Source organism: Enterobacter sp. 61D5, from assembly GCF_034107965.1.
Classification (GTDB): Bacteria; Pseudomonadota; Gammaproteobacteria; order Enterobacterales; family Enterobacteriaceae; genus Enterobacter; species Enterobacter cloacae_M.
On sequence record NZ_JAWNFK010000014.1, the window covers coordinates 316,910 to 374,580 of the forward strand.

Genomic DNA, 57,671 nt, shown 5'->3' on the forward strand with positions numbered 1-57,671 from the left:
GCTGGTGCGGCGCATGCGTCTGCTGGAGATGGGCGACGACAGCGCCTGCGCGCTGGGCGTGGGCGTCGAACGCTCTCGCCTGATGCTGATGCTGGTCGCCGTACTGCTGACCGCCGCCTCCACCGCGATTGCCGGGCCAATCTCGTTTATCGCCCTCGTGGCACCGCACATCGCCCGCCGTCTTAGCGGCACGGCGCGCTGGGGATTAACCCAGGCGGCGCTGTGCGGCGCGCTGCTGCTGCTGGCCGCCGATCTCTGCGCCCAGCGGCTGTTTATGCCTTATCAACTGCCGGTGGGCGTGGTGACCGTCAGCCTCGGGGGGATTTACCTCATCGTCTTGCTCGTTCAGGAGTCACGCAGGAAATGACAGACACAACCACCCGCTTGCGCGGCGAAAACCTCACCCTCGGCTACGGCAAAAAAATCATTGCCCGTGACTTATCCGTTGCCATTCCGGACGGCCACTTCACGGCCATTATCGGCCCGAACGGCTGCGGCAAATCGACCCTGCTGCGCACGCTGAGCCGCCTGATGACGCCGGCTGAAGGCAGCGTGTTCCTCGACGGGGAGCAGATCCAACGCTTCGCCAGCAAGGAGGTGGCCAGACGCATCGGTCTGCTGGCGCAAAACGCCACCACGCCGGGCGACATCACGGTGCAGGAGTTGGTCTCGCGCGGTCGCTACCCGCATCAGCCGCTGTTTACCCGCTGGCGCAAAGAGGATGACGAGGCGGTGAACCGCGCGATGCAGGCGACGGGTATTACCGAGCTCGCCCAGCAGAGCGTGGACACCCTCTCAGGCGGACAGCGCCAGCGCGCGTGGATCGCGATGGTGCTGGCGCAGGAAACGTCGATTATGCTGCTGGACGAGCCGACGACCTGGCTCGACATCAGCCATCAGATTGATCTGCTGGAGCTGCTGAGCGAGCTCAACCGCACGCAGGGGTATACCCTGGCGGCGGTGCTGCACGATTTAAACCAGGCGTGCCGCTACGCCACGCATCTGATTGCGCTTCGCGACGGTGAGATTGTGGCGCAGGGCGCGCCGAAAGAGATTGTGACGCCGGAGCTGATCGAGCGGATCTACGGCATGCGCTGCATGATTATTGACGATCCGGTAGCGGGTACGCCGCTGGTGGTGCCGCTGGGCAAGCGTGCGGTCTGATGCCCTCACCCCGGCCCTCTCCCACAGGGAGAGGGAGCAAACCATCCCCTCGCCCTTTGGGAGGCGCTTTTGACGTTATCCCAACATCTCCCTCAACACCGGCCCTATCTTCTCAAACGCCTGCGGTGAAATGATATCCACGTGGGCGCAGTCCTGGCTGTACACCTCAAGCTCCGCCACCCACGGCGCCCACGCGACCTGCGGATCCATCGTTCGCGTCCGCTCGGCGACGAACAGCGTCGCTTTGCCGTCAAAGCGTGCGCTGCGCGCCGTGGTGAGCAGCCGTACCGCGTCGGCATAGTTGCCCTCGATAGCGTTAAACAGCTCGCTGGAGCCCTGCCCCTGCTGGGCGGCGATAAACGCCTGACGCTCGCGCTCGATTTCCGCCAGCACCTCGGGGTCGAGGCCGTTGGCCTCTTTCTCCGACCAGTTCTGGGTTTCCGGCGGCCAGGTGTCCAGCAGGCCGAGGAAGCCCACCGCTTCACCCTGCTCGCGCAGACGGGCGGCAATACCCTGCGCCAGCGTGCCGCCGAGGGAATACCCGAACAGATAATACGGCCCCTGCGGCTGCTGCTTACGCAGCGTAGCCAGGTGATGCTCAATCACCCCATCCAGATCCGCACGCTGCTGCATCGGCCCATCCGGACGCGGCGACTGAATGCCGACGATGGACCAGCGCGGGCTGAGATAGCGCGCCAGCACGCTAAACTGCCAGGCAAAGCCGGACGCCGGGTGGAAGCAGAAAAGCGTCGGGCCGTCGCTTTCGCGCAGCGGCAGAAGCGTTTCATACCCCAGACGCTGCGCCTGCTCGTCGCTCATCTGCGAGTCCAGCAGCGCGCTGAGCTTGCTCACCGTCGAGGCGACCATAATCTGCCCCGGCGTCACCTTACGCTCGAACGCGCGGCTAAGCTGTGCCGCCAGGCGCATCGCCAGCAGCGAGTGGCCGCCGAGGGCAAAGAAGTCGGCCTCAATATCGTTGACCTCGCAGCCCAGCATGGCGGAAAACGCCTGCGCGACGGCGGCTTCGGTTTCCGTCTCCGGCGCACGGCCGGAGGATTTACTCGTCAGCTCCGGCAGCGGCAGCGCCTTGCGGTCAAGCTTGCCGTTCGCGCTGAGCGGCAGCGCGCTGATTTGCAGCAGCACCACCGGCACCATGTGCGGCGGCAGCTGGGCCTTGAGCGATTCCCGCAGCGCGTCGCGATCCAGCGGTAAGCCGGATTCGGAAACCACATACCCCACCAGCTGGCGGGCATCGCCGCCGGTGGCCGCCGCCTGGTTGAACACGCAGGCGTGGGCCACGGCCTGAGCCACGTCCGGCAGCGACAGCATCGCCCGGTCGATTTCGCCCAGCTCGATGCGCTGTCCGCGGATTTTTAACTGGTCATCGCTGCGGCCGAGATATTCCACCGCGCCGTTGTCCAGCCAGCGGGCAACGTCGCCGGTACGGTACATCCGCTCGCCGGGGGCAAACGGGTCGGCAATAAAGCGGCTGGCGGTGAGGTCCGGACGGCCCAGATACCCCTGCGCCAGCTGAATGCCGGTGAGATACAGATCGCCCGCCACGCCGAACGGCACCGGGCGCATCATCGCGTCCAGAATGCGCAGCCCCGTGTTCCAAACCGGGAAGCCGATCGGCACGCTGTTGCCTTCCACCGCCGCCAGCTCGGGCCCAAACGCCGGATACCAGCTCACGTCCACCGCCGCTTCGGTTGGGCCATAGAGGTTGTGCAGCGGCGCACGGGTGAGCTGCTCCCACTCGCGGCACAGTTCGGTCGGCAGCGCTTCGCCGCTGCAGAACACCTGCTTAAGCGTTCTGCAGCAGTCGACGTTTTCCGGCGTCAGCGAGGCGACAAACGCCGCCAGCATCGACGGCACGAAGTGGGTAGTAGTCACGCCGTACTGCGCGAAGAAGCTCTGCATCGCCTGCGGGTCGCGGTGCGCGTCCGGCTCTGCCATCACCAGCTTCGCCCCGGCGATAAACGGCCACCAGAACTCCCACACCGACACGTCAAAGCTGCACGGCGTTTTCTGCGCCACCACGTCCGTCGCGTCCAGCGGGTAGTGGTCCTGCATCCACTTCAGGCGGTTAACGATGGCGGTATGGCCGACCATCACCCCTTTCGGACGCCCCGTCGAACCGGAGGTAAAGATGATGTACGCCGTCTGCTCCGGCTTCGCCAGGCGCAGCGGTTCAGCACCCGCAGCCGGTAAAAGGGTGTTGTAACTAAATGCACTAATCGGCAGATCGCTAAAGCGCGGAAGCTGCTCGTCGGTGGTAATGAGCAGGGACGGCTTCGCGTCTTCCAGCATCATCCTCAGGCGGTCATCCGGGTAGCCGGTGTCGAGCGGCAGCCAGGCGGCGCCGGCCTCGACGATGCCGTGCAGCGCCAGCGTCAGGAACACCGAGCGCGGCAGGGCCACCGCCACGCTGTCGCCCGGCTTCACGCCGCGCTCGCGCAGCAGGTTTGCCAGCGCGACCACCTGCTCGCGCATCTGCCGATAGCTGAGCTCAATATGCGCGTCCGCCAGCGCGGGGGCGTCCGGCGTTTTGCTCGCCTGCTCTGCCACCAGATCCGCCAGCGTGGTGGCCGGCAGCGCCAGCCCGGTATCGTTGATGCGCGCCAGCTGCTGATATTCCTGCTCTGAAACGGTTTCCACTTCGCCGCAGCGCAGGTCCGGGTTGGCCGCAAACTGCATCAGCATCGCGTTCAGGCGCGCGACGTGACGGGAAAGCGTAGCCTCATCATAACGCTGCTTACTGGCGAGGATCTCAATGCTCAATCCGCCCTGCTCGTCCGGGAACAGCGCCAGCTCAAGGTCGTTCACCGGGCCGGTTGCGAGCGTGTGGGTGATGGCCTCCACGCCGTCAATATCCAGCTGATAATCAAACACCTTCACGTTCAGCACCGGGCCAAACAGGGCTTCGTCGCCTGCGGCACGCCCGCTGTCGCGCACGATCTGCTCGGCGTCGTAGCGCTGATGGCGGCGCATTTTTTTCAGCTGATTGGCCAGGCGCAGCGCCAGCTCCGGCAGGCTCTCCTGCGGGTTGATATTCACCGCCAGCGGCAAGACGTTGAGCACCGGCCCGGTCGCGGTCAGCGCGGCGGAGCCCATGCGTCGCATAAAGATAAACCCGGCGGCGTAGTCCAGCCTTCCGGTCAGGCGGCCCAGCCACAGCGCCACCAGCGCAAGGGCCAGATCGGTACGCTGCGCCTGTCCTGCCGCCTGCGCAAGCTGGCTAAAGGCGCGACCGTCGGCGGCGATTTTGAGGCGCAGAATATCGGTAGTAGCGGCGCGTCCCGGCAGCGGCGCGGAAGAGAGCGAGACCGGAGAAGGAAGCTGCCTGCGCTGCTCCGCCCAGAAGGCGCCGTCGCGCGCGTATGCCTCGCTGTCGCGATAGTGCTGATACTCTTCCACTACCTCGGCAAACGGCGTAAACGGAGATGCGGGCGTCGGTTCCCCCTTCTTACACGCGGCGTAAATCGCGGCGATCTGGCGGGTAATGGCCGGGAAGCTGAAGCCATCCACCACCAGATGGTGATAGCGCTGATACCAGTACCAGTGGCTTTCCCCCACCTGAATCAGCTGGTGAAACGCCAGCGGCTGACCGCTGTCGACGCGCAGGTTCTGGTTAAGATCGGCCTCCATCAGCGCCACGGCGTCGTCGTGAGAGGCAACGCGAACGATGGACGGCTCCGGCAGAATGAGGGTGTCATCCACCCACTGCCACACCTCGCCGTTATCCTCGGTAAAACGCATTCGCAGGGTATCGGCCTGCATCATGCCCTCAGCGATGGCTTTTGCCAGCAATGGCGCGTCGATATCGCCTTTCAGTTCGGTGTAGTGCGCCACGCTCCAGGCGTTTGGCAGGGAGGACAGCTGTTCCGCCATCCAGATACCCGGCTGGGCGGCGACGAGAGGAAGACGGTTCATGCGCTCCCCTCCGCAAAATGGGACGGTTCAAGCGTGCGCCAGTGCCCGGCCAGCCACTGCTGGCACGCCTCCTGAGACTGCGCTTCGCACACCACGCGCCACCCCGCCGGCAGTTCGCACTGCTGCGGCCACAGGCTGTACTGCCCACGGTCGTTTTGCAAAATGGCGAACTGTCCCTGCGGATTATCGAAAGGATTGCTGAATTCCATACAGACTCCGTTATTGAATGAGCGGCTGCCAGAGGGTCATCAGCCCCTGCGTCAGCCCACCGCGCCAGCAAAGCGCATCGTGTCCGCCGTCAACCTGACGCCAGGTAACCTGCTGCGCGGGTAGTTCGGCATAAATCGCCTGATTGGCATTGAAAATCAGCGGCTCGTTGCGCCCGGCCTCGAGGACGATACGCAGCCCGCTCGCGGCCAGCTCACCGGCTCTGAGCTGTTCGATGAGGTGCCCTTCCTGCTGCCCGCCGCGGTGCGGCCACCAGTACGAGCCGGACTGGCTCAGCACGCAGCCAAACCGCTGCGGCCAGTTGAGGCCAGCATAAAGCGCAGAGAGGCCGCCAAAGCTCTGGCCCGCCACCACGGTACGATCGGCGCGGTCGCTGAAGGGCGCGAGATGTTTTACAAGAGGGAGAAGCTCTTCCTGTACCGCCAGCCAGAAATCGGGATTACAGGGCAATTCGCGGCTGCGGTGTTCCATGTCGATCGCATCGATCAATACATATACCGCAGAGGGCAGTTTGCACCCGTTGGTGAGCGACGCCAGCGCAGGCCAGACGGGCATACTTTCGGCCCAGAACTGCCCGTCGAGCAGCACCGCCAGCGGGCGTTCGGGGCAGTCGTCCCCGGGGGTAAAAATCCACACGCGCCGACGGTTGTTGAGACGCTCGCTGTTCCACTCAATGCAGACCGGCTGTTGATACGGCGTATCGGGGCGGTCCCAGCCGGGCTGAACGGGCGCGTCCGGCATCTCCAGCGCCGAAACGGCATGACCGCGCCCGCCGCGCCAGCTCTGCGGATTCAGCGGGTCGGACACCGCGTGCGGCAGCAGCTTGCGCCAGCCTTCGCGCAGCGCCATGCGGTCCGGCAGTTCGCCTTCAAACACGGTATCGGCAAAATCGTTTTCATTTTCAGAAGGGATAAAACAGTAGCTCCCGCGCCACTCGGGGCTGAATTCGCCCTGCCACTGCCAGACGTTGGTATCCGGGATGCGCTCGAGGGACTGCGGGCGAGCATTTTGATGGTGATCGGTCACGCCGGTAACGTAGAGCCAGACGCGTTTGACCGATGAGGTTTTCTGCGTTCCTGCCGGATCCCGCCACCAGAAGGTGACGCGACACTTCTCCTTCTGACGTTCCCATTCAGGTCCGTTTTTCGACCGCCACCACGCTTCACTTCCGGTTGTTAACGTCGTCACCCTTATAACCCCATGTTTCACAGTCTTTTTTGTTTCAGAGCAAATTTTATTGATAATATTATTGATAACTATTTGCATTTGCAATAGCGTAATGCCCGCGCTGTGGGAAGCGCGCTCATTAAATAACCATAAAAGCGGGACGTACAATGAATAAGAAGATTCACTCTCTGGCCTTGCTGGTCAATTTAGGGATTTATGGTGTCGCGCTGCCCGCCGTGGCAGACGACAACACCGCCTCTGCGCAGCACGAAGACACCATGGTGATCACCGCCGCCGAGCAGAATTTACAGGCGCCGGGCGTGTCGACCATCACCGCCGACGAGATCCGCAAAAATCCGCCCGCGCGCGACGTGGCGGAAATCATCCGCACCATGCCCGGCGTTAACCTCACCGGGAACTCCACCAGCGGCCAGCGCGGAAACAACCGTCAGATTGACATTCGCGGGATGGGACCGGAAAACACGCTGATCCTGATCGACGGCAAGCCGGTCACCAGCCGCAACTCTATTCGTCTGGGCTGGCGCGGCGAGCGAGACACCCGCGGCGATACCGGCTGGGTGCCGCCGGAGATGATCGAGCGCATCGAAGTGATCCGTGGTCCGGCAGCCGCGCGCTACGGCAACGGTGCGGCTGGCGGCGTGGTGAACATCATCACCAAAAAATTCGACGACCAGTGGCACGGCTCCTGGAACACCTACCTGAACGCGCCAGAACATAAGGACGAAGGTTCCACCAGGCGCACCAACTTCAGCCTGAGCGGCCCCCTGGGCGGCGACTTCAGCTTCCGCATGTTCGGTAACCTCGATAAAACCCAGGCCGACGCGTGGGATATCAACCAGGGCCACCAGTCCGATCGTACCGGTGCCTACGCCAACACCTTGCCGGCTGGCCGTGAGGGCGTGGAAAACAAGGACATCAACGGCGTGGTGCGCTGGGACTTCGCGCCCATGCAGTCCCTGGAGTTTGAGGCGGGCTACAGCCGCCAGAACAACCTCTACGCGGGCGACACGCAGAACACCAACAACGACAGCGCGCTGGTGAAGAAGAATTACGGCAAAGAGACTAACCGTATCTACCGCCAGAACTTCGCGGTGACCTGGAACGGCGGCTGGGATAACGGCATCACCACCAGCAGCTGGGCACAGTACGAACACACCCGCAACTCCCGCCTGGGCGAAGGTCTGGCGGGCGGTACGGAAGGCTTGTTCAACAGCAATAAATTCACCGACACCGACCTGGCCGACGTGATGCTGCACAGCGAGATCAACCTGCCGATTGATTTCCTCGTTAACCAGAACCTGACGCTCGGCACCGAGTGGAACCAGCAGCGCATGAAGGACTCGACCTCCTTCACCCAAACCCAGCAGGGCGGCACCATTCCGGGCATGAGCAATGACCGCAGCCCGTACACGTCGGCAGAGATTTTCTCTCTGTTCGCCGAAAACAACATGGAGCTGACCGACAGCACCATGCTGACCCCTGCCCTGCGCTTCGACCACCACACCATCGTCGGCAACAACTGGAGCCCGTCACTTAACCTGTCGCAGGGTCTGGGGGATGACTTCACGCTGAAGATGGGGATCGCCCGCGCCTATAAAGCGCCGAGCCTGTACCAGACCAACCCGAACTACCTGCTCTACAGCAAAGGCCAGGGCTGCTACGCCAGCTCGGACGGCGTGGGCTGCTACATGATGGGCAACGACGATCTGAAAGCCGAAACCAGCATCAATAAAGAGATTGGTCTGGAGTGGAAACGTGACGGCTGGCTGGCTGGCGTGACCTGGTTCCGCAACGACTATCGCGACAAGATTGAAGCGGGCTACGCGCCGATTGGCCACACCTCTTCCGGTAAAGTGCAGACGGATATCTACCAGTGGGAAAACGTTCCGAAAGCGGTCGTCGAAGGGCTGGAAGGCTCCCTGAACGTGCCGGTCAGCGACACGATCAACTGGACCAACAACATCACCTACATGCTGCAGAGCAAGAACAAGGAGACCGGCGACCGTCTGTCAATTATTCCTGAGTACACGCTGAACTCGACCCTGAGCTGGCAGGTTCATCAGGACGTGTCGCTCCAGTCGACCTTTACCTGGTACGGCAAGCAGCAGCCGAAGAAGTACAACTACAAAGGTCAGCCGGTGACCGGGTCTGAGAAAGACGAAGTCAGCCCGTACAGCATCGTTGGCCTGAGCGCGACCTGGGACATGACCAAAAACGTTAGTCTGACCGGCGGCGTGGACAACGTCTTCGACAAACGCCAGTGGCGCGCGGGGAATGCCCAGACGACCGGAAATTCCACCACCGGTGCATATATGTACGGTGCGGGAGCGTATACGTATAATGAGCCGGGCCGTACCTGGTACATGAGCGTGAATACGCGCTTCTGATAAAGGCAACAACGCCTCCCTCTCCCTGTGGGAGAGGGCTGGGGTGAGGGCATCAGGCCGCACAATTCAAGAGGGGAAAACCATGCACACCACCCACAGCACATTTTCTCTCGCTAACCACACCGTTCACCACGTCACCTTCGACCCAAACACCTTCACCGACGCCGATCTCCTCTGGCTCCCCCACCACGCCGAGCTTTCAAACGCCGGGCGCAAACGCAAAGCCGAGCATCTGGCAGGCCGCATCGCCGCCGCACATGCGCTCGGTGCGATAAATGAACGCGCGATCCCCGGCATAGGCCCCAGCGGCGAACCGCTCTGGCCGGAAGGCGTCTCAGGGAGCATCACCCACAGCGGCACGCAGGCGATGGCGGTTGTCGTCCGTCACCTAGATGCGCTCGTAGGTATTGATTGCGAAGCCATTCTTCCAGACCACGAAGCCCGCGAAATCCAGGACGGCATTATTGATGCGCAGGAGGCGATGTGCCTGACGCACTCGGGCTATCCTTTCGCGCTGGCGCTGACGCTGGCTTTTAGTGCCAAAGAGAGTTTGTTTAAAGCCCTCTTTCCGAAGGTAAAAATTTACATGGGGTTTGAGTGTGCGAGAGTCACAGAGTTAACGGAAAAAACAATCACGCTGGCGCTTTCGCACCCGGCTGGAGACTATCCTGAGGATAAACGCTTCACCCTCGTCTGGCAGAATAATGATGGGAACGTGTTTACGTTGCTAAAAGCCTGATGGCGCTGCGCTTATCAGGTCTACGGTAAACCGGTTTTGTAGACCGGGTAAGGTATCGCCGCCACCCGGCTTGAGGGCGACGGCGATACCTTTATAGGTTATTCAGCGCAAATCTCAAACATCCGGGAACATCACGCTATTCCCCGGCGCTTCCCTGTGCAGATGGATAAAGTTCAGGTGCCGTTCATACTGGTCCAGAATGTCCGTAATCACCTGCTCCTTGCTGTAGTCCATCAAATCATTCCCCTGGCTCCCTTCCAGCAGGAAGGTCTCAAGCCGGTAGTAGGTTGATTTCCCGCTGCGCGCCCGGTAGGTAAACCCGGGTACCGAATACTGCTGCGGCCAGATCTGATAAACAAAGTTCTGCTCGTCGCCCATGTGCACCAGCAGATCCAGGTGCCCCAGGTTCTCGCCCTCCTCCGGCGGCAGGTTTTTCAGCTCCACGTAAGCCCCACGCAGCTTCAGCTCCTGCGCGACCTCTTCCATCGCCGGGAAGCAGACCGTCTCCATCATCTGTTTGGTGTAGCGCGTGCCCGGGTAGTTCATTAGGCGCGAGAGGCGTTTCTTCCAGCTCAGCCTGTCCTGCGCGCCCATCGGACGCGGCGCGGTGTCGCGGCTGGCGCTGACGCGGCGGTAGTCTTCCACCTTGAGGGATTTATACAGCCCGGCCATCACGAAGAAGATGACGAAGCTGAACGGCAGGCCCATGATCACCGTGGTGTTCTGCAGCGCCGAAATGCCGTTGGTCATCAGCATGCCGAGCGTCAGCAGGCCGATGGCGACTGACCAGAAGATGCGCAGCCAGTTCGGCGCATCGCTGTTGATATCTTTGAGCTTCGAGGTGAAGTTACCCAGCACCAGCGCGCCGGAATCCGCCGAGGTGACGTAGAACAGCAGGCCGGTGATGGTCGCCACGGAGGCGCTAAAGGTAAACGCCGGGTACTGCGCCAGCAGGCTGTAGAAGCCGCGCTCCGGGTGCGCCATCGCTTCCTGCGCGAAGGTTGCATTGCCGTGGATGATCTCGTGCAGCGCGCTGTTGCCGAAAATCGACAGCCACAGCAGGGTAAAGGTGAACGGGATAATCAGCGTGCCCATCACAAACTGGCGGATGGTGCGGCCACGCGAAATACGCGCCAGGAACAGGCCGACAAACGGCGACCACGCGACCCACCACGCCCAGAAGAACAGCGTCCAGTTGTTCATCCACTCCACCGGACGGTCAAAGGCGAAGCTGTTCAGCGTCATGCCCATAAAGCGGTTCACGTAGTCGCCTACGTTGAGCACTAAGGCATTGAGCAGGAACGAGGTATCGCCCATAAACAGCACGAACAGGATCAGGCCCAGCGCCAGCGCCACGTTCAGCTCGGAGAGCACGCGGATGCCTTTATCGACGCCCGACGTCACCGAGATGGTGGCGATAATGACGGAGAGCGCAATCAGCGCCGCTTTGGCCGCCATCGAATCCGGGATATCAAACAGCACGCTCAGCCCGTAGTTGAGCTGCACCACGCCAATCCCGAGCGTCGTCGCGATACCAAAGATGGTGCCGATCACCGCCGCAATGTCGACGCTGTGGCCAATCGGGCCGTTAATCTTTTTACCGAAGATCGGGTACAGCGCGGAGCGGATGGTGAGAGGTAAATTATAACGATAGCTAAAGTATCCGAGCGCCATGCCCATCAGGGCGTACATCGACCAGCCCGTCAGGCCGTAGTGGAACAGCGTCCAGACCATCGCCTGGCGCGCGGCCTCCATCGTCTGCCCTGCCCCTTCCGGCGGCTGCATATACTGCGTAACCGGTTCCGCCACGGAGAAGAACATCAGGTCGATGCCGATGCCCGCGGCAAACAGCATCGCGGCCCAGCTCAGCAGGCTGAACTCGGGCTTCGACTGCTCAGGCCCGAGCTTCACCGAGCCGAAGCGCGAGCAGGCAATGCAGACCACGAAGACGATATAGAGCGTCGCGGCCAGCAGATAGTACCAGCCGAAGGTCTTCGACACCCAGTTCAGGGTGCGCCCAATCCACTCGGCAGAAAAATCACGAAAGAAGATGGTCGTCAGGGAAAACAACAAAATCAGCCCGGCGGAAGTATAAAAAACGACCGGGTTGATTTTGTCTTTTTCTCTGTCTTGTGAAAGGTCTGTCATCCAGTATCCCCACTGTTTTTGTAACTATTGAAATCCAAATCCGCAACAATTAAGACACATTTTATATTGAACGTCCAATCAAAAACCGCTTTAATGTATTACCAACGCTGATGAATGGAGTGGCAAAAATGCCCAAAGTGGGGATGCAGCCGATCCGGCGCAGGCAGCTTATCGACGCCACGCTGGAAGCAATAAATGAAGTGGGAATGCATGACGCGACGATCGCGCAGATCGCCCGTCGGGCGGGCGTTTCCACGGGGATCATCAGTCACTACTTCAAAGACAAAAACGGTCTGCTGGAAGCGACCATGCGCGACATCACCGGCCAGCTGCGCGACGCGGTTTTGAGCCGCTTACGCGCCCTGCCGGACGGCAGCGCGGAGCAGCGCCTGCAGGCAATTGTCGGCGGCAATTTTGATGAAACCCAGACCAGCGGAGCGGCAATGAAGGCCTGGCTGGCCTTCTGGGCGAGCAGCATGCACCAGCCGATGCTCTACCGTCTGCAGCAGGTGAGCAGCCGTCGCCTGCTGTCAAACCTGGTGTACGAGTTCCGCCGTGAGCTGCCGCGCGAACAGGCCGAAGAGGCGGGCTACGGCCTGGCGGCGCTGATCGACGGGCTGTGGCTGCGCGCCGCGCTGAGCGGCAAGCCGCTGGATAAAACCCTGGCGCAGTCGCTCACCAGCCACTTCATCAGCCAGCATTTACCGACCGAATAACCGAGGAGAATTTATGTCCCGAATGGCAGAACAGCAGCTTTATATCAATGGTGGTTATACCTCCGCCACCAGCGGTCGCACCTTCGAGACCATCAACCCGGCCAACGGTGAAGTTCTGGCGAGCGTACAGGCCGCCGGACGCCAAGACGTGGACCGCGCCGTCGAAAGCGCAAAACGCGGACAAAAAATATGGGCGGCGATGGCCGCCATGGAGCGCTCGCGCGTTCTGCGTCGCGCCGTCGATATCCTGCGCGAGCGCAATGATGAGCTGGCGAAGCTGGAAACCCTCGATACCGGTAAAGCGTTTTCTGAAACCTCAACCGTCGATATCGTCACCGGCGCGGACGTGCTGGAGTACTACTCGGGGCTGATCCCGGCGCTGGAAGGCAGCCAGATCCCGCTGCGTGAGACCTCGTTCGTCTACACCCGCCGCGAGCCGCTGGGCGTAGTGGCGGGTATCGGCGCGTGGAACTACCCGATCCAGATCGCCCTGTGGAAATCCGCCCCGGCGCTGGCGGCGGGCAACGCAATGATCTTCAAGCCGAGCGAAGTGACGCCGCTCACCGCCCTGAAGCTCGCAGAAATCTACACCGAAGCGGGCCTGCCGGACGGCGTGTTTAACGTCCTGCCGGGCGTGGGCGCGGAGACCGGCCAGTACCTGACCGAGCATCCGGGCATCGCGAAAGTCTCCTTCACCGGCGGCGTCGCCAGCGGCAAAAAGGTGATGGCCAACTCGGCGGCCTCGTCCCTGAAAGAGGTGACGATGGAGCTGGGCGGTAAATCCCCGCTGATTATTTTCGACGACGCCGATCTGGATCTCGCGGCAGACATAGCCATGATGGCGAACTTCTTCAGCTCCGGCCAGGTGTGCACCAACGGCACCCGCGTGTTTGTACCCGCGAAATTCAAGGCCGCGTTTGAGCAGAAAATTGCCGAGCGCGTGGGCCGCATCCGCGCGGGCGATCTGTTCGACGAACGCACCAACTTCGGCCCGATGGTCAGCTTCCCGCACCGCGACAGCGTGCTGCGCTACATCGCCAAAGGCAAAGAGGAAGGCGCGCGCGTGCTGTGCGGCGGCGACGCGCTGAAGGGCGAAGGCTTCGACAACGGCGCGTGGGTTGCCCCGACCGTGTTCACCGACTGCACCGACGAGATGACCATCGTGCGCGAAGAGATCTTCGGCCCGGTGATGTCCATCCTCACCTATGAAAGCGAAGAAGAAGCGATCCGCCGCGCCAACGACACCGACTACGGTCTGGCGGCGGGCATCGTCACTGCCGACCTGAACCGCGCGCACGGCGCCATTCATCAGCTCGAAGCGGGCATCTGCTGGATCAACACCTGGGGTGAATCCGCCGCAGAAATGCCGGTCGGCGGCTACAAACACTCCGGCATTGGCCGCGAGAACGGCGTGATGACGCTACAGAGCTACACCCAGGTGAAGTCCATCCAGGTTGAGATGGGTAAATTCCAGTCCATATTTTAACCGGGAGGTTTATTTGCAATTTGACTACATCATTATCGGGGCCGGCTCTGCCGGCAACGTACTGGCAACGCGACTGACTGAAGATCCGAATACCACCGTCCTGCTGCTTGAAGCGGGCGGGCCGGACTACCGCTTTGACTTCCGCACCCAGATGCCCGCCGCGCTGGCGTTTCCGCTGCAGGGCAAGCGCTACAACTGGGCGTATGAAACCGAGCCAGAGCCTTACATGAACAACCGCCGCATGGAGTGCGGACGCGGCAAAGGGCTGGGCGGCTCGTCGCTGATCAACGGCATGTGCTACATCCGCGGTAACGCGATGGATCTCGACAACTGGGCCAAAGAATCTGGCCTTGAGCACTGGAGCTACCTCAACTGCCTGCCCTACTACCGCAAGGCGGAGACGCGCGACGTGGGGCCGAACGACTATCACGGCGGCGACGGTCCGGTGAGCGTCACCACCTCGAAACCGGGCGTGAACCCGCTGTTTGAGGCGATGGTGGAGGCGGGCGTGCAGGCGGGCTACCCGCGCACCGACGATCTCAACGGCTATCAGCAGGAAGGCTTCGGCCCGATGGACCGCACGGTCACGCCGCAGGGCCGACGCGCCAGCACCGCGCGCGGCTATCTGGACCAGGCTAAAAAGCGCCCGAACCTGACCATCCGCACCCACGCCATGACCGATCATATTATTTTTGACGGCAAGCGCGCGGCGGGCGTCGAGTGGCTGGAGGGCGAAAGCACCATCCCGTCCAGAGCGACGGCGAATAAAGAGGTACTGCTGTGTGCAGGCGCGATTGCCTCCCCGCAGATCCTGCAGCGCTCCGGCGTGGGCAGCGCGGAGCTGCTGAAGCAGTTCGATATCCCGCTGGTGCACGACCTGCCCGGCGTGGGCGAAAACCTGCAGGATCACCTGGAGATGTACCTCCAGTACGAATGCAAAGAGCCGGTCTCCCTCTACCCTGCCCTGCAGTGGTGGAACCAGCCGAAGATTGGCGCCGAGTGGCTGTTTGGCGGCACCGGCGTGGGCGCGAGCAACCACTTCGAAGCGGGCGGTTTTATCCGCAGCCGTGAAGAGTTCGAATGGCCGAACATTCAGTACCACTTCCTGCCGGTAGCGATTAACTACAACGGCTCGAACGCGGTTAAAGAGCACGGCTTCCAGTGCCACGTTGGCTCCATGCGCTCCCCGAGCCGCGGCCACGTGCGCATCAAGTCCCGCGATCCGCATCAGCATCCGGCGATCCTGTTCAACTATATGTCTCACGAGCAGGACTGGCAGGAGTTCCGCGACGCTATCCGCATCACCCGCGAGATCATGCACCAGCCCGCGCTGGACAAATATCGCGGTCGCGAAATCAGCCCGGGTATCGAATGCCAGACCGACGAACAGCTCGACGAGTTCGTGCGTAACCACGCCGAAACCGCCTTCCACCCGTGCGGCACCTGTAAGATGGGCTATGACGAGATGGCGGTGGTCGACGGCGAAGGCCGCGTTCACGGGCTGGAAGGGCTGCGCGTGGTGGATGCGTCAATCATGCCGCAGATCATCACCGGCAACCTGAACGCCACCACTATTATGATTGGCGAAAAAATTGCCGACGCGATCCGCGGGCGCGAGCCGCTGGCGAAGAGCACGGCGGCGTATTATGTGGCGAACGGGGCGCCGGTAAGACGCTAAGCCATTTCCCCTCTCCCCGCCGGGGAGAGGGAATTCACTCCCCCGCCCAAAATTTATTTTCATTTGCCTGCATCCAGTTTCTCCCCTGCCCTCGTATGTGAGTATGTGAGCAACGCCTTTGCTCCTTAATCCGAGGATAAATGATGAAAAAGCTACTCAGTGTTGCATTCGTATCCAGCGCTTTACTCTTCTGTGCAGGCGCATCAGCGGCCATGACGTCTGGCTCCGTGATGGTGGGCGGAGCGGAAATGTTCCCGAGCAAAAACATTGTTGAAAACGCCGTGAACTCAAAAGATCACACCACGCTGGTGGCGGCGGTTAAAGCGGCCGGGCTGGTGGATACGCTACAGAGTAAAGGGCCCTTCACCGTCTTTGCGCCCACCGATGCGGCGTTTGCGAAATTGCCTGCCGGCACGGTCGAGAACCTGGTCAAACCCGAAAACAAAGCCACGCTCACCAGCATCCTGACCTATCACGTGGTCGCCGGTAATTACGATATGAAAGCGCTGGAGCAGAAAATTAAACAGGGCGGCGGCCACGCGGAGCTGAAAACCGTTAACGGTCAACCGCTGTGGATCATGAGTAACGGCCCGCACAATATTCAGCTCAAGGATGGTAAAGGTAACGTGGCGAACATCAGCACCTATGACGTCCATCAGAAAAATGGCGTGATCGATGTGATTGATACCGTCCTGATGCCTAAGTAGTTGTCTATACTTCGGAAGTGTGACGTTGCCTTCCGGGAAAAACATGGATAACGCGCTGGCTCAACAGCAGTTGAAATTAATGCAGGCGATCGCTAACGGCGATCGCCGCGCATTTGAACAACTTTACCGACTCACATCGCCTCACCTGTTTGCCGTCGCGCTGCGCATGCTTCATCATCGCGCCTGGGCAGAAGAGATCCTTCACGACTGTTTTGTCACCGTCTGGAGTAAAGCCGAAACCTATAACGCCGCCCTGAGCTCTCCGATGACCTGGCTTACGCATATTGTTCGCAACCGCTGTATTGACTGGCTGCGCAGCGGGCAAACCCGGGCTGCCGCCCGCGAGGAGTCGTATTCGGAAGATATTCTGCTGAGCGAAAGCGATGAGCAAAACAACTGGCACGACGACGCGCAGGCAGCACGGCTCAGGCATTGTCTGGATCATCTGAGTCACGAACAGCGTCAGAGCATTACGCTCGCCTACTATCAGGGCATGTCCCACAGCGAAATTGCCGACTGGCTTCAGCAGCCCGTGGGCTCGGTAAAAAGCTGGATCCGCCGCGCGATGGATCATCTTCGGGAGTGCGTGGGCCTATGAACGACAGCGAAAAACGCGATGACATGCTGGCTGCGGAGTATGCCCTCGGTACCCTGCGCGGAGGGGCGCGGCTTCAGTTCCAGAAAAGACTTGCCGCTGAGCCCGGTCTGGCCGCCCGCGTGGCGTACTGGCAGGAGACGTTCAGCACGCTCGACAGTCATCTCGCGCCCGTGAACCCATCCGAGACGGTGTGGAAGAGGATCATCCTCGATCTGCCGCCGAAAAAGCCTTTGCGCCAAAGCCGGTCCTATCTCGGCTGGATGGTCGCGGCCGGCCTCGCCGCCGTTACCGTCGTGACCTGGTATTCCACCCGAACGCCGGAACTCGCACCGCTGATGGTGCTCAACGATGTCCAACAGCACGGGCAATGGATCGTCAGTGCGGACAGCCGCCGCCAGTATCTGAGCATCACCCCTCTCAGACCGAACGCTGTCGCGGCGCAAAACAGCCTGCAGCTTTGGCTTATTCCTGCCGGTAAGGCCCCGATATCCCTTGGGCTGCTGCAAAATGATATACCGACTGATGTTGCCCTCAGGAACAACACCCTTACCCCTGACGCGATGATAGCCATAAGCCTTGAACCTAAAGGGGGATCACCCACCGGTCAACCCACCGGCCCCGTGCTGTACAGCGGCAAGATTTAATCCTCCGGCCTTGTTCGCAGGGCCGCGAGCATCTTAATCTGCCTTCCCCGGATTTACGCCCGCGTGATAAGAAAAGAGAGATTTTTCAATACTCAATCCTGTACATAATATTGGCTGTTACATATAAGAATTAAATATTAGCACCGCAATGAATTTTATTATTTGAAACTTTATTGACACTCTCCCTGTAACTCCATTAAGTTTAAATCGAATGCTATTTAATTCGATATATACAATATATTTCTAAAAAGGGGTAAAGAATTCGTCATCATTCTTTAATCCTTCTCTGCATTTTATTTTTTTTGAATCACACAACAGTGAGATAAGATTATGAATAATAGTGCAAACAAAGTTGTTGTTATCACCGGTGCCAGCAGCGGTATTGGTGAGGCCATTGCCCTTCATCTGGCAAATAAACCTTTTTCTCTGGTGCTGGTTGCCCGTCGTCTGGAGAGAATTAACGCCCTGGTGGATCGCATTATTCAGCAGGGCGGCCAGGCGATTGCCGTGAAGGCGGACGTGACCCGACAGGAGGAGGTTCAGCGCGCGATTGACGCTGCCGTTGCCGCATACCAGCGCGTCGACGTGCTGATCAACAACGCGGGCTTTATGGCGATTGCCCCCCTCAGCGAGCTGAAAACCGACGAGTGGGACCGGATGATTGATACCAATATCAAAGGCGTGCTGTACGGGATCGCAGCGGCATTCCCGGTATTCCAGCGTCAGGGGAGCGGACACTTTATTAACGTGGCCTCCGTGGCGGGTATCAAGGTCCTTGCCCCCGGCGGCGTGGTGTACAGCGCCACGAAATTCGCCGTCCGCGCCCTGAGTGAAGGCTTACGTCAGGAAGCGGGGAAAACCGTTCGGACTACCCTTATTTCACCCGGCGCCGTTGAAAGCGAGCTGCAGTTTGGCAGCTCTGATGCCCCGAGCAAACAGTTCCTGCATGAATTTTATAAGCAGGCTATTCCGGCAGAGTCGATTGCCAGAGCCGTCTTATTTGCTATCGAACAGCCTGGCGACGTTGATGTAAATGAAATAATTGTCCGTCCTACGCAGGAAGAATTTTAGCATGAGTTAAATAACGCTGAATGAGGTGTCATTATGATTAAATCATTAACGTCCATATCAGATTTAAATATGCGATCGGGTGCCGATATTCTCCTTGATGTGCTGGAGAGTGAAGGTGTGGAATATATTTTTGGCAACCCCGGCACCACCGAACTCCCGCTCATTGATGCCCTTCTTCGCCATGAAAATATTCACTATATTCTGGCACTCCAGGAGAGCAGCGTGGTCGCCATTGCCGACGGCTACGCGAAAGCCTCCGGCAAGACCGGTTTTATCAATTTGCATACCGCCAGCGGTCTTGGGCACGGCATGGGGAATCTCATTAATTCGCGGATCATGAAAACGCCGCTGGTTGTCACCGTCGGGCAGCAGGATACCCGGCACTATGTGCGCGACCCGCTTCTGTACGATGACATTGTCTCCATTGGATCGCCGGTGGTGAAATGGGCGCAGGAGGTCACCAGCGCAGATCAGCTCCCGGTTCTTGTGCGCCGGGCCTTTCATGCCGCCAGCTATCCTCCCGCGGGTCCGGTGCTGCTATCCCTGCCAATGAACGTGATGGAAGAGCTGAGCGACGCCGGGATACAAACGGCCTCTAAAGTGAACTACCACACCGTGGCGGGTTCGCTGGACGAACTGGCGCAGGCGCTAAGCATAGTCACCCCCGGCAGGATCATGATTGTGGCGGGCGATGAGGTGCACTCCAGCGGCTCGACGCAGGAGATTGTCCAGCTGGCGGAAGCGCTCGGCGCCCACGTCTACGGCTCCTCCTGGCCGCTGAATTTGCCTTTTCCCACCCAGCACGCGCTCTGGCGGGGCAATATGCCCACCACCGCCAGCGAAATCGCCAGCATCATCAACGCCTACGATGCCGTATTTATCATCGGCGGCAGAAGCCTGATTACCATTTTGTACAGCGAAGGCGAGGCCATTCCGGAAACCTGTGCGGTGTATCAGCTCTCGGCGGATATGAACGAACTTGGCCGCACGTATGCCACCCGCCTCTCGGTGATGGGGGATATAAAACTCTCCCTGAAGGAACTGTTGCCGAAGCTTGAGCAGCGCCGGGTGGCAAGCAAATTGACGCATCAGCGGCTGCTCAAAGCGGCACGCGCTGAACGTGAAAAAGAGTGGCAACTGCAGGAAGAGCGTCTGGCAGCCGAGCGGCTGCGCCCGGCGATTTCGCCGATGGTCGCGGCCTACGAGGTGATAAAGTCCGTTCCGCCTGGCACCACGATTGTCGACGAAGCGATTGCAACGGCCAGACACGTTCGCCGGTTTATCTCCGACCAGCAGCACCCGCGCTACTACTTTATGCGCGGCGGTGGTCTGGGCTGGGGAATGCCTGCAGCAGTAGGTCACTCGCTGGGGCTGGGGCGCGAGCCGGTTGTGTGTCTGGTTGGCGACGGCGCCTCCCTGTACTCGCCGCAGGCGCTCTGGACGGCGGCACACGAAAATCTGCCCGTCACCTTTATCGTGATGAATAACCTGGAGTACAACATCCTGAAAAACTTCATGAAAGGACAGCCGGGCTACAGTTCGACAAAGCTGGGTCGCTTTATCGGGATGGATCTGATTAACCCGCAAATTGATTTCCAGTCGCTGGGCACCGCGATGGGTATCCGCTGCTGTCGGGTGACCCAGGCCGCGGATATCGCCTCGGCGGTGACGCAGGGGCTACAGTCCGGAAAAACGAATTTGATCGAAATTGCCATTTCCGCAGATTGATCGACCGTTTCAGATGTACCCTACATAAAACACTTATAACCGAAACGCCTCAAGCCGCTTAATCTGCCGCCCTTCCCCGTCAAAATTCTCCGCCGCCAGCCAGGCGCGCAGCTCGGCGTCTCTTTGCGGCCACTCGCCGTCAATAATAGAAAGCATATCGCTGTCGCGGTTGCGCCCTTTGCGCACCAGCTTCTGGCGCAGGCGACCTTCCCAGACAAACCCCAGCCGCTCCGCCGCGCTGCGTGACGCAATGTTCATGGAATCGCACTTCCACTCGACGCGCCGGTAGCCGTGCTCAAACGCGTTTTTCAGCAGCAGCCATACCGTTTCGGTTCCCATCCTGGTTCCTTTCATCCTGCGAGACCATGTTACATGCCCAATCTCCACCGACCCCAGCAGCCGCTCGTTAGCCATATAGCTCACCAGCCCCACCGCGCGTTCGGTGCGTAAATCAATGACGGCAAACGGCACCAGCTCATCGTCCATCACCTTAGCCACGATCCAGTGGGCGGTAGCTTCAACGCTAGCTGGCTGCGTGCTGGCAAGCCACGTCCAGTCGCTGTCGTCGCCCAGCGCGTAGGCCTCATAGAGATCGGCCGCGTGGAGATCGGCATCCAGCGGCTCCAGGCGGCAATACTGGCCGAACAGCGGCGTGCGGGTTAATACGCGCGCGCCTCTCCAGTCTGGAACGATATCGTTAACGGTTTGACCATGTTGATTGATTTCGGGCACGGCGGTGACTCCCTGAAAGGTAAGGAGTTTGTTATAGCAGGTTAAAAAGCGGGCGAAAAGCAGCGTATTTTAATAGCCCGAGCGCATGCGATATTCCCGCAAGATATAAGCAAAGCTGAATTTCGACTTTGCGGAATGTCAGAGTCGACCTAACGTAGCGGAGCATAAAACAATCACAATATATTCTTCTCAGGGATCGCTATGACGAAAAAACTGTTGCCGTTACTGGTGCTGGCTGCGCTCTCAGGCGCTGTCCACGCCGCTACTCCGCCCAACACGCTGGTTGTTGCCCAGGGGCTGGATGACATCGTGAGCCTCGACCCGGCCGAAGCCAACGAGCTTTCCAGCATCCAGACCGTGCCGAGCCTGTATCAGCGCCTGGTACAGCCGGATCGCGATAACCCCGAAAAAATAACCCCGATTCTGGCAGAAAGCTGGGAAGCGGACGCGGCAGCAAAAACGCTGACGATCAAACTTAAGCCCGATGCCAGATTCGCCTCCGGCAACCCGCTGCGCCCGGAAGACGTGATTTTCTCTTATACCCGCGCCGTGACGCTGAACAAATCCCCGGCCTTTATTCTGAACGTGCTGGGCTGGGACGCGAGCAACATCGCCAGCCAGCTGAAAAAGGTGGACGATCATACCCTCCAGCTTCACTGGACGGCGGACGTTAGCCCGTCGGTGGCGCTGAATATTCTCTCCACGCCGATTGCCTCCATCGTGGATGAAAAGCAGGTCGCGGCAAATGTGAAGGATAACGACTTCGGTAACGCCTGGCTGAAAATGCACTCGGCGGGCAGCGGCGCGTTCAAAATGCGCGTCTATCAGCCGCATCAGGCCATCGTGCTGGAAGCCAACGAGTCAGCCCCCGGCGGCGCGCCGAAGCTTAAAAGCATCATCATCAAAAACGTGCCGGACCCTGCTTCACGCCGCCTGCTGATCCAGCAGGGTGATGCCGACGTGGCGCGCGATCTCGGAGCAGATCAGATAAGCGCCCTGGACGGCAAGCCGGGCGTTCAGGTGCTGAGCATTCCGTCCGCCGAGCAAAATTACCTGGTGTTTAACACCGGCAACAGCGCCAACCCGCTGCTGAACAACCCGGCGTTCTGGGAAGCCGCGCGCTGGCTGGTCGATTATGAAGGCATCACCAAAAATCTGCTGAAAGGCCAGTACTTTGTTCATCAGAGCTTCCTGCCGGTCGGCCTGCCGGGCGCGCTGGAAGACAACCCGTTTAAGTTTGACCCGTCAAAAGCGAAAGCCATTCTCGCCAAAGCGGGCATTAAAGACGCGCACTTCACGCTGGACGTGGAGAACAAGCCGCCGTTTATCACCATCGCCCAGTCGATGCAGGCGAGCTTTGCTCAGGGCGGCGTGAAGGTCGATCTGCTGCCTGCCGCCGGGAGCCAGGTCTATGCCCGCGTGCGCGCGAAGCAGCATCAGGCGGCGATTCGTCTGTGGATCCCGGACTACTTCGACGCGCACTCTAACGCCAGCGCCTTCGCGTGGAACGACGGTAAATCCAGCACCGTGGCCGGGCTGAACGGCTGGAAAATCCCGGAGCTGAACAAAGCCACGCTGGCGGCGGTAGCCGAGCCGGATCCGGCGAAGCGTCTGGATCTGTACAAGAAGATGCAGGAGCAGCTGCAGCAGAGCTCGCCGTACGTGTTCGTCGATCAGGGCAAAACCCAGATCGTGGTGCGCGATAACGTGAAGGGGTATCAGCAGGGGCTGAACGCGGATATGGTCTGGTACGACCGCGTCACGAAGTAGCCCTTCTCCTTCTCCCACAGGGAGAGGGGGTCGTCCGTGCATATTTTCAGGATAACGATTTTCCCATGCCACATCTTTCCACCCGCGTGATCCAGGGTCTACTGACCCTGCTGCTCACGCTCTTCGGGCTGTTGCTCGTCACGTTTGCGCTCTCGGCGTTTTCACCTGTCGATCGCGTGCTGCAGATCGTCGGCGATCACGCCAGCCAGTCAACCTACGATCAGGTTCGCCACCAGCTTGGGCTGGATCGTCCCCTGCCCGTGCAGTTCTGGCACTACCTGCAAAACCTTGCCCACGGTGATTTAGGCACCGCCAGCGCCACCGGGCAGCCGGTGCTGCAGGACCTGCTGCACGCGTTCCCCGCCACGCTGGAGCTGGCCACGCTGGCATTAATCATCGGCGCCGTGCTCGGCGTGATTGCCGGGGTGCTGTGCGCCCGCTACGCCGGTTCGCCGCTCGATCTCGCCATCAGAACGCTCACCCTGCTCGGCAACTCGGTACCGATTTTCTGGCTCGGCCTGCTGATGTTGGCCCTTTTCTACGCGAAGCTGCAGTGGAGCGCGGGTCCCGGCAGGCTGGACGATATCTGGCAGTTCACCGTCGAGCCGCGCACCGGCTTTGCGCTGGTGGATACCTGGCTTTCCGGCGATCGCGAGGCGTTCCGCAACGCCCTCAGCCACCTGGTGCTGCCGGTGCTGCTGCTGGCCTATTACTCGCTGGCGAGCATCACGCGTCTGACGCGTTCCGCCTGCCTGAGCGAAATGAACAAAGAGTACATTCTCCTTGCCCGCGCCAAGGGCGCCGGGGAGATGACCATCCTGCTGCGCCACGTGCTGCCGAACATTCGCGGTACCCTGCTGACGGTAATCGCCCTCGCCTACACCAGCATGCTGGAAGGCGCGGTATTAACCGAAACTGTCTTCTCCTGGCCGGGGATCGGGCGCTACCTCACCACCGCCCTGTTCGCCGGAGACACCACCGCCGTCATGGGCGGCACGCTGCTGATTGGCGTCTGCTTTGTGCTGATCAATAACCTTACCGACCTGCTCGTGCGGGCGACCGATCCCAGGGTGCGCTGATGCCGTTTTATCTTTTCTTACGCCGCCTGCGCCGCTCCCCTGCCGCGTTTTGCGGGCTGGCTGCCATCGCGCTGCTGGTGGCTATCGCCGTGTTCGCAACCTGGCTCGCGCCGCTTGACCCGAACTGGCAGGACGCCGCCGCGCGCCTGCAGGCACCGAACAGCCAGCACTGGCTGGGCACCGACAGCTACGGGCGCGATCTGCTTTCGCGCCTGATCTACGGCACCCGCCCGGCGCTCGGGCTGGTGGCGTTAGTTACCGTAATCACCCTGCCCGCCGGGCTGCTGGTGGGGATTTTGTCCGGCTATTACGGCGGCTGGCTGGAGCGCATCCTGATGCGTTTTACCGACGTGGTAATGTCGATGCCGCGCCTGATCCTCGCCTTCGCGTTTGTGGCGATGCTTGGCCCGGGGCTGGTCAACGGCGCGCTGGCGCTGGCCTTAACCACCTGGCCCGCCTACGCGCGGCAGGCGCGGAGCGAGATCCAGCGTCTGCGCCACAGCGACTACCTCGCCGCCGCCGAGATGATGGGCATTCGCGGTCCGCGCCTGCTGGTCGGCCATATTCTGCCCCTGTGCCTGCCGTCGGCGATTGTGCGGCTGGCGCTGGATCTGGCGGGCATTATTCTGGCGGCCGCCGGGCTGGGCTTCCTCGGTCTTGGCGCCCGTCCGCCGATGGCCGAATGGGGCGCGATGATTGCCGACGGTATGCAGGTGATTTTCGACCAGTGGTGGATAGCCGCCATTCCGGGCGGGGCGATTCTGTTTGCAAGCCTCGCCTTTAACCTGCTGGGCGACGGCCTGCGCGACGTACTGGAGCCACAGCATGACTGAACAACGCGTCACCGTCGATGCGCTGAATATCGACTACCCCGCCGCGCGCGTGGTCAACAATCTGAGCTTCACGCTGGGCAACGAGCGGCTGGCGCTGGTGGGGGAATCCGGCTCGGGCAAATCAATGTCCGCCCGCGCCCTGATGGGGCTGGTGCGCAAACCCGGCATCGTGAGCGCGAACCGGCTTAACGTGCTCGGCAACGACCTGCTGACCCTGAGCACCCGCCGCTGGCAGGCGCTGCGCGGCAACGGGATTGCGATGGTCCTGCAGGACCCGCGCTACGCGCTGAATCCGGCGCAAAACGTCGCCGCTCAGCTTGATGAGGCGCTGACCCTGCACCAGCGCCTGCCCCGCGCCGAGCGCAGGGCGCGCATTCACGACATCATCCGCGCCGTCGGGCTCAACGAACATGTCCTCACGCGCTACCCCGGCGAACTCTCCGGGGGCATGGGCCAGCGGGTGATGATTGCGATTGCGCTGATCAACAACCCGCAGGTGCTGATTGCCGACGAACCCACCTCCGCGCTGGACGCCCGCCTGCGCAATCAGATCCTCGAGCTGCTGGTGCAGCAGAGCGAAGAACGCCAGATGGCGATGCTGCTCATCAGCCACGATCTGCCGCTGGTGGCGGAACACTGCGACCGCGTGCTGGTGATGTTTCAGGGCGAAAAGGTCGATGAGATGGCGGCGAACAGGCTTCCGCAGGCGACGCACCCGTATACGCGCACCCTGTGGACCTGCCGTCCAAACGCGAGCACCTTCGGCCAGATGCTGCCGACGCTGGACCGCACGCAGCCGTGGAAGGAGGCCGATAATGGCGCTCGTTGAGGTTAACGATCTCCAGGTGATATTCGGGGAGAAAACGGCGGTCTCCGCCGCCAGCTTTGGCATCGAGAAAGGCGAAACCTTCAGCCTGATCGGCGAATCCGGCTGCGGGAAATCGACTATTCTGCGCGTGCTGGCGGGATTGCAGCGCGAGTGGAACGGGCGCATTTCGATCCTGGGAGACGCGCTACGGCCAGGACGGCGTTTTGAAGGCGAGCTTCGCCGCAACGTGCAGATGGTGTTTCAGGATCCGTGGGCGTCGCTGCACCCAAACCACACCGTTGCGCGCACCCTGTCGGAGCCGTTAAACATCCACGGCGAAACGCAGATTGCGGAGAAAGTGGCGGATGCGCTGCAGCAGGTCGGGCTTTCCGCCGACGCGGGTAAACGTTACCCGCATCAGCTTTCCGGCGGCCAGCGCCAGCGCGTAGCCATTGCCCGCGCGCTGCTGCTGCGCCCGCAGCTTCTGCTGCTGGACGAGCCAACCTCGGCGCTGGATATGTCGGTGCAGGCGGAGATCCTGAACTTGCTCAACCGCCTGAAGGCCGAGCACGGCATGACCTACCTGCTGGTGAGCCACGATGCGGACGTGATTGCACACATGTCCGACCGGGCGGCGTTTATGGCGCACGGGGAGATCCAGAGGGTATTTGACCGCGAGGCGATGTTGCGGGGCGAGCACCGGATGGAGTAAACCGCGTGGCGGCCAGTGCCGCGCGGGTTTTACAGGCCGGGTAAGGCGTCGCCGCCACCCGGCAAAAAATCACTTCAGCAGCTTCACCGTGGCATCGATGTCGATCTCATCTTCGGTGAAGATCAGCGTCGTGTTCTGGAAGGTGGTGATCGCCAGCTTCTTCACCGTGCGCATTTCGCCCGGCTTTTTCTCGGATTTCGGCTTAATGCTGTTCATCAGCAGCCCCACCGACAGCACCGCGTTCTCTTTGTCGATTTTGGTATCAGCCGACTCTTCTTCGTTAAACACCACGAAGGATTTGATGGAGGAGAGCTTCACGCGCTCGCCCGCAATAAAGAGATGTTTGCTTTCCGGGATCACCTTCACCGCGTAGGCGGAAAGGCCTTTGTTGTTGGTGGTTGGCTCGAAGGTCACCGCGGCATCTTTCTTAATCAGATCGGGGTTCGCGACCTTAATCACATGAAAATAGCGGTTGTCGCCGTTTTCATCTTTGATAAATCCAAAGCCTTTATCTTTAAACCACGTTGTGATTGTACCGTTCATCGCTGTTACCGCCTGTCAGATCGTAATGACTAAAGTTTTGCAGCGCGCAGTGTAATGCACAATGACGGAGGAGACAAAAAAAAGCCCCTGCACGGGTGCAGGGGAAAACTCATGTCAGAGCTTATTAGTATTTAGTTGAACACCATCCCACCATCGATGAGCAGAGACTGGCCGGTCATGTAGTCGGAATCCGGTCCTGCCAGGTATGAAACGCAGGCGGCGACATCTTCCGGCTCGGACAGGCGGCCAAGCGTAATGCGTTTGGCAAAGGTTTCGGTCCCGTAGCCGAGCGGTTTACCCGCCGCCTCGGAGACCTGACGGTCGATTTCCGCCCACATCGGCGTTTTGACGATGCCCGGGCAGTAGGCGTTAACGGTGATCCCCAGCGGAGCAAGATCCCGCGCGGCGGTCTGGGTTAGGCCGCGCACCGCGAATTTACTGGAACTGTAGACGGCCAGCTCCGGGTTACCGGTGTGGCCCGCCTGGGAACAAGCGTTGATGATTTTCCCGCCGTGCCCTTCTTTACGAAACGCGTCAATCGCGGCCTGAATGCCCCAGATCACTCCTTTCACGTTGATGTTGTAGACCTTGTCGACAATGTCCGGCGTGATGGATTCGATGGGGGTAGACGGCGCAATCCCGGCGTTATTCACGATCACGTTAAAGCCGCCCAGCGCGGTGCGCGCTTTCTCCACCGCCGCAAATACCTGCTCGCGGTCAGAGACATCGACCTTCACGGCGACGGCGTTGCCGCCGTTACGGATGATTTCATCGGCGACGGCTCTTGCCGTCTCAACGTTATAGTCGGCGATGGCGACGGCAAAACCGTCTTTCACCAGGCGAAGCGCGATCGCTTTACCAATCCCCTGGCCTGAACCGGTTACGAGAGCAACTTTTTGCATTTCTCTGTCCTTATATTGAGTCACAAAATCTGGCTGAGATGGAGCTGACCCATCAGCAGCGGGTTATCGCTGTAGTCGACGGGAATGGCCACCACGGCCGGGCCATCCACATCCATCGCCGCTCGCAGCGTCGGCTCAAGCGCCTCGGCGCTCTCCACGGCAAAGCCTTTCGCACCGAAGGCGTCGGCATACGCTTTGAAATCGACCGGGCCGAACTCGACGCCGGAAAGACGCTGGTATTTTTTCTCTTCCTGAATGGCAACCATGTTGTAGCCGTTATCCACCCAGATGATGTGCAGCACGTTAGCGTTGAGGCGCACCGCGGTTTCCAGCTCCATGCTCGACTGCAGGAAGCCGCCGTCACCGGAGACCGAAACCACCTTGCGGCCCGGGTTCACCAGCCACGCGCCAATCGCCCACGGCAGCGCGACGCCCATGGTCTGCTGACCGTTGGAGATCATCACCTGACGCGCCCGGAAGCTGTAGAGGTAGCGGGCGATCCAGATGTGGAAGCTGCCCATGTCGACGGTGAGCGTCACGTCGTTATTCACAATGTCCTGCATGGCGCGCACGATGCGCAGCGGGTGCAGGGCAAACTGGTTGAGCGAGGCGCCGCGGCGGTCGAGGAGATCGCGCTGATGCTGGCGATCGACCAGAATTTCGGAGGCCCGCTGGCTCAGCTCGAGCTTACGATCGATCCGGTTAGCGAGCAGGTTCAGCGTTTCGGCGATATCCCCCACCAGCTCCAGATCCGGCACGTAGTTACGCTCTTCATAGGCGGGCAGCACGTCAATGTGCACCAGCGTCGCGTCGCCGCTGTTCCACATGGACGGCTCGTACTCCACCGGGCTGTAGCCGATGCAGATAATCAGGTCCGCCAGATGCAGCAGCCGGTCGCCCGCCTGGTTATTGAACAGGCCGACGCGTCCGGCGAAGCGGGTAAAGTGCTCCTGATTCACCGCCCCGGCGGCCTGATAGGTGCTGGTCACCGGAATGCGGCTTTTCTCCAGCAGCTTGCGCAGCGCGGCGCTGTTCGCGGGCTGGCTGGCCATCAGGCCGAGCAAGATGACCGGGTTTTTGGCGTTTTCGATAAGCTTCGCCACGTCGTTAATCGCCGACTCCGGTGCCGGGCCCATCAGCGCAGGGCCGCTGGCGGGTAAAATCGCCCCCGTGGCGGGCTGGTCGACAATATCCTGCGGCAGGCTGACGAACGCGCCCCCCGGCCTGCCGTGCTCGGCGGCGCGAAACGCGTTCGATACCACCTCGGCAATCGCGTCCGGCGAACTGACCTCCACGGCGTATTTGGTGACAGGGCTGAACATGGCAACGGTGTCCATGCTCTGGTGCACCAGCTTGGCTTTATCCGCCCGCTTCACCGCCCCGCCCAGCGCCACCACCGGGTCGCCTTCGCTGTTGGCGGTGGCAATGCCGGTGATCAGGTTCGAACAGCCCGGCCCGGAGGTGACCAGCGCCACCCCGGCCTTGCCGGTCAGCCGCCCTACCGCCGCCGCCATAAACGCCGCGTTGGCCTCGTGGCGTACCGGAATGATCTCGATGGAGGAGTCCAGCAGGGAGTCAAAGACTTTGTCGATTTTCGCCCCCGGGATCCCGAACACCTGCTTCACGCCCTGCGCTTCCAGCTGGCCGACAACCATATCGGCGCCGTGCGCCCACTGACGTGACTGTTTCTCACTGTTCACGGTAGTTCTCCTGTTAGTTTTCGACGGAACGGATCGCTGCATCAAGATTGCTGGGGTGAAGGTTGGCCTGTAAGAACGCGCTGTCGGCGGGCAGGTCAATCATCAGCTTGTGAATTTCACCGAAGGTGAGCACGCCGCTCTCCAGCTGGTAGTCGAGCAGATGGCCCCCGCCCTGACGGTCGTCGGTGATGAAATGCTCGTGATAGCCAGCCACGTTAATGCCCTGCATGTGCTGCGGCGTGCGGAACCCGACCAGCACCCCTTCGCGCTGGTTAAAGCGGAACACCGGCTGGTCGTCCAGCACGTCGGTCATCGCGCGGTACGGCGGCTTCTGGCGCGGCACCGTGCGGGTGTGGGCGTGGCGGAAGTTGCCGTCGATGCGCAGCGCGCAGAACAGGTTGTCGGAGGGGATCTGCTGGTCGATGACGTCGTGGATCTGCTGACGGCTGACCGGCGCATCGAAGGTTTTACGGTACTGCGGCTGGAACCAGGTCATCACTGCAAACGGCGTTTTCTGCTCCGGCTTCGCGGCCCGGGCGCTGCCGTCGGCGCGCAGCTGGTACACCTGGCTGCTGAAGGCAATCATTTCACCGTCCAGCTCGTTGAAGGTGCCCAGCCCAAAATCACCGTGTGCCAGCAAATCGGCGATGGTGGTCTCTCCTTCGTACACGCCGCTTAGCAGGGCGCTCATTAGCGATGTCTGATAGATCACGCTGTCAGGATGCTGGGCGGAGAACCCCCGCAGGGTCTCGCACAGGCTGGCCTCACAGTCGCAGGCAGATGAATGCATCATCGTGCTCGTCCTCTTCAACTTTATTTAGAAAGGTTAAATAAATGTTGACCCGATTCAGCAGAGAGTTCCAATATAGAAACCATGGTGGTTTGAGACGTTTTAGATATGGAACTTCGTTATCTGCGGTATTTTGTCGCGGTTGCACGCGAGCGACACTTCACCAGGGCGGCCGAAGCGCTGGGTATTTCACAGCCTCCTCTGAGTCAGCAGATCAAACGGCTCGAAGAGGAAGTCGGCACGCCGCTGTTCAGACGCCTGACGCGGGGCGTGGAGCTGACCGAGGCGGGAGAAGCCTTCTACGAGGACGCCTGCAAAATTCTGGCGCTGAGCGACGCCGCGCTGGAAAAAGCCCGCGGCATCGCGCGCGGGCTGAACGGCAACCTGTCGATTGGCATCACCAGCTCCGACGCTTTTCATCCCAAAATTTTCGCGCTGATCCGCCAGTTTCAGGTGCAGAACATGGCGGTGCAGGTTCACCAGGTGGAAGCCAATATGTCGTCGCTGACGACGATGCTAGCGGAGGGTGAACTGGATATCGCCTTCGTGCGCCTGCCGTGCGAGAGCAGCAAGGCGTTCGAGTTAAAAATCCTCGACCGGGAGCCGATGGTGGTGGCGCTGCATCGCGACCATCCCCTGGCGGCGTGCGATTCGCTGGCGTTAGAGCAGCTTCGGGATACGCCGGTGGTGCTGTTCCCGCAGGAGGTCGCGCCGGGGCTGTACGAACGGGTTCACGGCTGCTGCGAGCGAGCCGGGATTGACGTGCAGCACGCGCTGCAGTCGTCGCAGCTTTCCTCCTCCCTGAGCATGGTCTCCGCGGGCGGCGGGTTCGCGCTGGTGCCGAAATCCATGGCGGCCATTTCACCGCCGAATGTCACCTATCACGCGCTGAGCTCGCCGGAGCTTTATACCGATATCGCGCTCTGCTGGCGGCGCTTTGAACGCTCGCGAACGGTGAAGCGATTTTTGATGATGATGAGCGAGGGGTGACGGCGCAGCGCTGCTGGTTTGCAGGCCGGGTAAGGCGTTGCCGCCACCCGGCAAGTCAGCCTTAGTTGTCAAATCACGGGATCCTGGAACGGTAAAGGTCTTACTGATGCTCGCTTCGGTACTACGTTTTCCTGGTAATTGTCTGCCGCAAACCATCTGTTACTCTGGCTGCACTCAAGGGATGACAAGGAAGAGAGATGCTGAATCCAGGCTGGCAAGATGCCTTGAAATGCTCTGAACAATGGAGGTTTTGATGACTACACGAGTTATTGCATTTTTGCTCATACTCGGCGCATTTGCTGTAAATGCTGCCGATGGCGGCAATGGTGGGGATGGCGGAAAAGGTTCTGATGGAGGAAACGGTTCGGATGGCACCCTCTCAGCTCCGGGCCGTGCAGGTTGTCCGGGCGGAACAGATCCGGACGCGTCGGGAAAATTTTATCTTCCAGGAACAAAACAGCAATGCAATCCGGGGAAGCAGGATGCCGTAAAAAGCGCCAGGCAATCAGATGCAGAGTGACAGTATGCTAACGCATCCTGGCTCCACATCCTCATTTGCCTCCTGCTTCAGGCATTAATACCTGCGGCGGAATACGCAGACCTAGACTTTCTCCTCCGCACGTAATGCGGCCTGCACCGCGGGACGGGCGCTGATTTTTTCCCTGTACGCCAGTAGCGCGGGCCAATCGTTGAGTTCAATTGAGAAGAACGTGCACCATCCCAGCACGGTGAAAAGATAGGCATCCGCCACGCTGAATGACGCTCCCGCCAGATAAGCGCTTGTGGAGAGCGTTTCCTGAAGAAAATCGAACCGCCTGAACAGCTTCTCACGAAAAATCGATTTGGCCTCTTCGGGCAGCGCACGATTAAAAAGAGGTGCCGATCCCGCGTGTATTTCGCTGGTGATAAAGTTTAGCCATTCCTGAAGCCGCACTCGCTCCCAGCTGTCTGCTCGCGGTGCCAGCCCACTTTCTGGCTTGAGATCTGCCAGGTACTGCAAAATTGCTGGCCCCTCGGTCAGGATTTTCCCGTCATCCAGTTCAAGCGCAGCGACATAACCTTTAGGGTTGATGGTCAGGAAGTCGCGCCCGTCAGCGGTAATCTTGCTCCTGTTGTCCACTTTTACCAGATCAAACTCAATCGCCAGTTCGCGCAGCACGATATGAGGTGAGAATGAGCAGGTGTCCGGGGCGTAATAAAGTTTCATGATCTCTCCGTTAAAGCGGTTGTGTGATTTACATACACTGTGCTTAAAGCCATTCTCCCTGTAAAATTAATGATTCATAAAATAGCTATTAGCTGAGCTACTGATATCCATGATGAATCTTTTACACTGGCGCTTGCTGGTTGCAGTGGCCGATGCCAGTAATATTTCCCGTGCCGCTGAAGAGGTCGGTATGACGCAGTCGGGTGCCAGCCAGGCGATTGCTCAGTTAGAGGCCTCATTAGGATTTGCGGTATTCACGCGAGAGCGACGCCACATCGGCGTGACTGCCCTGGGCGAGCGGGTTGTCAAAGAGGCAAGGAGTATGCTGGCGCGGCTGGACGCCATCCGTGCACTGGCGGATGAGAGCCGGGGGCTGAGCGGCGGGCGCATTCGTCTTGCCAGTTTTCCTTCGGTGACATCCACATTTTTGCCCGGACTGCTGCGCGATTTTAAGCGCCTGCATCCTGAAATCGAGGTGGTCGTACTGGAAGGGACGGACCAGGAAGTCGAAGAGTGGCTGGCGGCAGATACGGTTGATCTGGGCGTGGTAATGAACCCTGTTCCCGGGCGTGCTGAAGCGCTCCTGGGACAAGATGCGTGGGTCGCGGTGCTGCCAGCCAGTCACCGTCAGGCTCGCTATGCGCGTTCGCGGGGCATCACCCTTGAGGAACTGGCAGACCAGCCCTTCGTGCTCGCAACCGGCGGTTGTGCCGTCAATGGAAAAAGCCTGATGGAACAGGCTGGCTTGCATCTGTCTGACGTGCGGGTGACCGTCCGCGACTGGATCAGCGCCTGCCTGCTGGTACGCGAAGGCATGGGCGTCGCGCTGATACCTGAATCCGCTCTGCCGGATGAATTACGCGGCTTGTGCGTCGTGCCCGTAGCACCTTCGCTGTGCCGGGAGTTTGGGCTGGTTTGTTCGCAGGCGGGCAAATCCTCCCGCGCGACGCAGGCGTTGTTAGAAGGGTTGCTCAAAATGAAAAGGTCTGCGTGAAGGAGTAGCCGCCACCCGGCAATGCCCTTCTGGAAGCCGCCTCGCAAACTTTCAAGCAACCTTATGTAATTCAGGGTTATCCCTTTCCTTCCCTTTTTCGCCGCCGTAAAGTGCCTGCGTTGCGGCACATCCGTAACCGGGCGTAGGAACCCGTTAGCATAAAGCGATATTTTTTGTCGCGACAGCGCATATCCCGTTAGAATCACGGTGGCGCTGGCGGAGCAGCCGAAAGGCTGGCCGTTTTTCTTTATGCACGGTATTCCTACCTCCGTCAGCGCTACCCCCTCTGAGCGTAGGAACTCATCGGGCGGTTAATATTTTTTGCATAAAGAGGATGCCTTATGGCTACTATCCCTGGATTTTCTTACGCGCTTACTGAAGAAAGCGCTGTTTATCACCTTCTCCATCTACAACTTCCCGATTCTGCGGATCTCTTTGAGCTGGTTGACGCCTGCACTGCGTATGTAAGCGTGCTGGTGGAAACTGACGACGCGGTGACGTTTGCCACGCTCTGCAAGCGATTGCTGGCTGCGCTGAAGCGGCTGCGGGAATGCTGCGATGCCGAACTGCCTTCGTATCTGGTTGAACAATTGATCGCAGGGGAAAAGATTACCTCCTGCGTGCCGGACTGCTGGCAGGAGACGACGCTGCAGGTGGACTATGCCGTGGCGTTAACGCTGGCGGTGATGGGCGGGACACTGCCTGCGAGCGTGGCGAAAGAACTCGTCGGGCTACTGCATGATATGGTCTGGCTGTTGGCGGAGTTTGTGAAGGAGCCGTATATCGCGGCGCACTGAGTTTGGTGACTGAAGGCCGGAATTCTGCGAGGTAAGAAGCAGGATTTCGGCCTTACGCAAAGTACAATGTTGGCTGTTGAATGTCCGTTAAGAGCGAGGAGCGGACGTTTGGCTTGCTACCAAAACAATGGTGAGCATATCAACGAGCTGTACATAAAGGACATCAAGTTCATTATGTACAGGCTCTATCTTCCGGCACGGACTATCGTGTTAATCTCCTAAGCCAAGTATCCCAAGATTCAATACGGATAGGTGGAGTTGAATGAATTTCATAGTCATGGCGTTTTTTACTTTCTTCTAAATCATTTACTGTTCGCCCCCCAATGACAATAGAGCGAACGTTTACATCTTTATTTGGATCTACTTGCTTACAAGATTCAGGTCCGACGAATGCATTATGGATTAAATCACCTGACAAAACTTTAATTCGTTTTTCATGAGCATCTTTCCGAAAAGATTCATAATCCCTATAGACCAGACCAAGCCTTTTTTGGATCTGCTCTGCGGCATCTCTAACTTTATGATTAAATGAACCGTAGCTATTCGCATTAACTAAGTTAAAGTTAGCTCCTTTCACTTCAATTAGGATGATATCCATACGCGATCTGCCTGCGAAAATTACAAAATCCACTAATCCATCAGCTAGCGGATATTCGGAAAAACAAATATACTCATTATTACCGACGTAAGCCTCGGCAATTAACGACAAATCGTTTTTTATAACCTGCTGAATATCTTGTTCCTTTGCACCTGACTCAATTAGCTGAGCAATTGAAGACTTGGGAATCATAGAATTTAATATTTCGCACTTACGAGAAATAAACTCTGGTGATGGTATATAAGTTGAATCTATAAAAGGATCTCGAGCGTACCTTATTTTATCGGCTTTCTCATATACCTTCCTATTATTTATGCTGCGTTCAGAAAACTCATCTTCATCACAACCGAGTAAATCTAATACTTTTTCTCTTGATATTGAGATCCATTCTGTTTTTGGGCTTATGTTCACTATATCAAACGTATCAAGCTTATGTGAGTTTCTTTCATAGTGCTCTATGAAAACGGCAGGTTGTGTAACTACCCCATGTTCATAGATTGAACTTATTATCTTTTCTACTGCATTGGTTACCGACTGACCATCGTTTAATGAACCTAGGTCGGTTAAAAGCACAATAATATCTTTTTTATTTATGTAACATCTGACTCTGCAAATCCCACCGACTCCGGAAGTTCGGTTATTGCCAAAATCGTGAACTAAATCTAATGTTTTCAATTTAAAAATATCCCTATACTCTTTGAAATTGGCTTTAATTTAAGCTAGACGAACTAACGTTTTAACATCATGCTTGTATAAATCAAACAACTTCCGCTCCTGGCACAAAGCGGACATTTTTTCACAGTCACCTCATACAGTGTTCACACTCATTAAATGACCGCCATCATCACGAGCATATGAACATTTTACTTCATCAAAGTTTCCACATTGTCAACCCACCAACAATCACCTATAATGTTTCCAGTCTGGAAACAAGGGGCAAGGATGCACGTAGTCTCAAGAGCACCTTTCGACGCAGCCACCAGACAATTTCCTAATCAAGCACTCGCTCTGGACGATCTTTACCGGGTACTAAAAAAGGAACACTATCCATCACCAGACGACATGCGAAAGCGCTTTCCCAGCCTGGATCGGATGAAATACCGGGAAAAATGGTGGGTCATTGACGTAGGTGGCGGGCATTTAAGAGTGATGTTTTTTGCTGATTTTGAGCGGGGAAAGCTCTTCATCAAACACATCAGCACTCACGCAGAGTATGACAAGCTCACGGACCTCTACCGGAGAACGAAAGAATGAACTATGCGGCAGCCATCAAAGCGGCAAACGATCTGACAAGCGAGCTTCCTTTCCTGGGTTCAAGCCCGTCGCGTCAAGATTACGAGGATGCTCTGGGATTGGTGGAATATCTGATTGAGCATGACCCCGATAGCCCGCTGGTAGAGATGCTCACTACAAAGATCGATAAATACGAAAACGAGTCTCCGGAGTTTGCAGAATTTAACGCGCGTGTTGCCAGCATTCCGTCAGGCGTTGCATTATTGCGAACGCTGATGGATCAGTACCAACTCACTCAGAGCGATTTCGAGAACGAGATAGGCAAGAAGTCTCTAGTGAGTCGGATTCTTAACGGACAACGCACGTTAACGCTGGATCATATGCGGGCGCTGGCGAAGCGTTTTGGCTTGCCGGTGGGTGCATTTGTGGGGAATTGATTAGGGTGGAATTCAACCAGGTGTTAAGAAAAAAAGTGACGCAGCTATTCTGTGCGCCGTTGTAGTTGGCTCAACAATTGTGCTATCTGCACGAAATGGCTCAGCATCACCATAAATAATATAAGGTTGTACATCAGTTCCTTGAGGCAAAGCGCGTATCGGATCTGAAAAATTTAATAGTTACCATTCAATATTAATAAACCCGGCATAAGCCGGGTTATAAATCTGTAAACTCTTAAATTAATCACTGAACATAAATATTTTAGACAGACTCTGACTTTGAGTTTTCGATAAGAGCAACCTCACTGTCGAGAACTTTAGAAACAGCCTCTTTACTTTAAAGCAAACAATTCTTCTATAAATTCCGAGAACGAATCGGCAACCAATTCAACTTCTTTATCATCCATTAGAAAAATAAACACTTTCCCTAATGAATCATCAGATTTAAGAGATAGTAGAAAGGTGTTCCCCCCGTCATCATAAGCAAAAGGAACCATATTCCTTAACTCGCCAAACGACTCGATAAGGTCACGATAGAGTTGCTCAATCGGCAGGTCACCATATTTTATAGGGTTAAAACCGCCAAGCATAAAAGGATTACCATCTTCATTATCTTGAGGATACCCACCATTATTTTTAAGATAAAAATCAAGAAATGATGCGGGAACATGATGATCAAAGTACGCATTGAACGCGTTTATTTCGTCTACAGTCAGTTTATTTTCTGAATCAGTAAGATACATTAGCATTTTCCTCCAACGGATCTGCGGGCACGGTTTCTAGCTGGATGAGTATAGGCATTTCCAGTGGCAGCCTTGTACTGACTAACGCCACCAGTATGCGAAATTCCCTGATGAGCACTTTGTTTAACCAATTGCATAGTCCCTTTGTTGGTTTCAGGATTATAATCATCAAGATGGTGCCAGACATAACCACTTGGCGTCGTTTTTTGATTTAATCCAGCCTCTATATTTGCAGCATGAAAATCTTGCAAATAATCTCCTGTATATTCAATAGAGACAACAGGATTAATGCCAGCTTTATTATACAAGGCATTACTTCCAGAATAATCCAGCCCGCCAGTTGGGGTTTGAACAACACCACTGTATCCACGCTCACTAAGCTTGGCGATTGGGTCAACGGCAAGACCCAGCGGATCAATCCACCCCAACGGATTCGGCGCATACTGATAAAGGTTCCACCCACCATTCAACCCAATCGGATCCTGCACAATAAACCGCCCGACCTGCGGGTCGTAGTAGCGGAACAGGTTATAGTGCAGCCCCGTTTCACCGTCAGCGTACTGCCCGGCATAGCGAAGCGGCTGGTGAGCCATCGCCGAGCGATTCACAAGCCGTGAGAACCCTTCGCTCTGATGGCGCACCTCGCCAAAGCTGCCGTACTGGCCGCTCCAGCGCACCGCGCCGCGCTCGTCGGTCACTTCCAGCGGCGCGCCGTTCAGGTCGGTATTGAACCAGTAAATCTCACCGTTGCTCTGGTCACGAAGGTGATCCACCCGCGCCAGTGGGCTCCAGGCTTCATTCGGGTCGTAAACATAGGTGCTGCACAGCCCGCTCGCCTGCTGCTCCTGCAGCAGGCGGTAGCCCTGCCACAGGAAGCGGGTGTCGGTGGTGCCGTGCGTCGTGGTGACGATTTTGCGCGTGCGGCGGCCCAGCGCGTCGTAGTGATAGCGCGCCTCAAACCGCCCTTCCGGCCCGGTTCCCCTGGCGGACACCAGACGATTCTCGGCGTCATACGCATAATGCTGCTCATACAGCCCGTTCCGGCGGCTGACCAGGTTGCCCCAGTGGTCGTATTTCATAAACAGCGCCTGCCAGTGCTGCAGGCGGTTATCCGTGACCGGTACCGCATCGTCACTGGCGGCGAGGTTATCCGCGGCGTCGTAGCTGAACTGCGCACGGCTGTGCCCCTGGCGGGCCTCGTAGTGCTTCAGCAGGCGCCCTTCGGCGTCGTAGCCGTAATCCACCTCACCGCGCAGGGTGTCGCTGACGCCGGAAAGCTCGCCGCGCGCGGTGTAGCGATACAGGCGTTCCAGTAGCGCCTGCTCCGGCAGGGTCACGTCCGTGCTCAATTCGCTGCGCTGCAGGGTGCGTCTGCCGAGGCTGTCATACTGGCGGATCTGATCGCGCGCGCCCTGAGTGCGGCGCACCTCGCGGTGCAGGCGGTCGCGGGTGAACTCGGTCACCAGCTGCTGCACGAAGCGGATGGCGCTGACGTGGCCGGAGCCGTAGTGCAGCCAGGCCAGCTTTTGCTCGCCGGGCAGCGTCAGGCCGGTCAGGTTGCTCAGGGCATCCCATTCGTAGCCCACCGCGCCGTTAATGCCGGACTCGCTCAGCACGCGTCCGGCGGCATCGTGGCGGTAAGCGATCTCATCGCTTTCGATACCCAGGGCAACGCCTTCGGCCGTCGGCGTGCGGCGGATGCGGGTGATATGGCCGTTCAGGTCGCGGAAGTAGCGGTACTCCGCGTGGCGCTGAGTGCGCCCGATAAGCAGTCCGCTGTCGTCATAGCTGAACTGCTGGACGCGACGGGCGATACCGCCGTCGGCAGCGGGTCGGCCGTTTTCTTCGAGCGCGCAGAGGAATCCTCGCGCGTCCCATTCCATATGGCGCACGGTCTCGTCCGGGCGCGTTTCGCTGAGCGGGCGGCCCACGGCGTCGTAGGTGAAGCGGTATTCTGCCCCGTTGCCGTTATCGAGTCGCAGCAGGTTACCGCGCGGGTCGTAGCGCCACTGCCGCACGCGGCCAATACGGTCGGTAAGGCTGACCGGGAGACCGAGGGCGTTGTAGGCCCAGCTCACCTCGCTTTCCAGCGGGTCGCGCCAGCCCGTGAGCTGGCCGCGTTCGTTCCACTCCAGCGACTCGCGGCTGCCGTCCGGATGGATCACGACGCTCAGCAGCCCGGCACGACTCCACTCCCGGCGCGTGATATTCCCTTCCGCATCCTCGCTGGCAATCAGTTGCCCGAAGCGGTCGTAGGTGAAGCGGGTCACGCTACCGGAGCAGTCGGTGCGCTGCGTCAGCAGCCCCTGGTGGTTCCAGACCAGACGCACCACGCCGCCGATGGCGTCGGTGATGCTCTCCGGCAGGTTTTCTTCATCGTCGGGATAGCGATACGCGGTGGTGCTACCGGCCGGATCCGTCTCCGACAGCAGGCGACCGCGAAGGTCATACCAGGCCTGCGATGAGGTGCCGTCCGGGTACACCGTGCGGGTGATGCGGTCGGTCAGGCGATGCCAGTGATACTCCGTGCGGCGGCCCGCCGGGTCCGTCTCGCTGGTCATGCGGCCGTATTTGTCCCACGTGCTGCGGCGCATCGCGCCGCCGGGCAGAATAACGTCGCAGAGCTCGCCGTCGCGGTAAACAAACGTCGTCTGGCGACCGTCGTAATCCGTGAAGCGCGCAACGTTGTCGTCGTCATCCACCAGCCAGTGCGCCTGCGCGCCGTCTTCGCGGGTCGCGCGGCGGGTGCCGTTCCCGAAATCGTATTCGAACGTCAGCTGTTCGCCGCCGCTGTGGCGGAAGCCGACCACGCGCGGCAGGCCGTCAATCTCCCGCCAGCGGTATTCGCTCAGCAGGCCGTTGCCGTCCTCGTGGGCGCTCATCAGCCCGTCCTGCCAGCTGAAGCGTCGGCGCACGCTACCGCCCCGGCCGGTCACGGAGACCAGCTGGCGCTGTTCATCATAAGCGTAACTGACCAGGCAGATCTCGTCATCCAGCCAGGCGCCGACGAGTCTGTCACGGTCGTAGCGGCAGACCACGCGCTGGCCCGCGCTGTCGGTCAGAGCATGCAGGGTATTATCCGCATTCCACTCGAAGAGAATATGGTTGCCGCAGGGTTCAGAGATGCGCTGGAGCAGCGACGGGGCATCATCCCGCAGCGGCGCATAGTGCCAGCGCTCGCCGCTGACGTCATACACCGACCAGCTGTCGTCCTGATGATGTTCAAGCCAGTTTTTTTCGCTTTCGCAGTAGGTGCGCATCCCTTTCGGGACCTTCGGGAAGGCGACGTAATCGCCGGACGGTGCGCGCCACACCAGGCCGTCCTGATACGGCTCCAGGCGGCTTTCCCAGAACAGGCTCCAGCCGCGGCCCAACACGCTGTCCCCGGGGTTGCCGCTGCGCCAGTAGCGCTGCCAGCGCACCAGCAGGCGGGAAGGCAGGACGAAGTCCAGCTCATCATCCCCGCTGAGAAACTTCTGTCCGCTGACGATATCCACCGGGCGGGCGATGATCCCCGCCGCCGCCACGCCGGTCATCAGCGTGCCGGCGCGACAGGCGATACGGGCCAGCTTATTAATGCCGGGGATTTTCCCCAGCAGCTTAGAGAGCGCCCCGACTTTGCCAGCGGCACCGCCCCACCCGCCGAGCAGGCCAGCGAACAGCAGGGTGAGATCGGAGACTTTGTAGAGCCATTCCGGGACTTCAGACTGAATGGGCAGGGTTTGCTGCGGGTCGCCGCCGATGATGACGTTGTCCGAACCGGTCATCACCTTCGCGTCACAGGTGGTTCTGTCCCCGATGCGGGCCGCAGGCAGGCCGTTGATAGAGACCCGCGAGGAGCCTTCGGCCATCTGCTGTGAGCCGTCGTCAGAGCACTTCACCGCGCTGTCCGTGGCCATGGCGGCAGGTTTACCGTTGATAAACACGTTGGGCGAGCCGGAGGTGATGACGCCTTTCTTCGTCATGCTGGATGCCCCGGCGTCTGCGATGCTGTCCCGGGCGGCGGTCGCCAGCTCCCCGGTGTAATACCCCACGGCCAGGCTGGCGCCGACAAGCAGGACGCCCACCCCAAGACAGGATGCGCCGAGACCCGCAATAAACATGGCCCCGGCCAGAATGCCTCCGGCGGCGGCAATCAGGCCACCGACAATCGTTCCGGCAATCATCCCGGCCAGCGCACCGGAGTGGCCGATATCATCGCCGACGCGTGCTGCTTCAAACATAACAACGATCCCTGAAGTTACTGGTGGAAGCGGAAGCTCCTGAGAAGTTCGCCAAACAGCGCGCTGTCGGCATCGCCGAGCGCGCGGGTGCAGCTCATGGTGAACACCAGAGTTTTATCGTTCTCGACGTTAAATACGGCCTGCTGCTGCCAGATCCGTTTCCCGTCGCGCAGGTAGCTGGCATGGACGGTTTCACCCTGTAAAAGGCCGTCGCCCAGCGTCGCGTCGCGGCGCTCCCCCTGCTTCCAGCCCTTGATGTGTTTTTCCATCAGGGAGAGCTGGCGATCGATATACGCGGCAAGCGATTCGCCGGCGTTAAGGGCATCGCGGGAGATGTTGAACGCCGGCGCATCCGCCGCGGGCGGCGCGAATACGTTGACGGTACGATCCTGATAACCCTGAGGAAAGGAGAGCAGTCCTTCACTGAAAAGGCACTGCGAATGTTGTTCTGACATTGAGCGGGTCCCACCACATATTTTCAGAAGCGGTAAGTTTCGCATATGTGTTTAAGGCTGACTATCCCCAGATTATTGCCCCACCGCCACGCTCGCCGACAGCCCCGCCACGAGCTCAACGCCCTCCGGTAACCTGTCGATATGAATGCGCACCGGCACGCGCTGCGCCAGCCGTACCCAGCTGAAGGTGGGCTCGACGTCGGGCAGCCCCAGCCCGCCCGTCTCATCGTTGCTGTCCCCGATCCCATGCCCGATGCTCTCCACGTGACCCGTGATGACCGGCTCGTATCCCATCAGCACAACCTGCGCGGCATCCCCGACGCGAATATGGCGCAGCCTGGTCTCCTCAAAGTACCCCACCACCCAGAAGCTGTGCGCATCGACGATGGCGACCTTCGTCTCCCCCGCCGTCGCGTAGTCGCCGGGGCGAAGGCGCAGGTGCGTGACGTACCCCGAAACCGGCGCGCGCACGGTGGCGTGCGCCAGATTCAGCTCTGCCAGATCCAGCGCGGCCAGCGCGCCGTGATAATTGGCCGCCGCGACGTTCGCCGCGCTGCCGGTTTGCTGCAAATCCTCGCTCGAGATCGCGTTTTTAATCAGCGTGCGGCGGCGGGCCGCGTCCTGGCGCATTAGCATCTCATGGCGTTTCGACTCGACGTCCGCCTGCGCGCTGACCACCGCCAGCTTAAGCCAGCGCGGATCGATGGTGTAAAGCACATCGCCCCGGTTCACCCACTGATTGTCCCGCACGGCCACGCTGATGACCGGCCCGGAGACGTCCGGCGCAATCTGCACCACGTCCGCCCGCACGCGGCCGTCGCGGGTCCACGGCGTTTGTGCGTAGTGTTTCCACATCATAAAGGCCAGAAGCGTGGCCGCCGCGACGGCGCTTAAGGTCAGCGCATAGCGAGCCAGTAAAGAGAGCAGTGATTTCATGACAATAACCCCAACGCGGTCAGGCCCTGCATCAGCAGGAAAAAGGTGACAATCCAGGTTGAAACATCCATCAGCGGGCGAAACGGCAAGCGCCGGTAGAGCCTGCTGAGAGAGAAAAGCGCGACGAGGCCCAGCGTGCAGACCAGCGCCGCGAGGGCGACCATCAGCAGCCCCGGAATAAAAACCCCGCCGATATTGAGATCGTTAACCATGGTCTGGCCCCCGTAATGCACAGTGCAGATCCACCAGCCTGAAGACAAACTGGCGCGCATGTTCATCTGCCGCAGGCAGATGGCGTTCGATAAGGGCAGCGATGCGTTCGCGCAAGGCGTTACGGTCCGCGGCGTTTAACCGATGAAAAAGCGCGTCAACCTCCCTGCCGGACGGTGCGTCACTGCGCCGTAAATGCATAATCGACAGCCCCAGACGCAGCGCGTGTAACAGTCGATCGAACGCCTGCTCCGGCGCGCGCGCGCTGCGCTGCAGGCGCGGCAGCAACAGGGCGGTTCGGTCCATCATCAGGTTGATCCAGTGCGTTTCATCAACCCGCAGCGTGCCCTTCACGCTGCGGCGAATGTCGCGCTGGCAGAGGTTGAGCAGACGCGTGATGGCGCCATCCGCCTGCACGGTTTGCAGCAGGCTCATGCTGATGACGGCAAAACCGGTCGCGGCAAAGAGCGCAATGGCAGTGTTGGCCGCAACGGCGAAGTCTCCGCTGTAGTGCGCCCCCAGCTCGCACAGAATGGGCAGGGTCAGGGTGATCCCCATCGCCATAAACGTGGTGGGCGGGCGCGCCTGAAGCGACCCGGCCAGCAGATACGCCGGGGCAAGCACCGCCACCAGCACCGGGAAATCGCTTACCAGCGGCAGCAGCGCAAAGCTGTAGAACAGGCTAATGACCACGCCCCAGAATGAGCCAATGATGTATTTCACGATGTGCGGCGCCGGGGTGTCGAAGCTGCCAAACAGCGTACAGCAGACGCCGAGTATCGAAACCGCCGTCCCGCCGTCCGGCCACGCCGAGAAGATCCAGACCAGACAGCCGCTCAGGATGATGGCGAAAGCCCCCAGCGCCGTGCGGGCTGCGGTAAGAGGATCGCGGTGGAAAACGTAGCCTTTCGCCGCGCGGGTTTGCATCTCCCCAAAACCAGGTTTTGCATGGTGGATGGCCCCGGAAAGACGCTCGCACTGCTGCAGAAGCACGATCGCCTCCGAGAGGTAGCGGATAAAGCTGACCTGCCGCGCGTCGTCAAACGTCTGCGCCTGCGCGGCATACCGATCGATGAGAAGCGCACAGCGGAGCCGCAGCGAATCTGCCGTGCTGCTGGCGATAGCACCTTCAGCGGCCAGCCAGGCCTGAACGTCGCCCAGCAATGCCAGTACGTCGGCGGGCAGGGTTTCGATCGCTGGCAGGCGATCATGCAGTTCACAGTTGACGATAACCAGCCGCGCCAGCCGATCGTGAATCGCTTTTCTGGCCTGCCGCACCGGGGCTGAAAGGGAAAAATCATACGGAATATGGTGGCTGATGCCCTGCAGGAACTGCAGCGCCAGGGCCAGATGCAGGGGGCCGGAAGCCGCGTCGGGTTTGCCTGCTAAGGTATCCGCCACCCGCCCGCGCGCGGCCCGTAGCGTCTGGGATAGCTTAGCGTTGAACTGGCTCGATACCCGCGCAGGCAGCACGTAGCGGTGAATCAGCGCCGCGCAGAAAATCCCCATCGCGATCTCCTGCACGCGGACGATGGCAACGTTAAAGATCCCGCCTGGATCGGACACCGCGGGAAAACCAATCAGGCTCGCGGTGTAGCCCGCCAGCACAAACGCGTACGCCCGGGGCGTGCGTTCCAGCAGGGAGAGCCACAGACAGAATACTATCCAGCCCGTCAGCACCGCGCTGCACAGGACTGGCGTATTCGCGAAGGCAGGCACAATCACAACGGTCGCGCTGGCACCCGCCACGGTACCGGCCAGCCGGTAGAGGCTTCTGCTCAGCGATGCTCCGACCGACGTCTGCGACACGATGTATACCGTAATAATGGCCCATGAGGGGCGTTCGAGGCCGATCGACAGCGCGAGGTAATAAGCCAGCATCGCCGCGGCAAAACTCTTCGCGGAATAGATCAGCGCGCCCGCATCGTTTCGCAGCGCGGCGGGGGTTTGCACGGGATGAGAGAAGATGTTTTTCATGCCGGGATTATTACCGGCTTGCAGACCCGCTTAAATACTCTATTCTGTCAAAAAATACCTAAATATTGCCAGAATCGTGAAGCCTCAACCTGCTACTACGCTGTATGACCCTGACTCCACCGCCAGCCCGGCGGTCGCGCGTCATCTGGACTTCGTGGACTACGCTGCGGAAGTGCCGGTGCATACCCACCGCAAGGGGCAGCTGATTATTGCCCGATACGGTGCGGTCAGCTGTTACGCGGAGAATGATATCTGGATTGTGCCGCCGGACTGCGCCGTCTGGATCCCCGGCGGGATCCCGCACAGCGCCAAAGCGACCTGGAACGCGCATCTCAACTATCTGTTTATTGAGCCCGGCGCGGCGGCGCTGCCGGAGAAGTGTTGCACGCTGGCGATCTCGCCGCTGATTAAGGAGCTGGTCGATCGTCTGACGCGCGAAAGCGTGGATTATCCCGCCGACGGCCACGTCGCGAGGCTGACCCGTGTCACGCTGGACGAGCTCGCCAGCATGCCGCAGCAGAAGCTAAGCCTGCCGGTCTCAACCGATCCGAAAATTCGCGCCATGGCGGACGCGCTGGTCAGCCGCCCTGAGGACAGAAGCACCCTGAAGGACTGGGCGAAACGGCTCGCCCTCAGCGAGCGTACATTTGCCCGCCTGATGCAGCGCGAAACCGGGCTGAGCTTCGGGCGATGGCGCCAGCAGCTGCACTTGATTATTGCCCTGCGGGAGCTGGCCAGCGGCGTGCCCGTCCAGAACGTGGCGGCAACGCTCGGGTATGAATCGGTGAATGCGTTTATCACCATGTTCAGAAAAGCGATGGGCAGCACGCCCGCCCACTACTTTGCCGAACGGAAAAACAGCGGCCGTTAGCCCGGCCCCTCGCTCCCTGCCGCCAGCAGCGGTACCACCACGTCGCTGATGGGCACCGCAATACCGTGTTTGCGGCCGTAGCGCTGGATCACGCCGTTGCGGATATCCCACTCCATCGGGCGATCGGCCTGACGGTCGGCCAGGATCGAGGTTCCCAGGTCCTCAGGCGCACGCTGGAAGTTCGCCAGGATCTCCTGGGCCACGTCATCGTCCAGCTTCGCCCCTTCGGCGCGGGCGACGGTAAGCCCCTCGCGCAGGTAGGCCAGCGCAAGCTCGCTGATATCCTCGCGCCTGAACATCCCGGCGCGGCGGTTGGAAAGCACCATCAGCCCGGCGACCGCATTTTGCAGCAGCTTGCGCCAGGCGACGGTGGCGAAATCTGCCGAGAGCTCAACCGCGCAGCGCGTACCGCGAAGCGCCTCCACCACCCGCTGCGCCTGCGGCACGTCCGGCAGGGTCAGGCGCGGTTTGGCGCGCAGCCAGACGGAGGCATCCGGCTCGCGCTGGGCCGGGAACCACACCACCGACGGCAGCACCGTTGCGCCGTTAACCCACGGCTCAAGCTGGGCTTTTTGCTCCACGCCGTTTTGCAGCGCGCAGACCACGGTGTTTTCATCGCACAGCGCGCGCAGCCACCCGGCGCTGTCGGCGTTCTGGGTAGTTTTCACTGCGATGAAAACCAGATCCACCGGCTGCCTGATGACGGCTGAATCGGTCAATACCGGACCGGGCACCACCGTTTCACCCTCGTCATGGCGCAGGCGTAACTCCGCGTGCGCGGTGCGTCCGCACAGCAGCGGCGTGCGGCCAACGTCATGCAGCACCGCGGCGATGGTGGTACCAATTGCGCCAGGCCCAATCAGCGCAATGGTTGGATAGTCAGACATGAATCACTCCCCTTTTGCTAAGCCTGCTATCAGTTATACCACCCTGAGACGAGCGCGCCACACCCGTTGTCTATACTCAACACACAACAGACAACGGAGTGCGCCATGCCTTTACCCGATTTTAAGTCCTCTGAACCCTTCACCCTCGGCATCGAACTCGAACTGCAGGTGGTTAACCCGCCGGGCTACGATCTGAGCCAGGACTCCTCCGCGCTCATCGCCGCCGTCAAAGACGATATCAAAGGCGGCGAGGTCAAACACGACATCACCGAAAGCATGCTCGAAATCGCCACCGGCGTATGCCAGAACATCGACCAGGCGGCGGCGCAGTTCTCGGTGATGCAGCAGAGCATCCTGCGCGCGGCGGCGGAGCAGCATATCCAGATCTGCGGCGGCGGGACGCACCCGTTCCAGAAGTGGCAGCGGCAGGAGGTGTGCGACGACGAGCGCTATAACGTCACGCTGGAGCGCTTTGGCTACCTGATTTTGCAGGCGACGGTGTTCGGCCAGCACGTGCACGTCGGCTGCCGGACCGGGGACGACGCGATTTACCTGCTGCACGGCCTGTCGCGCTTCGTGCCGCACTTTATCGCCCTGGCGGCCGCCTCGCCGTATATGCAGGGCACGGACACGAAGTTCTCCTCGTCGCGGCTCAACATCTTCTCGGGATTTCCGGATAACGGCCAGATGCCGTGGGTCAACAGCTGGCAGGAGTTCGAGGGGCTGTTCCGCCGCCTGAGCTCCACCAGCATGATCGACAGCATTAAGGATCTCCACTGGGACATCCGCCCCAGCCCGCACTTCGGCACCGTCGAGGTGCGGGTGATGGATACGCCGCTGACGCTCGGCCATGCCATTAACATCGCCGGGCTTATCCAGGCGACCTCGCACTGGCTGCTGACCGCGCGGCCCTATAAGCATCAGGAAAAAGATTTTCTGCTGTACCGCTTTAACCGTTTTCAGGCCTGTCGCTACGGGCTGGAAGGGATCCTGACGGACGTGCACACCGGCGAGCACAAAACCGTGGCGGAAGACATTGCGTGGCTGCTGGAGCAGGTTGCGCCGTCGGCCGAGAAGCTCGGCGCGACGAGCGCAGTCAATGAAATTGCCCTGCTGTTAAAGCAGGGCAAGAGCGAGGCGCAGCGCATGCGGGAGTTTATCGCCGACGGCGGCTCGCTGATTTCTCTGGTTCAGAAGCACTGCGAGCTGTGGGCGACGAGTCCGTAAGGCCGTGGCCCCACTCGCGCAGACGCTGGAACAGCACAAAAAGCGCGGGGATAAACACAATCCCCACCACGGTCGCCACCAGCATGCCGCTGAACACCGTGGTGCCGATGATGCGGCGGCTCTGGGCACCCGCCCCGGCCGCCAGCATCATCGGCAATACGCCGATAATGAACGACACGGCGGTCATCATCACCGCGCGGAAGCGGCGCGATGCCCCTTCCCGCGCGGCATCGACAATCGCCATTCCGTCCATGCGCCGCGCGCGGGCGAACTCCACGACCAGCATCGCGTTCTTGGCGGCAAGTGCTATCAATAGCACCAGACCAATCTGCACGTACACGTCGTTGGCGTAGCCCGCCATCCACAGCCAGACCAGCGCCCCGCCGATGGCGAACAGCACCGAGAGCATAACGCTCGCCGGGAGCGTCCAGCTCTCGTACTGGGCAACGAGGAACAGCCACGCCATCACCACCGCTGCCAGCACGATCCACATCGCCTGATTGCCGGTCTGCTGCTCCTGATACGACATGCCGCTCCAGGCGTAGTCGTACCCGGCAGGCAAATTCTCCGCCAGGATCTCGCCCATCGCCGCCATCGCGGTGCTGCTGCTCACCCCTTCCGCCGCCGAGCCGCTCACCGACACGGACGGGAACTGGTTGTACTGCTGCAGGAACGGCGCGCCGACGCTCGGCGTAATGGTGACCAGGTTGCTCAGGCGCACCCGCTCGCCGCTGTTGCTGCGCACGAACAGCTCGCCGATCTGCTCGGCGCGCTCGCGCCACTGCATCTCGTTCTGCATCACCACGTGGTAGACGCGGTTGTTGACGCTGAAATCCCCGGCGCGCGTGCCGCCAAAGGCGGTTTGCAGGCTGCTGAAGATGCGCGACACCGGCACGTCGAGGCGCGCGGCGCGCTCGCGGTCAACGGTCAGCGTCAGCTGCGGCACGTTGCTGCTCCAGGTGGTGAACACGCGGCTCAGCTGCGGATGCTGGTTGGCTTTCGCCAGCACTTCACGCGTCACGCGCTCCAGCTCTGCCGGGCTCTGCCCCGCCTGCGCCTGGATGCGCAGGTCGAATCCGGAGGCGTTGCCCAGCCCCGGCAGCGTCGGCGGTGCGAAGGTCATGATGGTCGCTTCCGGCAGGGCCAGCAGCTGGCGCTGCAGGGTACCCATCACCTCATCCAGCGGCGGACGATCGCTCCAGTCTTTGAGCATGATAGAGATAAACCCGCCGTTCGATGCGCTGGTGCCGTTGAGAATGTTAAATCCGGAGACCTGAATCACGTCTTCCACCGCCGGATTTTTAGCGATGAGTTCGCGAGCCGTGTTCATCACCGCTTCGGTGCGCTCCAGCGAGGCCGCCTCCGGCAGCTGAACGCTGGCAAAGAAGTAGCCCTGATCCTCCTGCGGCAGGAAGCTTTTAGGCATCGACGTAAAGCTGAACGCCACCACGGCCGCCGCGCCTGCGGTGGCCAGCAGCGCCAGCCACGGACGCAGGTTTAAGACCTGCACGAGGCGGGTGTAGAAACCGCGCGTGGCATCCAGCCCGCGGTTAAAGGCGCGATAAACGGCCGCCGGTTTCTCCGGGCGCGGACGCAGGAGCATCGCGCACAGGGCGGGCGTCAGGGTCAGCGCCACGAGGCTTGAGAGCGTCACGGCCGTCGAGAGCGTCACCGCAAACTGGCGGTACAGCTCGCCGACAATCCCCGGCAGGAGCGCTACCGGCACAAACACCGCCAGCAGCACCAGCGTCGTGGCGATGACCGGCCCGGCGATCTGGCGCAGCGCCAGCGCGGTCGCCGCCGTGCGGCTCTGCCCTTCCGCCATCAGCGTTTCGACGCTCTCCACCACCACGATGGCGTCATCCACCACCATGGTCAGCGCCAGAATAATGGCAAACAGGCTGAGCGTGTTGGCGGAGTAGCCGAGCGTGTAGAGCACCGCGAAGGTGCCCACCAGCGACACCGGAATGGCGAGCGCGACAATCAGCGTCGCGCGCCAGCTTTGCAGGAACAGGGACACCACGACCACCACCGCCAGCAGGGTGAGCGCCAGCGAGACGCCGATCTCTTTAATCGTGGCCGCAACAAATGAGGTGGTGTCGAATTTCACCTCGTAGACCAGGTCGTCCGGGAAGCGCGTCGAGAGGCGTTCCAGCTCCGCGCGCACCGCGTCGGCCACGCGCAGGGCGTTGGCGGACGGCGTCGGGTAGATGCCGAGGTAGGCGGAGTCGTGTCCGTTCAGCTGCGCGCCGGAGCTGTAGCTGCGCGAGCCGAGCTCGATGGTGGCCACATCCTTCAGTCGCACCAGCTGGCCCATCTCGCCCGCGCGGATAATGATGTCGGCAAAGTCTTCGGCCTGGCTTAATCGCCCCAGCCCGTTGATGGTCAGGGTCTGCTGCTGGCCGTTAAACACCGGCGGCGTGCCGACCTGGCCTGCCGCCCCCTGCACGTTCTGCTCGCGCAGCGCCTGCGCCACGTCATCTGTGGTGACGTTCAGGGCGTTCATGCGGTCCGGACGCAGCCAGATGCGCATGCTGTAGTCGCGCGCGCCAAACATCTGCACCTGCCCGACGCCCGGCAGGCGAGACAGCGCCTCGCGCACCTGGGTGCTGGCGTAGTTGCTGACGAACAGCGGCGTGTGGGTGTTATTTGGTGAGTAAAGGCTTACCCCCATCATCAGGTTGGTGGCACGCTTGCGCACCTGCACGCCGTTTTGCTGCGCCTCGGTCGGGAGCTGCGCCACGGCCTGCGCCACGCGGTTTTGCACGTCGATGGCGGCGAGGTCCGGATCGGTGCCCGCCGCAAAGGTAATGTTCAGGCTATAGGTGCCTTCGTCCGAGCTGGTGGACTCCATGTAGAGCATATGATCCACGCCGTTCAGCTGGGTCTCCAGCGGCGTGGCTATCGCTTCTGCCACGTCAGCCGAGCTGGCGCCCGGCCAGCTGGCAGAAACATTCACCACCGGCGGCGCGATCTGCGGGTACTGCTCCACCGGGATAATTCTCAGCGCAATGGCCCCCAGCAGGGTGATGACCAGCGCAATCACCATCGCAAAGCGCGGGCGTTTGATGAAAAACGTCAGCATGATGGCTCCTTAATTCAGTATCTGGACAGCAGCGCCGGGCTGCACGCGCTGCGCGCCGTCAGTAATCGCTCGCTCACCGGGCATCACGCCGGATGAAATCCGGAACTGCTGGCCAATCTGTCCGGCAATTTTCAGCGGGCGCATTTCGGCTTTGCCGTCGGGGTTAACCACCCAGGCAAAGAACCCGTCGCCGTTCTGCTGTACCGCGGCGGCGGGCAGGGTCAGCACCGGCTGCTCGCTGGCCGGGCGCAGGGTCACGTTCACGTTGCCGCCGGGCAGGAGCTGATGGCGCGGGTTGGCAAACTCGGCGCGCAGCATCACGCTGGCGGTGCGCGGATCGATGCGGTTGTCCACGGACGTCAGCTCGCCGCTGACGCGCTGGCCGTTGCTGTCAATTAACGCCTGCCAGGCCTGCTTCATGGCGCTGATATCCCCATGCTGTCCGGCTTTGGTGGCAAACGCCCCCTCTTCCAGCGCAAAGGCGATGCGGATCGGATCGAGCTGCACCACCTCCACCAGCACGCCGCTGGCAGGGTTGACCAGGCTGCCGACGTGGAACCGGCTGTGCCCCACGCGACCGTCAATCGGCGAGGTGATGCGGGTGTAGCTCAGGGTGACGCTGCGGGCGTCGAGCCGGGCTTTCGCCTGCTCCAGCGCGGCACTGGCGACGTCCCGCTGCATGCGGGCGTTGTCCACGTCGTGACGGCTGATGGCGTTGCTGCTGCCCAGGCTTTCAAAGCGGGAAAGCTGCTCCTGCGCCTGACGCAGCGTGGCTTCGGCGCTTCTCACCTCGGCCTGCGCCAGGCGCAGGGCGGCGCGCGGCTCGGCGTCGTCCAGTTCAAACAGCAGGTCGCCTTTTTTCACGTACTGCCCGTCGCGGAAGTGGATTTTGGCGATCGCTCCTTCCGTACGCGCGCGCAGCTCAACGGTGTGAATAGCTTCGATGCGGCCAGGGATCTGGCGCTCGGCGGCGTGGGCGGTCTGCTCCACGGTGGCGACGCGAACGGGGATGGCGGCGGCGAATGCGGGTTGCAGGGTGCAGGCGAGAAGTGCGAACAGGAGTGGGAGTTTCATGGGAGTACCTCAGATGTGTTCCCCTCACCCCGGCCCTCTCCCACAGGGAGAGGGCGGTCAGAGTCCCCTCTCCCCGCGGGAGAGGGTTAGGGTGAGGGCAAAAGGTTATGCAGCCTTACGGAACCTGCGGGTCAGTCGCTTCTCGACTTCGACGACGAAGAACATCACGCCCGCCACCGCCAGGGTCACAAACCAGTAGCGCAGCGGCAGCGCTTCGGTGCCGAACAGCATCTGCATAAACGGCAGGTAGATGATCGCCGCCTGGAGCAGGAACAGCACGCCCGTCACCAGCCAGATCCCTTTGTTCGCCAGCAGGCCGCGGTTCAGGGAGAACCCTTCGGTGTTGCGGCAGTTAATCATGTACACCCACTGGGCGCAGACCAGCATCTGCAGCAGCACGGTGCGGATGAACTCCGCGCTGTGGCCGCGCGGGGCCAGCCAGGCTTCCAGCGCAAAGGCGGAGATGGCAATCATGGTGCCGACGAAGGCCACGCGCCACACGGCGTAGGCGTCCATCACGTGCTGCCCGGTCTGGCGCGGCGGACGACGCATGATGTTGCGCTCGGCGGCCTCAAAGGCCAGGCCGAAGGAGAGCGTGGCGGAGGTGGCCATGTTCATCCACAGAATCAGCACCGGCGTCAGCGGAATGATATTCCCCGCCAGCAGCGCAATCACAATCAGCAGCCCCTGCGCGAGGTTGGTCGGCATGATGAACAGGATGGTCTTCTTCAGGTTGTCGTAAACGCGACGCCCCTCTTTCACCGCGCTGGCGATGGTGGCGAAGTTATCGTCCGTCAGGACCATGTCCGCCGCCTCTTTGGTCACTTCCGTGCCCTTGATGCCCATCGCGATGCCGACATCAGCCTGACGCAGCGCCGGGGCATCGTTCACGCCGTCGCCGGTCATGCCGACGATTTCGCCTTTGTCCTGCAGCGCTTTCACCAGGCGCAGCTTATGCTCCGGGCTGGTACGGGCGAAGATGTCATACTTCACCGCCGCTTCCGCCAGCGCGGCGTCGTCCATCTTCTCCAGCTCGTAGCCGGTGACCGCCTGCTCGCTGTTGGTGATCCCCAGCATCTGGCCGATGCTCATCGCCGTCTGCGGGTGATCCCCGGTGATCATCTTCACGCGGATCCCCGCCTGCTGGCAGGCGTTAATCGCATCAATGGCTTCCGGACGCGGCGGATCCATCATCCCGGCGATGCCGAGGAAGATCAGGCCGTGGCTCAGGTCGTCGTGCGTCAGCGTCTGCTCACCGTTAGCCGGCTTGAACGCCGCGGCCACCATGCGCAGCCCCTGACGCGCATAGCGCTCCATCTCGCTTTCCCAGTACGCGCGGTTGAAGGCTTCCGCACCGTTGCGGGTCTGCTGCTCGGCGCACAGGGCGAAAATGACGTCCGGCGCGCCGGTGATCAGGATCTGCTCCTCACCGCCAATCTGATAGTGGGTGCTCATGTACTTGTACTGCGAGTCGAACGGGATCTTGTTAACCAGCGTGGTCATGACCGGCTCAAGGCTGGCCTTCGCCGCCAGCACCTTCAGCGCGCCCTCGGTCGGACCACCGGTGATGCCCCACAGGCCGCGCTCGTCCTGAATCAGCTGGCTGTCGTTACACAGGTCGATGGTGCGCAGGTAGTGCTCCAGCACGGTGCCCGGCTGGATGTGGACCGGCTCATCGCTGCCTTCCAGGTAGATGTTGCCCGCCGGCTCGTAGCTGTTGCCGTCCACGCGGTAGCAGGCGTCAGCGGTGATAATGGCTTTAACCGTCATCTCGTTCATGGTCAGGGTCCCGGTTTTATCCGAGCAGACCACGGTCATCGCACCCAGGGTTTCAACCGTCGGCAGCTTGCGGATAATCGCCCGCTTGCGCGCCATCGCCTGCACGCCCAGGGAGAGGATGATGGAGATAATCGCCGGCAGGCCTTCCGGCACGGAGGCCACCGCCAGGCTAATCAGGGAGAGCAGCAGCTCGCCCATCGGGATCTCGCGGAACGCCAGGCTGAAGACAAACAGCGCGGCCATCATCGCCAGGATAATGGCGAAGATCGCTTTACCCAGCTTGTCCATCTGCACCAGCAGCGGCGTGCGGTGCTTTTCGATGCCCGCCATCATCTGGTTGATGTGGCCAAGCTCCGTATCCTTACCGGTCGCGGTGACCACGCCTACGCCGCCGCCCGCGCTTACGGTCGTCCCGGAAAAGACCATATTGGTGCGATCGCCCAGCGGCAGTTCGCCGCTCAGCAGATTAATATGTTTATCCACCACGGTGGATTCACCGGTCAGAATCGCCTCTTCCACGCGTAAATTATGCGCTTCGATTAAACGCATATCCGCCGGAATACGATCTCCCGCGCGTAATACAATAATATCACCCGGAACTATTTCAGTTGTGGGTAGAGTTTCGTGATTGCCGCTACGAATAACGCGCGCCTCGCTGGAGAGCATATTGCGAATACTCTTCAGGGATTTTTCCGCGTTGCTTTCCTGAATATGGCCAATTAAGGCATTGATTACCGCCACGCCCAGAATAACCAGCGTATCCACCCAGTGGCCCATTACTGCCGTTAATACGGCGGCGGCCAGCAGGACATAAATCAGCACATCATTAAAATGGGCCACAAAACGCAGCCAGGCGGGTTTGCCTTTTTTCTCCGGCAGCGCGTTCGGACCTGATTTTTGCAGACGCGCCTGCGCCTCTGCACGATCCAGACCGCTGGCCTGGCTCTGCGCGTGGGTAAGCGCCTGCTCTACGGTCTGCTGGTATGCCAGCCCGCCGGAAGGCGGCACGTTTGGGGACATTTTTTTTTCGGTCATCGTATTTTTCCTTCAATATCCGGTGAACAGAAGCCTGAATTCCTTTCTGGCTTAAATAAATTCATTTTAAAGTCTTGCGGGTAAAATTGATCTACCGCAATATAATGACTTCTCGGTTATTCAAAACTGATTAAAACTATTTCGATGACCTGATTTTTACAAAATATTTCTAAACCAAATCTAAACGAGGAGGATCCATGTTTGGTATTTATCGCGGACGACGCCTGGCGTTATACATTGTCGCAGCCATTGTTATTGCCACGTTAATTGGTTATAGCACCTATACATTTGTAAAATTATTTTCCTGATAAAGACGTTTATTTACATAACGCGATATTAATATAAATGCCGGGGCGTATTTTGTTATTTATTCGATAAATAATATCTTCGTTTTATTCAATAACGCCTGAATCGCTGATATTGCTTTACGTTACAGGATGCCGGACAATGACATTTTTAACTGACGATTAACATTACGATGAAACACCCGTTAGAATCGATGCTTACGGCAGGCGGCATTTTATTGCTGGCCCTGCTCTCCTGCCTGCTGTTACCCGCGCCGTCGCTGGGTCTGGTGCTGGCGCAGAAGCTGGTTCAGACCTTTCACATGGTCGATCTGAACCAGCTTTACACCATTCTGTTCTGCGTGTGGTTTTTACTGCTGGGTGCCATCGAATTCTTCGTCCTGCGTTTCGTCTGGCGCCGCTGGTTTTCACTGGCGTCGTAAGCCAATAAAAAAGCCGGGTGGCGACTTCGCCTTACCCGGCCGGTGATGGCAATTTTCCAGACCCGCCGGGGCGGAAAACAGCTCAGTGCGCCTGACTGTGGTTCTCCTTGCGGTACGCACCAGGCGGCTGGTTGAACGTCCGGGTAAAGATACGGGTAAACGTCTGCTGCGAGTCAAACCCGTAACGCAGGCAGATGTCGTAGACCCGAGCGTCGGATTCACGCAGATCGCGCGCCGCCAGCAGCAGCTTGCGCTCACGGATATAACGCCCCAGGCTCTCCCCTTTGTACTGCATAAACAACCGCTGCAGGTGCCACTTCGAGTAGCCCGCGTGGCGGGCAATCTCTTCTATGCGTAATGGCTGGTGCAGATTGTCGTCGATCCATTCGACGATAGTGTCGATGACTTGAGCGGAAATGGTCATGCTGCTGTCCCCCTCTGCTTCTCGCTTAAACATTATTCCCACCACGCACGAAAGGTTTGCGTGGCGTCATTCACCCGGACGGGCTCACCCAGCGCCGGCGTCAGTAGCCGATAGTTTTTATCCTTGCTGGCTTTAGCCAGCTGGATCAGCGGATCGTTCCACGTATGTTTCGCCAGCACGAAGCGTCCGTTATGCCCGGGCACCACGGCTTTCGCGTTCAGATCCACCGAGGCCTGCGCCGTTTCCTCCGGGAGCATGTGGATGTACTTCCAGTCCTGGTCGTACTGGCCGTTTTCCATGATGGCGACATCCACCCCATCAAACTGCTCGCCGATGGCCTTAAAGTGCGGGCCGTAGCCGGAGTCCCCGCTGTAATAAACCTTCTGCTCTGGCGTGACGAACATAAAGCTGCCCCACAGGGTTCGATCGCGCTTGATGCCGCGCCCGGAGAAGTGACGCGCCGGCAGAACGTGCACCGTCAGTTCATCGCTGATGCGTACCGACTGGTTCCAGTCGCGCTCGGCAATAATCTCAGGCTTCATTCCCCAGTATCGCAGGTGGGATCCCACGCCCAGCGGCGTCACCACGCGCTTCACCTTCGGCAGTAGCGCCCTGATGGTGGCGTAATCCAGATGATCGTAGTGATCGTGCGAGATAATCAGCAGGTCGATTTCCGGCATGCTTTCAGCGCGCCACGGATACTCCCCGGCAAAGGCTTTATTCAGAAACGAGAACGGCGCGGCATAGTTGCTGAGCACCGGGTCAATCAGAATGCGTTTGCCCGCGAGCTGCAGGTACCACGAGGAGTGGCCGAGCCACACCAGGGTGTCCTGCTCCAGCGGCAGGTTCGCAAGATCGGTTTTCACCAGCGGCAGCGGCTGGGCCGGGCGCGCGTTTTCGGTTTTTTTGGTCAGAAAATCCCACGTCGCGACCAGCATGTTTTTGTCGCCGTTATAGCCCGGCGTTGGCAGCGTATTGTGGAATTTCCCGTCGCGATACTGGGGAGAGGCCTCCACTTCAGTGAGTTGCTCACCCTGCGGCGGCTGGCCGAATCCGGCATTCAGAACAAACGGTAAACTCGCAGCTGAAGCTATGATCATGATTAACACCACGCAGATGAAGAGAGGTTTTTTCATATCCAGACCCGAAAACGCGCCCCATCCGATAGTTTGCGCGGGGTAAACTTGATTATGAGTGAGTAAGCACTCATTATAGATATGATGATAAAGTCGTCAAGACGTTTTCGATCTTTGACATTCCGCGTTGCAGCGTGTCAAAGCACGTGTTTCAATCAGGTTTTTTACAATTGACAGGGGGGAAAATTTAGTGGCACGTCCGAAGAGTGAAGACAAAAAACAGGCCTTACTGGAAGCAGCAACGGCGGCATTTGCTCAGTCAGGTATCGCCGCCTCAACGGCGTTAATCGCCCGTAACGCGGGCGTCGCCGAAGGGACCCTGTTTCGCTACTTTCCCACTAA

51 protein-coding genes (2 of these 51 running past the window's edge) are annotated in these 57,671 nt (G+C 59.8%); 28 read left to right on the forward strand and 23 right to left on the reverse strand.

Translation table 11 applies throughout. The annotated features are described in order from the left end of the window. Both fepG and fepC read left to right on the forward strand, forming a co-directional pair. Window positions 1-367: the final stretch of an iron-enterobactin ABC transporter permease gene (fepG, locus tag UTM25_RS16635; protein WP_194400090.1), read on the forward strand. The gene continues 623 nt to the left of window position 1, outside the view; the window shows 367 of its 990 coding nt (coding positions 624-990); its start codon lies off the left edge, out of view; the stop codon is at window positions 365-367. After that, a complete protein-coding gene (fepC, locus tag UTM25_RS16640) occupies window positions 364-1,164 on the forward strand; it encodes an iron-enterobactin ABC transporter ATP-binding protein (RefSeq protein ID WP_194399796.1) in 801 nt (266 codons plus the stop codon). Before fepG ends, fepC begins: the two co-directional genes overlap by 4 nt. A gap of 75 nt (window positions 1,165-1,239) precedes the next feature. Here the strand turns inward: fepC and entF are convergent, their stop codons facing one another. Genes entF through fes form a run of 3 tightly spaced genes read right to left on the reverse strand, consistent with a single transcriptional unit; the run spans window position 1,240 to window position 6,513 of the window. After that, entirely contained in the window at window positions 1,240-5,097 is a 3,858-nt protein-coding gene (gene entF / locus UTM25_RS16645) for an enterobactin non-ribosomal peptide synthetase EntF (protein ID WP_194399795.1), read from the reverse strand. Continuing rightward, window positions 5,094-5,306 carry an MbtH family protein gene (locus tag UTM25_RS16650; protein ID WP_048980779.1) on the reverse strand — a complete coding sequence of 71 codons (213 nt, stop codon included), beginning with the start codon at window positions 5,304-5,306 and terminating at the stop codon, window positions 5,094-5,096. The genes entF and UTM25_RS16650 overlap by 4 nt, the downstream gene beginning before the upstream one ends. Window positions 5,307-5,316: 10 nt before the next feature. Next, complete coding sequence (gene fes, locus UTM25_RS16655; protein ID WP_194399794.1) at window positions 5,317-6,513, reverse strand: enterochelin esterase; 1,197 nt, start codon at window positions 6,511-6,513, stop codon at window positions 5,317-5,319. 146 nt (window positions 6,514-6,659) lie between these two features. Between fes and UTM25_RS16660 the strand changes: the two genes are divergently transcribed. Further along, window positions 6,660-8,900, forward strand: a complete 2,241-nt coding sequence (locus UTM25_RS16660; protein WP_194399793.1) for a TonB-dependent siderophore receptor — start codon at window positions 6,660-6,662, stop codon at window positions 8,898-8,900. An 82-nt stretch (window positions 8,901-8,982) separates the two neighbouring features. Beyond that, on the forward strand, window positions 8,983-9,639 hold the full coding sequence (gene entD / locus UTM25_RS16665; protein ID WP_194399792.1) for an enterobactin synthase subunit EntD: 657 nt from the start codon (window positions 8,983-8,985) through the stop codon (window positions 9,637-9,639). A 114-nt stretch (window positions 9,640-9,753) separates the two neighbouring features. Here entD and betT read toward each other — a convergent pair whose 3' ends face one another. Next, on the reverse strand, window positions 9,754-11,787 hold the full coding sequence (betT, locus tag UTM25_RS16670; RefSeq protein ID WP_163330501.1) for a choline BCCT transporter BetT: 2,034 nt from the start codon (window positions 11,785-11,787) through the stop codon (window positions 9,754-9,756). Window positions 11,788-11,915: 128 nt separating this feature from the next. Between betT and betI the strand changes: the two genes are divergently transcribed. From betI to UTM25_RS16710, 8 genes are all read left to right on the forward strand, one after another. Further along, entirely contained in the window at window positions 11,916-12,503 is a 588-nt protein-coding gene (betI, locus tag UTM25_RS16675) for a transcriptional regulator BetI (protein ID WP_032662864.1), read from the forward strand. A gap of 13 nt (window positions 12,504-12,516) precedes the next feature. Then, window positions 12,517-13,989, forward strand: coding sequence for a betaine-aldehyde dehydrogenase (gene betB / locus UTM25_RS16680; protein ID WP_194399791.1), 1,473 nt, complete (start codon window positions 12,517-12,519; stop codon window positions 13,987-13,989). Between the two features lie 13 nt (window positions 13,990-14,002). Then, entirely contained in the window at window positions 14,003-15,667 is a 1,665-nt protein-coding gene (gene betA / locus UTM25_RS16685; protein ID WP_194399790.1) for a choline dehydrogenase, read from the forward strand. Window positions 15,668-15,810: 143 nt separating this feature from the next. Continuing rightward, complete coding sequence (locus UTM25_RS16690) at window positions 15,811-16,374, forward strand: fasciclin domain-containing protein (RefSeq protein WP_194399789.1); 564 nt, start codon at window positions 15,811-15,813, stop codon at window positions 16,372-16,374. A gap of 43 nt (window positions 16,375-16,417) precedes the next feature. Further along, entirely contained in the window at window positions 16,418-16,972 is a 555-nt protein-coding gene (locus tag UTM25_RS16695) for an RNA polymerase sigma factor (protein WP_194399788.1), read from the forward strand. Then, window positions 16,969-17,616, forward strand: coding sequence for an anti-sigma factor domain-containing protein (locus UTM25_RS16700; RefSeq protein WP_194400087.1), 648 nt, complete (start codon window positions 16,969-16,971; stop codon window positions 17,614-17,616). The genes UTM25_RS16695 and UTM25_RS16700 overlap by 4 nt, the downstream gene beginning before the upstream one ends. Before the next feature lie 330 nt (window positions 17,617-17,946). Next, a complete protein-coding gene (locus UTM25_RS16705) occupies window positions 17,947-18,687 on the forward strand; it encodes an SDR family oxidoreductase (protein ID WP_033144879.1) in 741 nt (246 codons plus the stop codon). Window positions 18,688-18,720: 33 nt separating this feature from the next. After that, window positions 18,721-20,415 carry a thiamine pyrophosphate-binding protein gene (locus tag UTM25_RS16710; protein ID WP_194399787.1) on the forward strand — a complete coding sequence of 565 codons (1,695 nt, stop codon included), beginning with the start codon at window positions 18,721-18,723 and terminating at the stop codon, window positions 20,413-20,415. Window positions 20,416-20,448: 33 nt separating this feature from the next. Here UTM25_RS16710 and UTM25_RS16715 read toward each other — a convergent pair whose 3' ends face one another. Further along, window positions 20,449-21,147, reverse strand: a complete 699-nt coding sequence (locus UTM25_RS16715) for a GNAT family N-acetyltransferase (protein WP_194399786.1) — start codon at window positions 21,145-21,147, stop codon at window positions 20,449-20,451. 201 nt (window positions 21,148-21,348) lie between these two features. Between UTM25_RS16715 and UTM25_RS16720 the strand changes: the two genes are divergently transcribed. The 5 genes from UTM25_RS16720 to UTM25_RS16740 all read left to right on the forward strand — a co-directional run bounded on the left by UTM25_RS16720 (window position 21,349) and on the right by UTM25_RS16740 (window position 26,349). Further along, window positions 21,349-22,917, forward strand: a complete 1,569-nt coding sequence (locus UTM25_RS16720) for an ABC transporter substrate-binding protein (protein ID WP_194399785.1) — start codon at window positions 21,349-21,351, stop codon at window positions 22,915-22,917. A 65-nt stretch (window positions 22,918-22,982) separates the two neighbouring features. Then, on the forward strand, window positions 22,983-23,996 hold the full coding sequence (locus UTM25_RS16725) for an ABC transporter permease (RefSeq protein WP_069303786.1): 1,014 nt from the start codon (window positions 22,983-22,985) through the stop codon (window positions 23,994-23,996). Beyond that, window positions 23,996-24,829, forward strand: a complete 834-nt coding sequence (locus UTM25_RS16730; protein ID WP_194399784.1) for an ABC transporter permease — start codon at window positions 23,996-23,998, stop codon at window positions 24,827-24,829. Before UTM25_RS16725 ends, UTM25_RS16730 begins: the two co-directional genes overlap by 1 nt. Continuing rightward, window positions 24,822-25,658 (forward strand): ABC transporter ATP-binding protein, encoded by an 837-nt coding sequence (locus UTM25_RS16735; protein WP_194399783.1) that lies wholly within the window; start codon window positions 24,822-24,824, stop codon window positions 25,656-25,658. Before UTM25_RS16730 ends, UTM25_RS16735 begins: the two co-directional genes overlap by 8 nt. Next, on the forward strand, window positions 25,645-26,349 hold the full coding sequence (locus UTM25_RS16740) for an ABC transporter ATP-binding protein (RefSeq protein ID WP_194399782.1): 705 nt from the start codon (window positions 25,645-25,647) through the stop codon (window positions 26,347-26,349). The genes UTM25_RS16735 and UTM25_RS16740 overlap by 14 nt, the downstream gene beginning before the upstream one ends. 69 nt (window positions 26,350-26,418) lie before the next feature. On the opposite strand, the gene UTM25_RS16745 is transcribed toward UTM25_RS16740, so the two are convergent. The 4 genes from UTM25_RS16745 to budA form a co-directional block, all read right to left on the reverse strand. Then, window positions 26,419-26,892 (reverse strand): cold-shock protein, encoded by a 474-nt coding sequence (locus tag UTM25_RS16745; RefSeq protein WP_194399781.1) that lies wholly within the window; start codon window positions 26,890-26,892, stop codon window positions 26,419-26,421. A gap of 131 nt (window positions 26,893-27,023) precedes the next feature. Next, complete coding sequence (locus UTM25_RS16750) at window positions 27,024-27,794, reverse strand: (S)-acetoin forming diacetyl reductase (RefSeq protein ID WP_024906954.1); 771 nt, start codon at window positions 27,792-27,794, stop codon at window positions 27,024-27,026. A gap of 20 nt (window positions 27,795-27,814) precedes the next feature. After that, a complete protein-coding gene (alsS, locus tag UTM25_RS16755; RefSeq protein ID WP_194399780.1) occupies window positions 27,815-29,494 on the reverse strand; it encodes an acetolactate synthase AlsS in 1,680 nt (559 codons plus the stop codon). 13 nt (window positions 29,495-29,507) lie between these two features. Next, a complete protein-coding gene (gene budA, locus UTM25_RS16760) occupies window positions 29,508-30,287 on the reverse strand; it encodes an acetolactate decarboxylase (RefSeq protein WP_023310680.1) in 780 nt (259 codons plus the stop codon). A gap of 105 nt (window positions 30,288-30,392) precedes the next feature. Here budA and UTM25_RS16765 point away from each other — a divergent pair, with 105 nt between their 5' ends. Both UTM25_RS16765 and UTM25_RS16770 read left to right on the forward strand, forming a co-directional pair. Continuing rightward, the gene (locus tag UTM25_RS16765; protein WP_038417608.1) at window positions 30,393-31,274 is read left to right on the forward strand and encodes a LysR family transcriptional regulator; all 882 of its coding nucleotides are present in this window, start codon (window positions 30,393-30,395) and stop codon (window positions 31,272-31,274) included. A 253-nt stretch (window positions 31,275-31,527) separates the two neighbouring features. Further along, the gene (locus tag UTM25_RS16770; protein WP_194399779.1) at window positions 31,528-31,794 is read left to right on the forward strand and encodes a hypothetical protein; all 267 of its coding nucleotides are present in this window, start codon (window positions 31,528-31,530) and stop codon (window positions 31,792-31,794) included. Window positions 31,795-31,875: 81 nt separating this feature from the next. Here UTM25_RS16770 and gstA read toward each other — a convergent pair whose 3' ends face one another. Further along, complete coding sequence (gene gstA / locus UTM25_RS16775) at window positions 31,876-32,481, reverse strand: glutathione transferase GstA (protein WP_194399778.1); 606 nt, start codon at window positions 32,479-32,481, stop codon at window positions 31,876-31,878. A gap of 109 nt (window positions 32,482-32,590) precedes the next feature. Here gstA and UTM25_RS16780 point away from each other — a divergent pair, with 109 nt between their 5' ends. The 3 genes from UTM25_RS16780 (at window position 32,591) to UTM25_RS16790 (ending at window position 34,272) form a co-directional block, all read left to right on the forward strand. Beyond that, window positions 32,591-33,475: a LysR family transcriptional regulator gene (locus tag UTM25_RS16780; protein WP_194399777.1), complete on the forward strand. Its 885-nt coding sequence runs from the start codon at window positions 32,591-32,593 to the stop codon at window positions 33,473-33,475. A 207-nt stretch (window positions 33,476-33,682) separates the two neighbouring features. Then, entirely contained in the window at window positions 33,683-33,790 is a 108-nt protein-coding gene (locus UTM25_RS22650) for an ash family protein (protein WP_223603752.1), read from the forward strand. 26 nt (window positions 33,791-33,816) lie between these two features. Further along, complete coding sequence (locus UTM25_RS16790; RefSeq protein ID WP_194399776.1) at window positions 33,817-34,272, forward strand: hypothetical protein; 456 nt, start codon at window positions 33,817-33,819, stop codon at window positions 34,270-34,272. A gap of 202 nt (window positions 34,273-34,474) precedes the next feature. Here UTM25_RS16790 and UTM25_RS16795 read toward each other — a convergent pair whose 3' ends face one another. Next, on the reverse strand, window positions 34,475-35,545 hold the full coding sequence (locus UTM25_RS16795; RefSeq protein ID WP_320715073.1) for a Shedu immune nuclease family protein: 1,071 nt from the start codon (window positions 35,543-35,545) through the stop codon (window positions 34,475-34,477). Window positions 35,546-35,812: 267 nt separating this feature from the next. Between UTM25_RS16795 and UTM25_RS16800 the strand changes: the two genes are divergently transcribed. Both UTM25_RS16800 and UTM25_RS16805 read left to right on the forward strand, forming a co-directional pair. Continuing rightward, a complete protein-coding gene (locus tag UTM25_RS16800) occupies window positions 35,813-36,124 on the forward strand; it encodes a type II toxin-antitoxin system HigB family toxin (RefSeq protein ID WP_194399774.1) in 312 nt (103 codons plus the stop codon). Further along, window positions 36,121-36,540: a helix-turn-helix domain-containing protein gene (locus UTM25_RS16805; protein WP_194399773.1), complete on the forward strand. Its 420-nt coding sequence runs from the start codon at window positions 36,121-36,123 to the stop codon at window positions 36,538-36,540. The genes UTM25_RS16800 and UTM25_RS16805 overlap by 4 nt, the downstream gene beginning before the upstream one ends. 332 nt (window positions 36,541-36,872) lie before the next feature. Here UTM25_RS16805 and UTM25_RS16810 read toward each other — a convergent pair whose 3' ends face one another. From UTM25_RS16810 to UTM25_RS16835, 6 genes are all read right to left on the reverse strand, one after another. Beyond that, entirely contained in the window at window positions 36,873-37,283 is a 411-nt protein-coding gene (locus UTM25_RS16810) for an SMI1/KNR4 family protein (RefSeq protein ID WP_194399772.1), read from the reverse strand. Continuing rightward, complete coding sequence (locus UTM25_RS16815; RefSeq protein ID WP_194399771.1) at window positions 37,283-41,506, reverse strand: RHS repeat-associated core domain-containing protein; 4,224 nt, start codon at window positions 41,504-41,506, stop codon at window positions 37,283-37,285. Before UTM25_RS16815 ends, UTM25_RS16810 begins: the two co-directional genes overlap by 1 nt. Window positions 41,507-41,523: 17 nt before the next feature. Next, window positions 41,524-41,961 carry a DcrB-related protein gene (locus UTM25_RS16820; RefSeq protein ID WP_194399770.1) on the reverse strand — a complete coding sequence of 146 codons (438 nt, stop codon included), beginning with the start codon at window positions 41,959-41,961 and terminating at the stop codon, window positions 41,524-41,526. A gap of 72 nt (window positions 41,962-42,033) precedes the next feature. Further along, entirely contained in the window at window positions 42,034-42,897 is an 864-nt protein-coding gene (locus UTM25_RS16825; RefSeq protein WP_194399769.1) for an HlyD family secretion protein, read from the reverse strand. Then, entirely contained in the window at window positions 42,894-43,109 is a 216-nt protein-coding gene (locus UTM25_RS16830; protein WP_033144858.1) for a DUF1656 domain-containing protein, read from the reverse strand. Before UTM25_RS16830 ends, UTM25_RS16825 begins: the two co-directional genes overlap by 4 nt. Further along, entirely contained in the window at window positions 43,102-45,084 is a 1,983-nt protein-coding gene (locus tag UTM25_RS16835) for an FUSC family protein (protein WP_194399768.1), read from the reverse strand. Before UTM25_RS16835 ends, UTM25_RS16830 begins: the two co-directional genes overlap by 8 nt. Window positions 45,085-45,160: 76 nt before the next feature. Here UTM25_RS16835 and UTM25_RS16840 point away from each other — a divergent pair, with 76 nt between their 5' ends. After that, window positions 45,161-45,955, forward strand: a complete 795-nt coding sequence (locus tag UTM25_RS16840) for a helix-turn-helix domain-containing protein (RefSeq protein WP_194399767.1) — start codon at window positions 45,161-45,163, stop codon at window positions 45,953-45,955. Here the strand turns inward: UTM25_RS16840 and UTM25_RS16845 are convergent. Next, the gene (locus UTM25_RS16845; protein WP_194399766.1) at window positions 45,952-46,842 is read right to left on the reverse strand and encodes an oxidoreductase; all 891 of its coding nucleotides are present in this window, start codon (window positions 46,840-46,842) and stop codon (window positions 45,952-45,954) included. The genes UTM25_RS16840 and UTM25_RS16845 overlap by 4 nt on opposite strands. 105 nt (window positions 46,843-46,947) lie before the next feature. Between UTM25_RS16845 and UTM25_RS16850 the strand changes: the two genes are divergently transcribed. After that, the gene (locus UTM25_RS16850) at window positions 46,948-48,069 is read left to right on the forward strand and encodes a YbdK family carboxylate-amine ligase (protein WP_063440685.1); all 1,122 of its coding nucleotides are present in this window, start codon (window positions 46,948-46,950) and stop codon (window positions 48,067-48,069) included. Here the strand turns inward: UTM25_RS16850 and UTM25_RS16855 are convergent. From UTM25_RS16855 to UTM25_RS16865, 3 genes are all read right to left on the reverse strand, one after another. Beyond that, entirely contained in the window at window positions 47,999-51,154 is a 3,156-nt protein-coding gene (locus tag UTM25_RS16855; RefSeq protein WP_320715076.1) for an efflux RND transporter permease subunit, read from the reverse strand. The genes UTM25_RS16850 and UTM25_RS16855 overlap by 71 nt on opposite strands. Window positions 51,155-51,163: 9 nt before the next feature. Continuing rightward, complete coding sequence (locus tag UTM25_RS16860; protein WP_194399764.1) at window positions 51,164-52,228, reverse strand: efflux RND transporter periplasmic adaptor subunit; 1,065 nt, start codon at window positions 52,226-52,228, stop codon at window positions 51,164-51,166. A gap of 105 nt (window positions 52,229-52,333) precedes the next feature. Next, window positions 52,334-55,042: a cation-transporting P-type ATPase gene (locus tag UTM25_RS16865; protein WP_320715078.1), complete on the reverse strand. Its 2,709-nt coding sequence runs from the start codon at window positions 55,040-55,042 to the stop codon at window positions 52,334-52,336. Window positions 55,043-55,520: 478 nt separating this feature from the next. Here UTM25_RS16865 and UTM25_RS16870 point away from each other — a divergent pair, with 478 nt between their 5' ends. Next, window positions 55,521-55,769 carry a DUF1158 domain-containing protein gene (locus tag UTM25_RS16870; RefSeq protein WP_194399762.1) on the forward strand — a complete coding sequence of 83 codons (249 nt, stop codon included), beginning with the start codon at window positions 55,521-55,523 and terminating at the stop codon, window positions 55,767-55,769. A gap of 82 nt (window positions 55,770-55,851) precedes the next feature. On the opposite strand, the gene UTM25_RS16875 is transcribed toward UTM25_RS16870, so the two are convergent. Continuing rightward, on the reverse strand, window positions 55,852-56,193 hold the full coding sequence (locus UTM25_RS16875) for a RamA family antibiotic efflux transcriptional regulator (protein ID WP_029741711.1): 342 nt from the start codon (window positions 56,191-56,193) through the stop codon (window positions 55,852-55,854). 32 nt (window positions 56,194-56,225) lie between these two features. Then, window positions 56,226-57,329, reverse strand: coding sequence for an MBL fold metallo-hydrolase (locus tag UTM25_RS16880; protein WP_194399761.1), 1,104 nt, complete (start codon window positions 57,327-57,329; stop codon window positions 56,226-56,228). Between the two features lie 190 nt (window positions 57,330-57,519). On the opposite strand from UTM25_RS16880, the gene UTM25_RS16885 reads away from it, so the two are divergent. Beyond that, window positions 57,520-57,671: the beginning of a TetR family transcriptional regulator gene (locus tag UTM25_RS16885; protein WP_194399760.1), read on the forward strand. Its footprint extends 439 nt past the window's final position; only the first 152 of its 591 coding nucleotides appear in the window; its start codon is at window positions 57,520-57,522; the stop codon falls past the right edge of the window.

Coding starts and splice junctions, on each gene's coding strand:
- UTM25_RS16780 (WP_194399777.1), top strand. CDS start 32,591: ATGATGAATCTTTTACACTGGCGCTTGCTGGTTGCAGTGGCCGATGCC.
- UTM25_RS16750 (WP_024906954.1), bottom strand. CDS start 27,794: ATGCAAAAAGTTGCTCTCGTAACCGGTTCAGGCCAGGGGATTGGTAAA.
- UTM25_RS16660 (WP_194399793.1), top strand. CDS start 6,660: ATGAATAAGAAGATTCACTCTCTGGCCTTGCTGGTCAATTTAGGGATT.
- gstA (WP_194399778.1), bottom strand. CDS start 32,481: ATGAAACTTTATTACGCCCCGGACACCTGCTCATTCTCACCTCATATC.
- UTM25_RS16730 (WP_194399784.1), top strand. CDS start 23,996: ATGCCGTTTTATCTTTTCTTACGCCGCCTGCGCCGCTCCCCTGCCGCG.
- UTM25_RS16850 (WP_063440685.1), top strand. CDS start 46,948: ATGCCTTTACCCGATTTTAAGTCCTCTGAACCCTTCACCCTCGGCATC.
- budA (WP_023310680.1), bottom strand. CDS start 30,287: ATGATGCATTCATCTGCCTGCGACTGTGAGGCCAGCCTGTGCGAGACC.
- UTM25_RS16875 (WP_029741711.1), bottom strand. CDS start 56,193: ATGACCATTTCCGCTCAAGTCATCGACACTATCGTCGAATGGATCGAC.
- UTM25_RS16860 (WP_194399764.1), bottom strand. CDS start 52,228: ATGAAACTCCCACTCCTGTTCGCACTTCTCGCCTGCACCCTGCAACCC.
- UTM25_RS16650 (WP_048980779.1), bottom strand. CDS start 5,306: ATGGAATTCAGCAATCCTTTCGATAATCCGCAGGGACAGTTCGCCATT.
- UTM25_RS16835 (WP_194399768.1), bottom strand. CDS start 45,084: ATGAAAAACATCTTCTCTCATCCCGTGCAAACCCCCGCCGCGCTGCGA.
- UTM25_RS16740 (WP_194399782.1), top strand. CDS start 25,645: ATGGCGCTCGTTGAGGTTAACGATCTCCAGGTGATATTCGGGGAGAAA.
- UTM25_RS16830 (WP_033144858.1), bottom strand. CDS start 43,109: ATGGTTAACGATCTCAATATCGGCGGGGTTTTTATTCCGGGGCTGCTG.
- fepC (WP_194399796.1), top strand. CDS start 364: ATGACAGACACAACCACCCGCTTGCGCGGCGAAAACCTCACCCTCGGC.
- UTM25_RS16790 (WP_194399776.1), top strand. CDS start 33,817: ATGGCTACTATCCCTGGATTTTCTTACGCGCTTACTGAAGAAAGCGCT.
- UTM25_RS16765 (WP_038417608.1), top strand. CDS start 30,393: ATGGAACTTCGTTATCTGCGGTATTTTGTCGCGGTTGCACGCGAGCGA.
- UTM25_RS16725 (WP_069303786.1), top strand. CDS start 22,983: ATGCCACATCTTTCCACCCGCGTGATCCAGGGTCTACTGACCCTGCTG.
- entD (WP_194399792.1), top strand. CDS start 8,983: ATGCACACCACCCACAGCACATTTTCTCTCGCTAACCACACCGTTCAC.
- UTM25_RS16770 (WP_194399779.1), top strand. CDS start 31,528: ATGACTACACGAGTTATTGCATTTTTGCTCATACTCGGCGCATTTGCT.
- UTM25_RS16705 (WP_033144879.1), top strand. CDS start 17,947: ATGAATAATAGTGCAAACAAAGTTGTTGTTATCACCGGTGCCAGCAGC.
- UTM25_RS16825 (WP_194399769.1), bottom strand. CDS start 42,897: ATGAAATCACTGCTCTCTTTACTGGCTCGCTATGCGCTGACCTTAAGC.
- UTM25_RS16695 (WP_194399788.1), top strand. CDS start 16,418: ATGGATAACGCGCTGGCTCAACAGCAGTTGAAATTAATGCAGGCGATC.
- UTM25_RS16810 (WP_194399772.1), bottom strand. CDS start 37,283: ATGTATCTTACTGATTCAGAAAATAAACTGACTGTAGACGAAATAAAC.
- UTM25_RS16710 (WP_194399787.1), top strand. CDS start 18,721: ATGATTAAATCATTAACGTCCATATCAGATTTAAATATGCGATCGGGT.
- UTM25_RS16880 (WP_194399761.1), bottom strand. CDS start 57,329: ATGAAAAAACCTCTCTTCATCTGCGTGGTGTTAATCATGATCATAGCT.
- entF (WP_194399795.1), bottom strand. CDS start 5,097: ATGAACCGTCTTCCTCTCGTCGCCGCCCAGCCGGGTATCTGGATGGCG.
- UTM25_RS16720 (WP_194399785.1), top strand. CDS start 21,349: ATGACGAAAAAACTGTTGCCGTTACTGGTGCTGGCTGCGCTCTCAGGC.
- UTM25_RS16815 (WP_194399771.1), bottom strand. CDS start 41,506: ATGTTTGAAGCAGCACGCGTCGGCGATGATATCGGCCACTCCGGTGCG.
- UTM25_RS16855 (WP_320715076.1), bottom strand. CDS start 51,154: ATGCTGACGTTTTTCATCAAACGCCCGCGCTTTGCGATGGTGATTGCG.
- betI (WP_032662864.1), top strand. CDS start 11,916: ATGCCCAAAGTGGGGATGCAGCCGATCCGGCGCAGGCAGCTTATCGAC.
- UTM25_RS16700 (WP_194400087.1), top strand. CDS start 16,969: ATGAACGACAGCGAAAAACGCGATGACATGCTGGCTGCGGAGTATGCC.
- UTM25_RS16735 (WP_194399783.1), top strand. CDS start 24,822: ATGACTGAACAACGCGTCACCGTCGATGCGCTGAATATCGACTACCCC.
- UTM25_RS16805 (WP_194399773.1), top strand. CDS start 36,121: ATGAACTATGCGGCAGCCATCAAAGCGGCAAACGATCTGACAAGCGAG.
- UTM25_RS16865 (WP_320715078.1), bottom strand. CDS start 55,042: ATGACCGAAAAAAAAATGTCCCCAAACGTGCCGCCTTCCGGCGGGCTG.
- betB (WP_194399791.1), top strand. CDS start 12,517: ATGTCCCGAATGGCAGAACAGCAGCTTTATATCAATGGTGGTTATACC.
- UTM25_RS16845 (WP_194399766.1), bottom strand. CDS start 46,842: ATGTCTGACTATCCAACCATTGCGCTGATTGGGCCTGGCGCAATTGGT.
- UTM25_RS16800 (WP_194399774.1), top strand. CDS start 35,813: ATGCACGTAGTCTCAAGAGCACCTTTCGACGCAGCCACCAGACAATTT.
- UTM25_RS16820 (WP_194399770.1), bottom strand. CDS start 41,961: ATGTCAGAACAACATTCGCAGTGCCTTTTCAGTGAAGGACTGCTCTCC.
- UTM25_RS16690 (WP_194399789.1), top strand. CDS start 15,811: ATGAAAAAGCTACTCAGTGTTGCATTCGTATCCAGCGCTTTACTCTTC.
- UTM25_RS16870 (WP_194399762.1), top strand. CDS start 55,521: ATGAAACACCCGTTAGAATCGATGCTTACGGCAGGCGGCATTTTATTG.
- UTM25_RS16745 (WP_194399781.1), bottom strand. CDS start 26,892: ATGAACGGTACAATCACAACGTGGTTTAAAGATAAAGGCTTTGGATTT.
- betT (WP_163330501.1), bottom strand. CDS start 11,787: ATGACAGACCTTTCACAAGACAGAGAAAAAGACAAAATCAACCCGGTC.